Below are 55901 nucleotides of genomic sequence, written 5' to 3'. Positions count from 1 at the left end.
CTGGATCAATGGGGCCGGTGAACGCAACGGCACTCCTGCGAGTCCCGACTGACTAACACTTATCGAGCCTGTGACATGGAAAGCAAATGAACCGAAAGAGCCTGCAATACAAATCCCAGATGCTGCTGTTGATCCTGGTCAGCATCGCTTTCATCTGGATCTTGCTGCCGTTCTATGGCGCGGTGTTCTGGGCGATCATCCTCGGGATTGTCTTCGCGCCGATGCAACGTCGCCTGCAACTGAAATTCGGCTGGCCGCGCAATGTCACTGCGCTGTTCACCTTGGGTATCTGCGTGGTCATCGCGATCCTGCCAGTGATAGTCATCAGCACGTTGCTGGTCCAGGAAGGCACGGCGTTATACAAGAGCCTGGAAAGTGGGGAGTTGGACATTGCCGATTACCTGGCAAGGTTCAAGGATGCCTTGCCGCCGTACTTCCAGCATCTGCTTGACCGTTTCGGCCTGGGTAACCTGAGCGGGTTGCGGGACAAGATCGTCAAGAGCGCCATGCAGGGCAGCGAGTTCTTCGCCACCCAGGCCTTCAGCTTCGGCCAGGGTACGTTTCAGTTCCTGGTCAGCTTCTCCGTCATGCTGTACTTGCTGTTCTTCTTCCTGCGCGATGGCGCGGAACTGGTGCGCAAGGTACGCGCGGCCGTTCCCTTGGCGGAACACCAGAAGCGCCGCCTGCAATTGAAGTTCAATCGGGTCGTCCGGGCGACCGTCAAGGGCAACCTGTTGGTCGCGATCACCCAGGGCGCGCTGGGTGGACTGATCTTCTGGATCCTGGGGATTCCGACGGTGTTGCCCTGGGCCGTATTGATGACCCTCCTGTCGCTGTTGCCGGCGGTGGGGGCGGGTATCGTCTGGGCGCCGGTAGCGGTGTACTTCCTGCTCTCCGGGGCGATCTGGCAAGGCGTTGTGCTGACGCTGTTCGGCGTGTTCGTGATCGGCCTGGTGGATAACCTCCTGCGCCCGATCCTGGTGGGCAAGGACACCAAGATGCCCGACTACATGGTGCTGGTCTCGACGCTGGGCGGCCTGGCGGTGTTCGGGCTGAACGGGTTCGTGATCGGGCCGCTCATTGCCGCCTTGTTCATTTCCTGTTGGGCCTTGTTTGTCGAAAGCGCGCCCCGGGTGAAATTACCCTAGGCGCTCAGCATGTAAGTGCCAATGCGTTGCGACAAAGCCTGGGCGGCGGGCAGTGAAGTCAGCGGGCCGCTGATGGTCACGCCGTCCTGGACCAGGTACCAGCAGGCCAACAGGCCACGTTCACGGAGTGCGGCGGGGACGGCGCTGCCAATGACAGACATGATTTGAATGTTGAGCATGGGAACCTCCATCTATCGATGGGGTTACCTTACGACTCAGCCGGCAAAGGGAAAAATCAACCGCTTCAATAGTGGGAATCGATGCCGCTCAATCGACCACCAGATCGAGCATATGCACCACTTCCCGTTCATTGAGCACGCCCTTGCGCACCAGATTCTCCGTCAACAACGAAAGAAACTTGGCAGTGCGATGGCCTTCCAGGTGCTTGAGCTCGGTCAGCACGTTATACACCTTGCCGGAGGTGCACAGGCCGACGATGCGGTGGGGATTTTGCGTGGGCATACCTTCGTCCTTGTTGTTATGAAGCTGTTGTTGACGGACAGGGCCAGCTTGCGGCATGGCCATGACGCTCATGTGACAGCTTGGGTTGGAGAAAAAGAAAGCAGGATTCAGACCATAATGCCTTTTTGGCGCCGGAATATTGTTCCGGTAGCGACCCTGGTGGGCCTTATACGGCCTCCGACACGTTTTTCGCCCACAAAAAAGCCCCTGGATCTTTCGATTCAGGGGCTTTTGATCTTGCTGTCTGGCTCCACGACCTGGACTCGAACCAGGGACCCAGTGATTAACAGTCACTTGCTCTACCAACTGAGCTATCGCGGAATGACGCGTATGTTACTGATTGGAAAAGAGAAGTCAAGCTTTTGGATGGTGGGCGGTGCGTTTAAATGACCGTGGGGTCCCCTCAACCACTTGTTACCGCTTCACACAGATAGCGCGCAAGCCATAGAACCCTTGTGGGAGCGAGCCTGCTCGCGATGGCGGCGCATCATTCAACATTGATGTTGGATGACCCTCCACCATCGCGAGCAGGCTCGCTCCCACAGGTTTTATGCGGGTTTTCAGATCACCTGAACAATCGCCTTGGTCACCGCATCGATGTTGTTCTGGTTCAGCGCGGCCACGCAGATGCGACCGGTGTCCAGGGCATAGATGCCAAACTCGTTGCGCAGGCGCGTCACTTGTTCAACGGTCAGGCCGGAATAGGAGAACATCCCGCGCTGGCGTGCGACGAAGCTGAAATCGCGGTGCGGCGCGGCCTTGGCCAGCATGTCCACCATCTGGTTGCGCATGCCGCGGATCCGCAGGCGCATTTCCGCCAGTTCGGCTTCCCACTGGGCCCGCAGCTCGGGGCTGTTGAGCACGGCGGCAACGATGCTGGCGCCATGAGTCGGCGGGTTGGAGTAGTTGGTGCGGATCACGCGTTTGACCTGGGACAGCACGCGAGCACTTTCTTCCTTCGACTCGCTGACGATCGACAGGGCGCCGACGCGCTCGCCGTACAGGGAGAACGACTTGGAGAACGAGCTGGACGCAAAGAAGGTCAGGCCCGATTCGGCGAACAGGCGCACGGCCGCGGCGTCTTCATCAATGCCATCGCCGAAGCCCTGGTAGGCCATGTCCAGGAACGGCACATGGTTCTTGGCCTTGACCACGGCCAGGACGTTTTTCCAGTCCTCGGGGCTCAGGTCCACGCCGGTCGGGTTGTGGCAGCAGGCGTGCAGCACAATGATCGAGCGGTCGGGCAGGGCATTGAGGTCTTCCAGCAGGCCGGTACGGTTCACGTCGTGGGTGGCGGCGTCGTAGTAGCGGTAGTTCTGCACCGGGAAACCGGCGGTTTCGAACAGGGCGCGGTGGTTTTCCCAGCTCGGGTCGCTGATGGCCACGACGGCGTCAGGCAGCAGTTGCTTGAGGAAGTCGGCACCGATCTTCAGTGCGCCGGTGCCGCCCACGGCCTGGGTGGTGATCACGCGGCCGGAGGCGATCAGTGGCGAGTCCTTGCCGAACAGCAGGGTCTGGACCGCCTGGTCATAGGCCGCGATGCCGTCGATGGGCAGGTAGCCACGGGAAACGTGCTGAGCCACGCGAATCGTCTCGGCTTCGACAACGGCGCGCAGAAGCGGAATGCGCCCCTCTTCATTGCAGTAAACACCCACGCCCAGGTTGACCTTATCGGTACGGGTGTCGGCGTTGAATGCTTCGTTGAGGCCCAGGATTGGGTCGCGGGGTGCCAATTCGACAGCGGAAAACAGGCTCATTAGTGCGCGGCTCTGAATGGAGTGTGGAGGGACGTGTGGCGCTCCAGCCGGATGCACTAGAGCGGTGCACAAACGGGGAGCTAGTATAGAGGCCATCACCGGACACGGCGACAGGCGATTCGGTTTTTACGGTAAGTATTTTCGATTTTTTTCGACCGTTAGTCCCTTCGCCGCGTCAAAGACTCCAAGGCGCGTAGGACGTTCGTCTTGAAAGCGAAGGCATTCACCTCCACATTGTCTGCATTCCAGCTTTTTCCTCGGGCGACAACAGTCGTTTCGGTCTTCCTCATTCCCGTCGCCTGGCCGACAGGCGTGAACCCAGGGGTTATGTTATGTCTGAATTCCAGCTAGTCACCCGATTCAAGCCCGCTGGCGACCAGCCGGAAGCCATCCGCCTGATGGTCGAAGGCATCGAGGCGGGACTGGCCCACCAGACGTTGCTCGGTGTGACCGGTTCGGGCAAGACCTTCAGCATCGCCAATGTGATCGCCCAGGTGCAGCGCCCGACCCTGGTGCTGGCACCGAACAAGACCCTGGCGGCGCAGCTGTATGGCGAGTTCAAGGCGTTCTTCCCGAACAACGCGGTGGAATATTTCGTCTCGTACTACGACTACTACCAGCCGGAAGCCTACGTGCCATCGTCGGACACCTTCATCGAGAAGGACGCCTCGATCAACGACCACATTGAGCAGATGCGGCTGTCGGCGACCAAGGCGTTGCTGGAGCGCAAGGATGCGATCATCGTCACCACGGTGTCGTGCATCTACGGCCTGGGCAGTCCGGAAACGTACCTGAAGATGGTGCTGCACGTGGATCGCGGCGACAAACTCGACCAGCGTGCCTTGCTCCGTCGCCTCGCGGACCTGCAATACACCCGCAACGACATGGACTTCGCCCGGGCGACGTTCCGGGTGCGCGGCGATGTGATCGACATCTACCCGGCTGAATCCGACCTGGAGGCGATCCGCATCGAGCTGTTCGATGACGAAGTGGAGAGCATTTCGGCGTTCGACCCGCTGACCGGCGAGGTGATCCGCAAGCTGCCGCGCTTCACCTTCTACCCCAAGAGCCATTACGTCACGCCGCGAGAAACCCTGTTGGACGCCATTGACGGGATCAAGGCCGAACTCCAGGAGCGCCTGGAGTACCTGCGCTCGAACAACAAGCTGGTGGAAGCCCAGCGCCTGGAACAGCGGACCCGATTCGACCTGGAGATGATCCTCGAGCTGGGTTACTGCAACGGCATCGAAAACTACTCGCGCTACCTGTCGGGCCGTCCGGCGGGTGCGCCGCCACCGACCTTGTATGACTACCTGCCGGCCGATGCCTTGCTGGTGATCGACGAATCCCACGTCAGCGTGCCCCAGGTCGGCGCGATGTACAAAGGCGACCGGTCCCGCAAGGAAACCCTGGTGGAATACGGCTTCCGCCTCCCTTCGGCGCTGGACAACCGGCCGATGCGCTTCGATGAGTGGGAAAGCGTGAGCCCGCAGACCATCTTTGTCTCGGCCACCCCCGGCAACTACGAGGCTGAGCACGCCGGCCGGGTGGTCGAGCAGGTGGTGCGGCCGACCGGTTTGGTGGACCCGCAGGTCGAGGTGCGTCCGGCGCTGACCCAGGTCGACGACCTGCTCTCGGAAATCAACAAGCGCGTGGCCATCGACGAACGGGTCCTGGTGACCACCCTGACCAAACGCATGGCCGAGGACCTCACCGATTACTTGGCCGACCATGGCGTGCGGGTGCGGTACCTGCACTCGGACATCGACACGGTGGAGCGGGTCGAGATCATCCGCGACTTGCGCCTGGGCACCTTCGACGTGGTGGTGGGTATCAACCTGCTACGCGAAGGCCTGGACATGCCGGAAGTGTCGCTGGTGGCGATTCTCGACGCTGACAAGGAGGGATTCCTGCGTTCCGAGCGCTCGCTGATCCAGACCATCGGCCGGGCGGCGCGTAACCTCAACGGCCGGGCGATTCTGTACGCGGACCGCATCACCGGTTCCATGGAGCGGGCCATCGGCGAGACCGAGCGCCGTCGTGACAAGCAGATCGCCTTCAACCTGGCCAACGGCATCACGCCCAAAGGGGTGTTCAAGGACGTGGCCGACATCATGGAAGGTGCCACCGTGCCCGGTTCGCGCAGCAAGAAGCGCAAGGGCATGGCCAAGGCCGCCGAAGAAAGCGCCCGCTACGAAGCGGAGCTGCGTTCACCGAGCGAAATCACCAAGCGCATCCGTCAGTTGGAAGAGAAGATGTATCAACTGGCCCGGGACCTGGAGTTCGAGGCGGCGGCGCAGTTGCGGGACGAGATCGGCAAGTTGCGCGAGCGGCTGCTCACTGTCTGAGTTTTGCAGTGGCCTTAAGGGCCTCATCGCGAGCAGGCTCGCTCCCACAGGGATTTGTGAACGCCACCCAGTGCGGGAGCGAGCCTGCTCGCGATTGAGGACGACGCGGTCTGACAGATGCACAAATCCCTTTGACTGGAGCCCGCCTACCATCGCCTGCTACCATTCGCCCCTTGTTTGATCTTCGCTTTTACCTTCTTTCCGAGACATGCCATGACCACCGTCCGTACCCGCATCGCGCCTTCGCCCACTGGCGATCCCCATGTCGGCACCGCCTACATCGCTTTGTTCAACTATTGCTTTGCCAAGCAGCACGGCGGTGAGTTCATCCTGCGGATCGAGGACACCGACCAGCTGCGTTCGACGCGCGAGTCCGAACAGCAGATTTTCGACGCCCTGCGCTGGCTCGGCATCGACTGGAGCGAAGGTCCTGACGTTGGCGGGCCGCACGGCCCGTACCGGCAGAGCGAGCGTGGTGATATCTACAAGCAGTATTGCCAGCAACTGGTGGACATGGGGCATGCGTTCCCCTGCTTCTGCACCGCTGAAGAACTGGACCAGATGCGCGCCGAGCAGATGGCCCGTGGCGAAACCCCGCGCTACGACGGCCGCGCGCTGCTGCTGTCCAAGGAAGAAGTCGCCCGTCGCCTGGCCGCTGGCGAGCCCCACGTGATCCGCATGAAAGTGCCGAGCGAAGGCGTCTGCGTGGTGCCGGACATGCTGCGTGGCGATGTCGAGATCCCGTGGGATCGCATGGACATGCAAGTGCTGATGAAGACCGACGGCTTGCCGACGTACTTCCTGGCCAACGTGGTCGACGACCACCTGATGGGTATCACCCACGTACTGCGCGGTGAAGAATGGCTGCCATCGGCGCCAAAACTGATCCTGCTCTACGAGTATTTCGGCTGGGAGCAACCGCAACTGTGCTACATGCCGCTGCTGCGTAACCCGGACAAGAGCAAGCTGTCCAAGCGCAAGAACCCGACCTCGGTGACGTTCTACGAGCGCATGGGCTTCATGCCCGAGGCGATGCTCAACTACCTGGGTCGCATGGGCTGGTCGATGCCGGACGAGCGTGAGAAGTTCTCGCTGCAGGAAATGGTCGAGCATTTCGACCTGTCGCGGGTGTCCCTGGGCGGTCCGATCTTCGACATCGAGAAACTGTCCTGGCTCAACGGTCAGTGGCTGCGGGACCTGCCGGTGGAAGAGTTCGCCGCACGGGTGCAGAAGTGGGCATTGAACCCCGAGTACATGATGAAGATCGCTCCCCACGTGCAGGGCAGGGTGGAGACGTTCAGCCAGATCGCGCCGCTGGCCGGCTTCTTCTTTGCCGGTGGCGTGACGCCGGATGCGAAGCTGTTCGAGTCCAAGAAGCTCTCGGGCGATCAGGTGCGCCAGCTGATGCAATTGATCCTGTGGAAGCTCGAAAGCCTGCGCCAATGGGAAAAGGACAGCATCACCGCGACCATCCAGGCCGTGGTCGAATCCCTGGAGCTGAAATTGCGTGACGCCATGCCGCTGATGTTCGCCGCCATTACCGGCCAGGCCAGCTCGGTGTCGGTGCTCGATGCGATGGAAATCCTCGGGCCGGACCTGACCCGTTTCCGCCTGCGTCAGGCCATCGATCTGCTCGGTGGCGTGTCGAAGAAGGAAAACAAGGAGTGGGAAAAACTGCTGGGCGCGATTGCCTAAGCGGTCATCAGGGCAGGGCATGCCCCGGTTTTCCGGGGTTTGTCGGTAAGTGATTGTTATCCCGGCAAAAAATTTTCAAATTTGTTGAAAATAAATTTGACAGCCCTCCGATACGCCCTTAAGATTCGCCCCGTCCTCAGCGATGAGGGGCTATAGCTCAGCTGGGAGAGCGCTTGCATGGCATGCAAGAGGTCGACGGTTCGATCCCGTCTAGCTCCACCAATTTACACTTCAAGGTCTGGCCACACCGGCCTTGAAGCGATCAACACTCAGCGTTGATCAGCAGTTAGAAGGGTTTGCGTCCCCTTCGTCTAGTGGCCTAGGACACCGCCCTTTCACGGCGGTAACAGGGGTTCGAGTCCCCTAGGGGACGCCAGTTTTACAGAAGCGATGTTGCAAGATGTCGCTCCGCCGCGAGGCGAAAAATCCGGGGCTATAGCTCAGCTGGGAGAGCGCTTGCATGGCATGCAAGAGGTCGACGGTTCGATCCCGTCTAGCTCCACCAATCGTCAGGTTCAAGGTCTGGCCACACCGGCCTTGAATCGATCAGTTCTCAGCACTGATCAAGCAAGAAGGTTTGTGTCCCCTTCGTCTAGTGGCCTAGGACACCGCCCTTTCACGGCGGTAACAGGGGTTCGAGTCCCCTAGGGGACGCCACGATTACCCGCTCTGCGGGATTTTATAAGGGTCATTCAATTCTTGAATGGCCCTTTTGTTTGTCTGGCGTTCAGCCAATTCTCCTATCCTCGAAAAAATATACAGCCGACCAGCGGATCGAGATTCTGCTTGCGGAAAATTATTATGCGAATAATATTGTGATCGTAATATTCGGAGGCAAACGATGAGCGATAAAAAAGCACAGACCCGTGAACGCATTATCAAGGCCGCCAGCGACGCGCTGATTCAGCGTGGTCCGGCCGAGCCGAGCGTGGGCGAGGTCATGGGCGCGGCCGGGCTGACGGTGGGCGGGTTCTACGCCCATTTCGAAAGCAAGGATGCGTTGATGCTGGAGGCTTTCAAGCAGCTGCTCGCTCGACGTCGCGGCTTGATCGCCGACATGGATGCCGAACTGACCGGCGAAGAGCGGCGCGCCCTGGTGGCGGCGTTCTACCTGTCGCGCAAGCATCGGGACTCCACCGAAAACGCTTGCCCGATCCCGGCGTCGATCGGTGAGCTGGGACGGCTGCCGGATCCGTTTCGTGAAGTGCTCAACGAACACATCGAGTTAATGGCCGCGCAGTTGGCGGCCAGCCCGGAAGACGCCGACAAGGCTCTCGCCGACATTGCCTTGATGGTCGGCGGTCTGGCCCTGGCCCGGGCGTTGGGCCCGGGAGAGTTATCGGATCGTGTGCTGCGCGCCGCCAAATCCGCGGTGCGGTGAGCTAAGGCGCAAGCCGTGGGAGAAGAGCGATGGACAGATTGAGCTGGATTCGTGGTGTCAACGGCACGCTGGGGCGGGTAGCTCCGCATTTAGTGGCGAAGAAGATGCGCGCGCTGTTCATGCATCCCCGGAACCTGCCGCCACGGGACTGGGAGTTGCCGTTACTGGCGAGCTCCGAGCGCATCACCTTGCGCTTCGGTCTTTCGGCCCTGCGCTGGGGCAAAGGCCCGACCGTCTTGATGATGCATGGATGGGAAGGGCGGCCAACGCAGTTCGCTGCGCTGATCGCGGCGCTTGTGGGTGCCGGCTACACGGTGGTTGCATTGGACGGCCCTGCCCATGGTCGCTCGCCTGGCCGTGAGGCGAATGTCCTGTCGTTCGCCAGGGCGATGCTCGAAGCCGCGGCGGAACTGCCGCCGCTGCAAGCGGTGATCGGGCATTCCATGGGCGGGGCCAGTGCCATGCTTGCGGTCCAGTTGGGGTTGCGCACCGAGACGCTGGTCAGTATCGCCGCACCTGCGCGCATTCTTGGGGTGCTGCGCGGCTTCGCCCGCCTGATGGGCCTGCCGCCCCAGGCGCGTTCGGCGTTCATTCGTCAGGTGGAACGCGATGTGGGCATGCGCGCCTCGAAGTTGGACGTTGCGCATTATCAGCTGGATGTGCCGGGGTTGATCGTCCACGCCGAGGACGACACCTCCGTCTCGGTCAACGAGTCGCAGTTGATTCATGAGGCCTGGTTTGACAGCCGTCTGCTGCGCTTGCCCCAGGGCGGGCACCAGCGGGTGCTGGCTGATCCCCGCGTCATCGATGGCGTGTTATCGCTGCTGGCCGGGCGCAGTCTGCAGGCACGGCAATCGGCCTGAGCATCCGGTACACTGCCCCGATCCACATTCGACCAGGAGAGGGGCATGGGCTGGGATCGGGCAACACCGTTCATCATTGATCTTCAAGTAGCCGCCGAAGACATCGACGGACTGGGCCACGCCAACAACGCGGTCTACGTCACCTGGCTCGAACGCTGTGCCTGGCGCCATTCCCAGCGCCTGGGGCTGGACCTGGCGGAGTATCGCCGGCTGGACCGGGCGATGGCGGTGGTACGCCATGAAGTCGATTACCTGGCGGCTGCCTATGAAGGCGACGAATTGCAACTGGCCACCTGGATCGTCGACTGGGACCAGCGACTGAAGATGACCCGGCATTTCCAGCTGATCCGCCCCAGCGACAACACCACCGTGCTGCGGGCGCAGACCACATTTGTCTGCATCGAACTTTCCACCGGCAAGCCCAAGCGCATGCCGCCGGAGTTCATCGAAGGCTATGGTCCGGCGCTGGCGGCCCATGGTGCATCCGGCGTCCTGGTCAACTGATCCACCGAGATCGCGAGCAGGCTCGCTTCCACAGAATCCGGTAGACTGCCGCACGTTTTTTCGTTGAGTGCGTTTCCCATGCAAATTGCCCTGGCGCCCATGGAGGGGTTGGTCGACAACATCCTGCGGGACGTCCTGACGCGCGTCGGTGGTATCGACTGGTGCGTGACCGAGTTCATCCGCGTCAATGACCGCCTGCTCACACCGGCCTATTTCCACAAGCTCGCCCCAGAACTGCTGACCGGCGCCCGGACCGCTGCCGGCGTGCCGCTGCGGGTGCAGTTGCTGGGCTCCGACCCGGTGTGCCTGGCGGAAAACGCTGCGTTGGCGTGCGAATTGGGTTCGGAGGTCGTTGACCTGAATTTCGGCTGCCCGGCCAAGACGGTGAACAAGTCCCGGGGCGGTGCGGTGTTGCTCAAGGAACCGGAACTGCTCAACGAGATCGTCGAACATGTCCGTCGCGCGGTGCCTAGGCACATTCCGGTCACGGCCAAGATGCGCCTGGGCTTCGACAGTCCGGACGGTGCGCTGGTCTGCGCCACGGCGCTGGCCGAAGGCGGGGCGGCGCACATCGTGGTGCATGCGCGGACCAAGACTGACGGCTACAAGCCGCCGGCCCATTGGGAGTGGATTCCCCGGGTCCAGGAAGTGGTCAAGGTGCCGGTGTTCGCCAACGGGGATATCTGGAGCGTCGAAGATTGGCGTCGTTGCCGTGAAATCAGCGGCGTAGAGGACATCATGCTCGGTCGTGGTCTCGTTTCCCGTCCGGACCTGGCCCGGCAGATCGCCGCCGCCCGCGCCGGTGAAGAGGTGGTGGAAATGTCCTGGGCCGAGCTGCAACCGATGCTTCAGGATTTCTGGGGACAAGTGGTCGACCAACTGACCCCGCGTCAGGCACCTGGGCGGTTGAAGCAGTGGCTGGCGATGCTGACCCGCAATTATCCCGAAGCGGTCGAGCTGTTTACCGCGCTGCGTCGGGAAACCGAGCTCGACGCCGTGGGCCATTTGTTGGGTGTGCAGCGCACCGAAGCGGCCTGAAAAAAATTTCGAAAAAAGCTCTTGAAAAGTATTTGGCGGCCCCTAGATAAGGGGTACGCGATGCCGAATTCGGGTCGCGGAGACAAAAAACCTTGCTGAACTTTTCAGGAGATTTGAATCATGAGTACTGCATTTTCGCTGGCCCCTCTGTTCCGTTCCTCGGTAGGCTTCGACCGTTTCAACGACCTGTTCGAAACCGCCCTGCGCAACGAACCGGGCAGCAGCTATCCACCCTACAACGTGGAAAAATACGGTGATGATGAATACCGTATCGTAGTCGCCGCCGCTGGCTTCCGGGAAGAAGACCTGGACCTGCAGGTGGAAAAAGGTGTGCTGACCATCAGCGGCGGTAAGCGCGAGGCCAGCAACGACAGCGTGACCTATCTGCATCAGGGCATCGCCCAGCGTGCGTTCAAGCTGTCCTTCCGGTTGGCGGATCATATCGAGATCAAGTCCGCCGGCCTGAGCAACGGTCTGTTGAGCATCGACCTGTTGCGGGTGGTTCCGGAAGAGGCGAAAGCCAAGCGCATCCCGATCAACGGTGCGCAGCAACAACCCGCGCTGCAGAACTGATGCATCGCCACTGAAAAAGGGCGCCGAAAGGGCGCCCTTTTTCATGTCTGGCTGTATGCCCGAAGAGTAGTCAGGGCAGCAACCGCTCGAACGCATCCAGCGGCAACGGCCGGCTATGCAGATAACCCTGGTACAGATGGCAATCGAGCCCCTGCAGGAAGTGCAGCTGCTCCAGGGTTTCCACGCCTTCGGCAATCATTTCCAGGTTGAGGCTGCGGGCCATGGCGACGATGGCGCGGATGATTTCGGCGTCGTTGGGGTCGCTGGTGGCGTCGCGCACGAATGACTGATCGATTTTCAGTGTGTCCACCGGCAAGCGCTTGAGGTAGGTCAGCGACGAATAACCGGTGCCGAAGTCGTCCATGGCGAAGCTCACCCCCAGTTTCTTGAGGCGGCGCATCTTGCCGATGGTGTCGTCCAGGTTCTGGATCACAATGCCTTCGGTGATTTCCAGTTTCAGCATGGTGCAGGGCAGGCCGTGGATCGCGAGGCTGTTCTCGATGCGTTCGACGAAATCGCTCTGACGGAACTGCCGCGGGCTGATGTTCACGCACAGGCTGAACCGCTGCGGATCGATCTTGCCCTTGGCAATCAATTGCTTGAAGCCATCACAGGCTTCATCGAGGATCCAGGTGCCCACTTCAAGGATCAACCCGCTGTCTTCCAGGACCTTGATGAACTCGTTGGGCGACTGCGCGCCCAGTTCGGGATGATGCCAGCGCACCAGCGCTTCGGCACCGACGATACGGTTGTCCCGGGCGTCGACCTGAGGTTGGAAATGCAGGCTGAACTCGTCGCGGGCCAGGGCCTGGCGCAGATCGGTTTCCATGCGCAGCCGTTCACTGGCCGCCTTCTGCATCGTGGCATGGAACATCTGCGAGGTGTTGCGCCCTGAGTCCTTGGCGCGATAGAGCGCGATATCGGCGCGCTTGAGCAGATCGGTCGGGGTGGAGCCGTGGTCGGGAATCAGCGCCATGCCGATGCTGGGCGTGACCTGCAGTCGCTGGCCGTCGAGGAACATCGGCTCCGAAAGCAGTTCGCGCAGGGTGTCGGCCAGTTTCTGCACCTGCTCGCTGACTTCGTTGCGGGTGCCTTCCAGGCCGCTGAGCAGCACCACGAATTCGTCACCGCCCAAGCGCGCGACGGTGTCCTCCAGGCGAACGCTGGCTTCCAGGCGCGCGGTGATGATTTTCAGCACCGTGTCACCCACCGGGTGCCCCAGGGAGTCGTTGATGTGCTTGAAGTGGTCAAGATCGAGGAACAGCAGCGCACCGCGCAGATTATGGCGCTTGAGCAGGGCGATCTGTTGGCTGAGCCGGTCCATCAGCAAGGCTCGGTTGGGCAGATTGGTCAGCGGGTCGTGATAGGCCAGGTGACGGATCTGGGCCTCGGCGTTGCGCAGCAGGCTCACGTCCCGCGCGGTCAGCAGCAGGCAGTCCGTCTCGTTGAGCGTAATCGGCTCGACCGACACCTCAACGGTGAGCATTTCCCCGCGCTTGTTGCGCCCAAGCATTTCCTGGTGATGCACGCGACCCTTGAGTTGCAATTCGGCCAGCAGGGTTGCGCGCTGTTTTTCCTCGGCCCAGATGCCCACCTCATACACTGTGTTCCCGATCACTTCGTCGGCGCGGTAACCGGTCAGGCGGCAAAAGCCGTCGTTGACCTCAAGGTAGCGGCCGCTTTCGCGTTCGGTGATGGTGATGGCGTCAGGGCTGGAGTGGAACGCCTTGGCGAATTTTTCCTCGCTGGCCTTGAGGGCTGCTTCGGAGCGTTGTTGCTGGGTGATGTCCCGCAGGGTGGTGACGATGCAGGGCTGGTTGCTGACGTTGATCTGCCGGCTGGAGATCACGCAGGTCAGCGGCTGGCCGTTCTTGTGATGGACGACAATGGCAACGTTGTTCAGCGATTGCTCGCGAATCACCCGTTCGATGCGCTGCAGGCTGTTGCCCGAAGCGTCCCAGAGGCCGATTTCGTCGGCGCTGCGGCCGATCACGTCACTGGCGGACCAGCCGAAGGTCTGGGTGAAGCTGGAGTTGATCTCGAGGAAGCGGCTGCTTTCCTGATGGGTGACGCAGATCGGATCGGGGCTGACCTGGAACAGCGTGGCAAATTTTTCCTCCGACGCCGCCAGACTCTGCTCGCGTTCCACCTGGTCGGTGATGTCCAGCAAGGTGCCGGCCATGCGCTGGGGGCTGCCGTCTTCGTTGCGGTAGAGGCGGGCGCGGCTCTCCAGGTAACGGGAGCTGCCATCCGGCAGTTGCACGCGGTAGGTCAGTTGATAATTGCCCGCCGGGCCTTCGCGCAGACTGCGATACGCATTGCGCATGTTGTTGCGCTCTTCGTCGGGCACCCCTTCGAAAAAGGCGTCGAATGATTCGTGGAACGGCTTGGGCTCCAGGCCATGGAGCTGCGCGGCGCGGGCCGAGCCGTAGAGCATGCCGCTGGGGATGTGCCAGTCCCAGGTGCCCAGTTGCGCCGAGTCGAGGGCCAGGTCGAGACGTTCCTGGCTGTCCTTGAGGGCCAGCTCGGCCAATTTGCGTTCCGTGGTGTCGAGAAACGTGCTCAGCAGATAGGGCTGGCCTTCAAGTTCGACCTTCTGCGCGCTGAGGATGCCGTTGTGGATCTGACCGTTACTGGCGCGAAACTCCACCTCCATGCTTACCAGTTCGCCCTTGGCCTTGGTCGCCTCCACCAGCTTCGCCCGCTGGCTGGGATCGACCCACAAACCCAGTTCCAGGGTGGTACGGCCGATGACATCGTGCACCGGCCAGCCGAACAGGCTTTCGAAATACTGGTTGGCTTCGCTGATCAGCCCGTCTTCCTGGCGGGTCAGCAGCACCATGTTCGGGCAGAGGTGAAAGAGCGTGGCGAAGCGTTTCTCCGAGCTGCGCAAAGCCTGTTCGCGCTCGCGCTGGTGGGTGATCTCACGGATGACCCCGATCATGCGCGGTCGTCCGTGCTTGTCGGGCGATACGCTGCCGCTGATTTCCAGCCAGTGCAGGCTGCCGTCGGGCCAGACAATGCGATGGTGCATCGCCTGTTCCAGCGGCGCGCCGGCCACTGCCGCGTGAAAGGCGCGGATGGCCTTGGCCCGATCCTCGGGCAATAGCAGGTCCAGGTAATCCACGTCCGCCGGCAGCGGCTGGCGCGGGTCGAAGCCGAACAGCGCCTGGGTGCCTCTGGACCAACTGATCCGCCCGGTGTCGATGTCCCACGACCAGGCCCCCAGTCGCGCACCGTTCAGCGCGGCCAGTAACTGCGGCGCGCTGTCCCAGCTTTGCTCGGACCGTTTCGGGTCAAGCGCCTGGATACGCGGCAGGGGCGGGAGATGGTCAGCGGGCTTGGGCATTATCTAGCGAGCCTTGGCAATTGGGCGTTAAGCGCAGGCATTTCGGCTCTATAGGAGTAGCACAACCTATGCCCTTGTCCCTGGCAGATCGATTTGTGCGTCCAGTAAGGACATGAAAGCGCGCGCAGCATTCGACAGCGTCCGTTCAGTGTGCAAGATATAGCCTAGCTGCCGACTGAGCTGTATGCCCGGCAAAGGGATGCGCGCCACCTGATCGTCGAGCATGGTGCGCGGCAGGACGCTCCAGGCCAGGCCGATGGAGACCATCATCTTTATGGTTTCCAGATAATTCGTGCTCATGGCGATGTTCGGTGTCAGACCCTGGGCCTCGAACAGACGTCGGACGATGTGATGGGTAAAGGTGTTGCCCCCCGGGAAAACCGCGGGGTGCAGGGCGATGTCCGCCAGGCTGACCGCGCTGCTGTCCAGTAGCGCATGTTCCGGCGCCACCACGAAATCCAGGGGGTCGTCCCACACCGGCGTGGCGCGCATCAACGCATGCGGCTCGGGAGCGAGGGTGATGACCGCCAGTTCCGCCCGTCCGTGGAGAATTTCTTCGTAGGCCACTTCCGAATCCAGGAACTGAATGTCCAGCGCCACTTGTGGGTAACGTCGGGTGAACTCCCTCAATAAAGGCGGCAGGCGGTGCAGGCCGATGTGATGGCTGGTGGCGAGCGTCAGCCGTCCGGTGACTTCGCCGGTCAGGTTGGTCAGGGCGCGACGGGTGTCATCCAGCACATTAAGGATCTGATAGGCCCGCGGCAGCAGGGCCCGACCGGCCTCGGTCAGGCCGATTTCACGGCCCAACCGGTCGAACAGACGGACGTTGAGCTGTTGTTCCAGGCCGGCGATACGCTTGCTGATGGCCGGCTGGGTCAGGTGCAGGCGTTCACCGGCGCCGGAGAAACTGCCCGTCTCGGCAATGGCAATAAAGGCGTTGAGGTTGGCGAGGTCCATGGCGATCCCGGTCGAATTCCTGTTGGTTATGCAAAGTATAAAAATTATGAATTTGAGTTATTTAATGTAGCCCCATAACATCAGCCTCACAAGCCAAAGGGTTATTGAGTCATTCAAAATCCGGGGCATAGAAACAAGCTGATGAGGAACCGTCTGATGGCCGGCAAAACGCTCTACGACAAGCTCTGGGATTCGCATTTGGTCAAGCAGCGCGACGATGGCTCGGCGCTGATCTATATCGACCGTCACATCATCCACGAAGTGACTTCGCCGCAAGCCTTCGAAGGGCTGCGCCTGGCCGGGCGCAAGCCTTGGCGGATCGATGCGAACATCGCGACCCCGGACCACAACGTGCCGACCACCCCGGAGCGCAAGGGTGGTATCGAAGCCATTGTCGACCAGGTGTCGCGCTTGCAGGTCCAGACCCTTGATGACAACTGTGACGAATACGGCATCGTTGAATTCAAGATGAACGACGTGCGCCAGGGCATCGTCCACGTCATCGGCCCGGAGCAGGGCGCGACCTTGCCCGGCATGACCGTGGTCTGCGGCGACTCCCACACCTCCACCCACGGTGCGTTCGGCGCCCTGGCCCACGGCATCGGCACTTCCGAGGTCGAGCATGTGCTCGCCACCCAGTGCCTGGTGGCCAAGAAAATGAAGAACATGCTGGTGCGCGTCGAGGGCAAGCTGCCGTTCGGCGTGACGGCCAAGGACATCGTCCTGGCCGTGATCGGCAAGATCGGCACCGCCGGCGGTAACGGCCATGCCATCGAGTTCGCCGGCAGCGCGATCCGCGACCTCTCTGTCGAAGGCCGCATGACCATCTGCAACATGTCCATCGAGGCCGGTGCCCGCGTGGGCCTGGTGGCCGCCGATGAAAAGACCGTCGAGTACGTCAAGGGCCGTCCGTTCGCCCCGAAAGGCGCCGAATGGGACCTGGCGGTGGAGGCCTGGAAAGACCTGGTGTCCGACGCCGACGCGAAGTTCGACACGGTGGTCGAGCTCGATGCGACCCAGATCAAGCCGCAGGTCAGCTGGGGCACTTCGCCCGAGATGGTCCTGGCGGTGGATCAGAACGTACCGGACCCGGCCAAGGAGATGGACCTGGTCAAGCGTGACTCCATCGTCCGCGCCTTGAAGTACATGGGCTTGAGCGCGAACCAGGCGATCACCGACATTCAGCTCGACCGCGTGTTCATCGGTTCCTGCACCAACTCGCGGATCGAAGACCTGCGCGCCGCTGCGATAATTGCCAAGGGCCGCAAGGTCGCCTCGACCATCAAGCAGGCCATCGTGGTGCCGGGTTCGGGCCTGGTGAAGGCCCAGGCCGAAGCGGAAGGGCTGGACAAGGTGTTCATCGAGGCCGGTTTCGAGTGGCGTGAGCCAGGGTGCTCGATGTGTCTGGCGATGAACCCGGACCGCCTGGAGTCGGGCGAGCATTGCGCCTCCACCTCCAACCGTAACTTCGAAGGCCGTCAGGGCGCCGGTGGGCGTACCCACCTGGTCAGCCCGGCCATGGCCGCGGCGGCTGCCGTCAATGGCCGTTTCGTCGACGTCCGTGAATTGATCTGAAGGAGAGCGCAGCATGAAAGCTTTTACCCAGCACACTGGTCTTGTCGCGCCTCTGGATCGTGCCAACGTCGACACCGACCAGATCATTCCCAAGCAATTCCTGAAATCCATCAAGCGCACCGGCTTCGGTCCGAACCTGTTCGACGAGTGGCGTTACCTGGATGTGGGCCAGCCCTACCAGGACAACTCGAAGCGGCCGCTGAACAAGGACTTCGTGCTCAATGCCGAGCGTTACCAAGGCGCCAGCGTGCTGCTGGCCCGGGAGAACTTCGGTTGCGGTTCGAGCCGCGAACACGCGCCATGGGCCCTTGAAGAGTACGGCTTCCGCAGCATCATCGCGCCGAGCTACGCCGACATCTTCTTCAACAACAGTTTCAAGAACGGTTTGCTGCCGATCATCCTCAGCGACGCTGAAGTGGACGAGCTGTTCCAGCAGGTCGAGGCGAACCCGGGTTATCAGTTGCAGATCGACCTGGCAGCCCAGACCGTGACCCGTCCCGACGGCAAGGTACTGGGATTCGAGATCGATGCGTTCCGCAAGCATTGCCTGCTCAACGGGCTGGATGACATCGGTTTGACCCTGCAGGACGGCGAGGCGATTGCCGCGTTCGAAGCGAAGCATCGGGCGAGCCAGCCCTGGTTGTTTCGCGAGGTTTGATTCCGCGTAAGACATGACTGCGCCATCGCGAGCGTGCTCGCTCCCACATTGATCCAGGGTGTATCCAAAACCCTGTGGGAGCAAGCCTGCTCGCGAAGAGGCCAGCCCAGGCACTACAAAACCATAAGGACATCCCATGACCAGCACCGCCCACAGTCAGGTTGTACAAAAGCAATTCGGTGAACAGGCGTCGGCCTACCTGAGCAGTGCCGTGCACGCCCAGGGCGCCGAGTTCGCGCTGCTACAGGCTGCATTGGCGGGGCATGACCATGCCCGTGTGCTGGACCTGGGGTGCGGCGCCGGTCACGTGAGTTTTCACGTGGCGCCCCTGGCCGGTGAAGTGGTGGCCTACGACCTGTCCCAGCAGATGCTGGACGTGGTGGCCACGGCAGCAGCGGATCGTGGCTTGGGCAACATCGCCACGGTGCGCGGTGCTGCCGAGCGCTTGCCGTTCGCCGATGCCGAGTTCGACTTCGTGTTCAGCCGCTATTCGGCGCATCATTGGAGCGACCTGGGCCTGGCGTTGCGCGAAGTGCGCCGCGTGCTCAAACCGGGTGGGGTGATGGCGTTCATTGATATCCTGTCGCCTGGCACGCCGTTGCTGGATACCTATCTGCAAAGCATCGAAGTGCTGCGCGACACCAGCCATGTGCGTGACTATTCGGCCGCCGAGTGGCTGCGCCAGGTCAGCGAAGCGGGGTTGCAGGTGAGCAGCACCTCTCGCCAACGCTTGCGCCTGGAATACAGCTCCTGGGTCGAGCGCATGCGCACACCCGAGGTGATGCGTGGCGCAATTCTCGAGCTGCAACGCTCGATGGGCGACGAAGTGCGTGAATATTTCGAGATTGAGGCCGATGGTTCTTTCAGTACGGATGTACTGGTGCTGTGGGCCGAGCGATAGCATTTTTCCTGGCCTGCCCGGAAGTAGAAAGCCTGGCGCGCCGGTACAACAAACGAGGAAAGCATGAGCAAGCAGATTCTGATTCTCCCAGGCGACGGCATTGGTCCGGAAATCATGGCCGAAGCGGTCAAGGTCCTGGAGCTGGCGAACGACAAGTACGGTCTGGACTTCGAGCTCAGCCACGACGTGATCGGCGGCGCGGCCATCGACAAGCACGGCGTGCCCCTGGCCGATGAAACCCTGGACCGTGCCCGTGCAGCCGATGCCGTGCTGCTGGGTGCCGTGGGTGGCCCGAAATGGGACAAGATCGAGCGCGACATCCGTCCCGAGCGCGGCCTGCTGAAGATTCGTGCGCAACTGGGCCTGTTCGGCAACCTGCGTCCGGCGATCCTCTATCCGCAACTGGCCGACGCCTCGAGCCTGAAGCCGGAAATCGTGTCGGGCCTGGATATCCTTATCGTCCGTGAACTGACCGGCGGTATCTACTTCGGTGCTCCGCGTGGTACCCGCGAGCTGGATAATGGCGAGCGTCAGGCCTACGACACCCTGCCGTACAGCGAGAGCGAAATCCGCCGTATCGCCCGGGTCGGCTTCGACATGGCCCGGGTGCGTGGCAAGAAGCTGTGCTCGGTGGACAAGGCCAATGTGCTGGCGTCCAGCCAACTGTGGCGCGAAGTGGTCGAGCAGGTGTCCAAGGATTACCCGGACATCGAACTGAGCCATATGTACGTCGACAACGCCGCGATGCAACTGGTGCGCGCACCGAAGCAGTTCGACGTGATCGTCACCGACAACATGTTCGGCGACATCCTGTCCGACGAAGCGTCGATGCTCACCGGTTCCATCGGCATGCTGCCGTCGGCCTCCCTGGATGCCAACAACAAAGGCATGTACGAGCCGTGCCACGGTTCGGCGCCGGACATCGCCGGGCAGGGCATTGCCAACCCGTTGGCGACCATCCTGTCGGTGTCGATGATGCTGCGCTACAGCTTCAACCTCAATGACGCCGCCGATGCCATTGAAAAGGCCGTCAGTGTGGTGTTGGACCAGGGTTTGCGCACCGGCGACATCTGGTCGGCCGGTTGTACCAAAGTCGGTACGCAGCAAATGGGCGACGCGGTAGTCGCCGCGCTGCGGAATCTGTAATCTCTCCGGTCCACCGCTTCGACGGTGGCCCACTTTTGTATAGGTGCAGTTGCGATGAAACGTGTAGGTCTGATCGGTTGGCGGGGCATGGTCGGTTCCGTGCTCATGCAGCGAATGCTGGAAGAGCAGGATTTCGATCTCATCGAGCCGGTGTTCTTCACCACTTCCAATGTCGGTGGCCAGGGCCCGTCCGTGGGCAAGGACACCGGTGCGCTCAAGGATGCCTACAGCATTGAAGAGCTCAAGACCCTCGATGTGATCCTGACGTGCCAGGGTGGCGACTACACCAGCGAAGTCTTCCCGAAACTGCGCGAGGCCGGCTGGCAGGGCTACTGGATCGACGCCGCCTCCAGCCTGCGCATGCAGGACGACGCAGTGATCATCCTCGACCCGGTCAACCGCAAGGTCATCGACCAGCAACTGGACGCCGGCACCAAGAACTACATCGGCGGCAACTGCACCGTCAGCCTGATGCTGATGGGCCTGGGCGGCCTGTTCGAAGCCGGCCTGGTGGAGTGGATGAGCGCCATGACTTATCAGGCGGCATCCGGTGCCGGCGCGCAGAACATGCGTGAGCTGATCAAGCAGATGGGCGCGACACACGCCGCCGTCGCCGATGACCTGGCCAACCCGGCCAGCGCCATCCTGGACATCGACCGCAAGGTCGCCGAGGCGATGCGCAGCGATGCCTACCCGACCGAGAACTTCGGTGTGCCGCTGGCCGGCAGCCTGATCCCGTGGATCGACAAGGAACTGCCGAACGGCCAGAGCCGCGAAGAGTGGAAGGCCCAGGCCGAAACCAACAAGATCCTCGGTCGCTTCAAGAGCCCGATCCCGGTGGACGGCATCTGCGTGCGCATCGGCGCCATGCGCTGCCACAGCCAGGCGCTGACCATCAAGCTGAACAAGGACGTGCCGATCGCCGACATCGAAGGGTTGATCAGCCAGCACAACCCTTGGGTCAAGCTGGTGCCGAACAACCGCGAAACCAGCATGCAGGAGCTGAGCCCGACCAAGGTCACCGGCACCCTGAACGTGCCGGTGGGACGCCTGCGCAAGCTGAACATGGGCTCGCAGTTCGTCGGTGCCTTCACCGTCGGCGACCAACTGCTGTGGGGCGCGGCCGAACCGCTGCGTCGCATGCTGCGGATCTTGCTCGAGCGTTGATCGTCGCTGCTGTGAAAGAACCCGTGCCTTGCGAGAGGTGCGGGTTTTTTTATGGGTGTTGTATTGGCCGTGAGATCGCCATCGCGAGCAGGCTCGCTCCCACATTGGATCTTCAGTGGACACAAAACCTGTGGGAGCGAGCCTGCTCGCGATGGCGCCAGTCCATCCACCACAAATCCCCCGTCAATTGCCTGGCCGCCAACCACCCGGTAAAGTGCCGCTCCCCACGTTTTACCTGAGGTAGACCCATGAGCCAGTCCTTTGACATCGCCGTGATCGGCGCCACCGGTACTGTCGGCGAAACCCTCGTCCAGATTCTCGAAGAACGGGATTTTCCCGTCGGCAACCTGCACCTGCTGGCCAGCAGTGAATCGGCAGGCAGTTCGGTGATGTTCCGCAACAAAAACGTGCGGGTAAGGGAAGTCGACGAGTTCGATTTCAGCAAGGTGCAACTGGTGTTCTTCGCGGCCGGTCCGGCGGTGACCCTGAGTTTTGCGCCGCGTGCCACGGCCGCCGGTTGCGCGCTCATCGACCTGTCCGGTGCCCTGCCGCCGGAACAGGCACCGCAGATCGTGCCGGAAGCCAACGCCCAAGTGCTTGCGGGCCTCGGCAAGCCGTTCCAGGTCAGTAGCCCGAGTGCCTCGGCCACTGCACTGGCCGTGGCGCTGGCCCCGTTGCGCGAGTGCCTGGATATACAGCGCATCAGCCTGACCGCCAGTCTCGCCGTGTCCGCCCAGGGCCGTGTCGCCGTGAGCGAGTTGGCGCGCCAGACCGCCGAGCTGCTCAACGCCCGTCCACTGGAGCCGACCTTCTTCGACCGGCAGATGGCGTTCAACCTGTTGGCGCAGGTCGGTACCCCGGACGAGCAGGGCCATACGCCGCTGGAAAAACGCCTGGTGCGTGAGTTGCGTCAGGTGCTGGATCAACCTTTGTTAAAGATTTCCGTCACTTGCATTCAAGCCCCGGTGTTTTTCGGCGATAGCTTTAGCGTGACCGTGCAGTCCGCGAACGCCGTCGACCTGAAGAAAGTCAACGCAGCCCTGGAAGTGGCCCCCGGCATCGAGCTGGTGGAGGAGGGCGACTACCCGACGCCGGTCGGCGATGCGGTGGGGCAGGACGTGGTGTATGTGGGACGTGTGCGCGGTGGTATCGACGACCCGACGGAACTGAATATGTGGCTGACGACGGATAACGTGCGCAAGGGCGCGGCGCTCAACGCAGTGCAGGTGGCGGAGTTGTTGATAAAAGACCTGCTGTAAAAGATACTTGGCAACAATTTGTCGAATGATTCTAGCCGGGCGCTATGCTTGGCCTGGACGCTGAAGGCGAAAATCTCCCGCTAGGGACATTCCCGGGCATGAGTAGAAACGATCGTGCACCCCGTCCTGCGGGGCTGCGTGAAATGCCTAGCGGCAGCGACATCAATACCTTCTCGCTGGCCGAGGAATGTTCAAACAAAGGAAGAGGCTATGGTTCAAGTTCGCAAACTGGTGTTAGCAATAGCGGCCGCCTCGGCGCTGTCCTCCGGTATGGCGCAAGCGCTCGGGCTGGGGGAATTGACCCTGAAGTCGACGCCGAACCAGCCTCTGGTCGCGGAGATCGAGCTGCTCGATGTCCAGCAACTGACCGCTGCCGAAGTCGTGCCGAGCCTGGCCTCGCCCGAGGATTTCGCCAAAGCCGGCGTCGACCGCCAGGCGTTTCTCAATGACCTGAGCTTCACCCCGGTGATCAACGCCAATGGCAAGAGCGTCCTGCGGGTGACCTCCAGCCGGCCGCTGTCCGAGCCGCTGGTCAAGTTCCTCGTGCAGGTGATGTGGCCCAACGGCCGCCTGCTGCGTGACTACAGCGTGCTGCTCGACCCGTCCAAGTTCTCGCCCCAGGCTGCCGAGGCCGCCCGACCGAAACCGGCCCAGGTGGTGTCGACGCCGGTCACTGGCGCGACCAAGTCGTCCCAGTACACCACCACACCGCGGGATACCCTCTGGGAAATCGCCGCCAAGGCCCGCAACGGTGGGTCGGTCCAGCAAACCATGCTGGCGATCCAGGCACTGAACCCGCACGCTTTCATCAACGGCAATATCAACCTGCTCAAGACCGGCCAGGTCCTGCGCCTGCCGGACCCGGTGCAAAGCACCGCGTTGCCGCAACCCCAGGCCATCGCCGAAGTAGCCGCCCAGAACGCTGCCTGGCGTCAGGGACGCCAAGGCCGTGCGACTGCGGCACCCGGTGGCCGGCAGCAACTGGACGCGACCAAGCGTGGCCAGGGCGAGGTCGCACCGACGCCGACCGCCGGCCGCGATAACCTGAGCCTGGTGACGGCCGAGCCTGCGAAGGCGGGCAAGGGCAAAGGCAAGGGGGCTGCCGGCGATGCCCAGGCCCTGAGCAACAAGCTTGCGGTCACCCAGGAAAGCCTCGACTCGGCTCGTCGCGACAATGAAGAATTGAAAAGCCGCATGGCGGATCTGCAGAGCCAGTTGGACAAGCTGCAGCGCCTGATCGAGCTGAAGAATAATCAACTGGCGAAGATGCAGGCCGAAGGTGCCGCAGTTCCGCCAGCCAACGAAGCGCCGCCGGCGATGTCGGCGCAGTTGACGCCCGCGCCATCGGCACAGATCCCTGCACCCGCACCGCAAGCCGCTCCCGAAGCGACGCCCGAGGCGACGCCACCGGCTGCTCCGGCCGAGGCTCCGGCGGCATCCAGTGAACAGAAATACAACGACTTGCTGACCAACCCGATCCTGCTCGGTTTGATCGGTGGTGGTGCGTTGATCCTGCTGTTGCTGCTGCTGTTGCTCGCTCGCCGCCGCAAGGCCCAGCAGGAAGCCGAGAAGCATCTGCGCATGGCCCGAGCCCTCGAGGAGGAGGCCGACTTCTCCCCGGAGCTCGATCTGCCCCCGAGCAGCTTCGAGGGCATTGAAGTACCCGCGCCAAGCGTCAAGCTCGACCCTAAGCCGGTCCCAGCACCGGCCCCCAAGCCCGTTCCCCAGCCGGCCCCTGTGGTCGCGCCGGTGGTGGTCTCGCCACCTATCGCCGCGCCCTTGGTCGCCCCCGCTGCCGATCGTTTCGACGACGTGCTGGGCCAGGCCCAGGCGCACATTGATCGCGGTCGCTTGAACCAGGCTGCCGATCAGCTTGAGCAGGGCATCAAGGCCGAGCCACAGCGTAGCGACCTGCGCCTGAAGTTGATGGAGGTCTACGGCCTGCAAGGTGATCGCGACGCGTTTGTCGCCCAGGAACGCCAATTGGTGGCCAATGGTGAAAACTTCGCCCAGGTCGAGCAACTCAAGAGCCGTTTCCCGGCCATGGTGGTTGCCGCTGGCGCCGGTCTGGCCGCCGCGGCGGTGGCTGCCGAGCTGGACGCCCAGTACGTCAAGGAACTGCTGGAAGAAACGCCGGCCACCAATGAAGAGCTGGACAGTGCCTTCGACCTGAGTCTGGATGACTTGGAGAACGCACCGGTGGCGTCGGCACCTGAGCCAGTGCCGGAGCTGGATGCGTTCCCGCTGGACGACGATCTGAGCTTCGAATCGGTGCTCAAGCAGCAGACCGAAGCCAACGAAAGCCTGGACGATCTATCGGAGTTCGACCTCGACCTGGGCGCCGATGCGCCAGCGCCAGCCCTGGACGACGAAGACTTCCTGCTGGACCTGGGCGACGACCTCAAGGGGCTGGACGTGCCTGCGGCCGAGGCACCAGCCTTGCTCGACACCCCGGCCGACGATCTCGAGCTGCCGGCGGATTTCGATCTGTCCCTGGCCGACGAAATGGACGCGCCGAAGGATCCCTTCGAGTCCGAGCTGGACGATGTCAACGCCGAGCTGGATCGCTTGTCCGACAGCCTGGGTCAGCCATCCTTCACGGCGGAAGACGCCTTGGCCAGTGTCGAAGACGAGCCGGACTTCGACTTCCTCAGCGGCACCGATGAAGTCGCCACCAAGCTCGACCTGGCCCAGGCCTACATCGACATGGGCGACCACGACGGTGCCCGGGATATCCTCGGTGAAGTCCTCAGCGAAGGCGATGCCACCCAGAAGAGCGAAGCGCAGGAGATGCTCGCCCGCCTGGCGTGAGATGTTCGCAGTGACAGGAGCGGCAGCCATTGAGGCTGCCGTTTTTGTTTGGGGCGAGGGCCTCATCGCGAGCAGGCTCGCTCCCACAAGGGGGTTGTGAACGCTGCAGATCCCCCTGTGGGAGCGAGCCTGCTCGCGATGAGGTCGGCGCATCCAACACCGGATCGACGGTTGCACTGGCATCCCACCCCACCCGCCTTATAATGCCCGCCTTTGCGTACCTCAGCAGGCTGTAATTCCTTGGCAAACATAGACAACCCGGCTGCCGAAATGGCGGCTGACGGCTTTTTCCGGATCGCCTTGGGCGTGGAATACAAAGGTTCGCGTTATCGTGGCTGGCAGCGCCAGGCCTCCGGCGTCGCGACCGTGCAGGAAACCCTTGAAAACGCGCTGTCCAAAGTCGCCGATTCACCGGTGTCGCTGCACTGTGCCGGGCGTACCGATGCCGGCGTGCACGCCTGCGGCCAGGTGGTGCATTTCGACACCCAGGTCGAGCGTTCGATGAAGGCCTGGGTCATGGGGGCCAACATCAATCTGCCCCATGACGTCAGCGTCAGTTGGGCCAAGGTGATGCCGGCGCATTTCCACGCACGCTTCAAGGCCATCGCCCGGCGCTATCGCTATGTGATCTACAACGACCAGATCCGTCCGGCGCACCTGAACGAAGAAATCACCTGGAACCACCGTCCGCTGGATGTCGAGCGCATGGCCGAAGCCGCGCAGTACTTGGTCGGGGTTCACGATTTCAGCGCCTTTCGCGCCGGCCAGTGCCAGGCCAAGTCGCCGATCAAGGAGCTGCATCACCTGCGCGTGACCCGTCACGGCAAGATGATCGTGCTCGACATTCGTGCCAGTGCATTCCTGCACCACATGGTGCGCAACATCGCCGGCGTGCTGATGACCATCGGTGCCGGTGAGCGATCGGTGGAGTGGGTCAAGGAGGTGCTCGACAGCCGCATCCGTCGCTCCGGCGGCGTGACGGCTCATCCGTTTGGCTTGTACCTGGTACAGGTTGAGTACCGCGATGAGTTCGAACTGCCGGAGCGTTACATCGGGCCACATTTCCTCACCGGCTTCTCGGAACTCGACGGCTGACGCCCTCCGCTGCATTTGCTACCATCCGGGACTTTCTCGGATTTAGCTGGGGTTTTGACAACATGTCGGTCGTTCGCAGCAAGATTTGCGGGATCACCCGCGTCGAGGACGCGCTGGCGGCTGTCGAGGCTGGTGCCGATGCCATCGGGCTGGTGTTCTATGCCAAGAGCCCGCGGGCGGTGACCGTGCAGCAGGCGAGGGCGATCATCCAGGCCTTGCCGCCATTCGTGACCCCGGTCGGCCTGTTCGTCAATGCCAGCCGTTGCGAGCTGGGCGAGATACTCGATGCGGTGCCGCTGGGCCTGTTGCAATTCCATGGCGACGAGCTTCCTGCTGATTGCGAAGGCTGGCACCGTCCCTACATCAAGGCGCTGCGGGTCAAGGCGGGAGACGACATCGCGGCTGCTTGCGAGACGTTTGCCAGCGCCAGTGGCATTTTGCTGGACACGTACGTGGAGGGCGTTCCCGGCGGTACCGGTGAAGCATTCGACTGGTCGCTGGTGCCCCATGGCCTGAGCAAGCCGATCATCCTCGCCGGTGGCCTGACGGCTGACAACGTGGCCGAAGCGATTCGCCAGGTTCGTCCTTATGCGGTGGACGTGAGCGGCGGGGTGGAGCAGGGCAAGGGTATCAAGGATCCGGCGAAGATCCGGGCGTTCATGGCCGCTGTTCGCAGCCGCCAGTTGCCAATGTGACGGCTGGCAGACTGCCGCCGTCCATACCTGCACTGTACACAGCAGGCAGGCGCCGCCTCCGGGCGGGCCGATAGCGTAGCGGCAACCGCGGTGCAGCGGTTGCAGGAATGGTTGAGGAAGGTTGGGCTGCACGCAGGTCATGTTTCGCGCTGACCGTGGTGGCTTTTCGGCCCTCGCCGCACAATGAATTTAGCTCAAGGGCATACGCGGGGCCGCGAACCAGAGCGTTCGGGCCGCCGGTACTGGAGAAAGAAAGCATGAGCAACTGGTTGGTAGACAAACTGATCCCTTCGATCATGCGTTCCGAGGTGAAGAAAAGCTCGGTGCCTGAAGGTCTGTGGCACAAATGTCCATCCTGCGAAGCGGTGCTGTACCGCCCAGAGCTGGAAAAGACCCTGGACGTTTGCCCCAAGTGCAACCACCACATGCGCATTGGCGCGCGTGCCCGTATCGATATTTTCCTGGACGCCGAAGGCCGTGTTGAGCTGGGTGCCGACCTGGAGCCCGTGGATCGCCTGAAATTCCGCGATGGCAAGAAGTACAAGGATCGCCTGACCGCGGCCCAGAAGCAGACCGGCGAGAAAGACGCCCTGGTGTCCATGAGTGGCACCCTGCTGGGCATGCCGGTGGTGGTCTCGGCCTTCGAGTTCTCCTTCATGGGGGGGTCCATGGGCGCCATCGTCGGTGAGCGCTTCGTTCGCGCCGCCAACTATGCCCTGGAAAACCGTTGCCCAATGATCTGCTTCGCTGCTTCCGGCGGCGCGCGGATGCAGGAAGCGCTGATCTCGCTGATGCAGATGGCGAAGACCTCCGCCGTCCTGGCGCGTCTGCGCGAAGAAGGCCTTCCGTTCATCTCGGTGCTGACCGATCCGGTCTACGGCGGCGTTTCCGCCAGCCTGGCAATGCTGGGCGACGTGATCGTCGGCGAGCCGAAAGCCCTGATCGGCTTTGCCGGCCCGCGGGTCATCGAGCAAACCGTGCGCGAAAAACTGCCGGAAGGCTTCCAACGCAGTGAGTTCCTGCTGGAGCACGGTGCCATCGACATGATCATCCATCGTCAGGAGCTGCGTCCGCGCCTGGGTAACCTGTTGGCTCAGCTGATGGGCTTGCCGACGCCTCAGTACGTCGCCGCACCCATCGAACCGATGGTGGTTCCGCCGGTGCCTGCCGGGCTATGACCGAACGCACCCTGGACGACTGGCTGGCCTACCTCGAGCAATTGCATCCATCCGCCATCGACATGGGGCTGGAGCGCTCGCAAGCGGTCATGTCCCACATGGGGCTGGGCAAGCCGGCGCCCCGGGTCATCACCGTCACCGGCACCAACGGCAAAGGCTCGACCTGTGCCTTCGTAGCCTCGCTGCTGCGGGCCCAGGGATTGAGCGTCGGTGTCTACAGTTCGCCACACCTGCTGCGTTACAACGAGCGGGTGCAGGTCAACGGCGTCGAAGCCGCCGATGCCGAGCTGTGCGAGGCTTTCGCCGCGGTGGACGCCGGGCGGGGCGATATCTCTCTCACGTATTTCGAGATGGGCACCCTGGCGGCGTTCTGGCTGTTCGCCCGTGCCGGTCTCGACGCCGTTGTGCTGGAAGTCGGCCTGGGCGGGCGGCTGGACACAGTCAACCTGGTGGACGCGGACATCGCATTGGTCACCAGTATCGGCGTGGACCATGCCGATTACCTGGGCGATACCCGCGAATCCGTGGCCTTCGAGAAGGCCGGTATCTTTCGTCAGGGCGCGCCTGCGCTCTGCGGCGATCTCAATCCTCCGCAACCGCTGTTGGACAAGGCCCGGGAACTGGCCTGTCCGTTTTTCCTGCGGGGACGGGATTTCGATCTGGCCATGACCGAGCAGCACTGGCAATGGCGCGGCAGCGATCTGCAGGGTCATCCGGTGGAGTTGCGCGACCTGCCACAGCTGGATCTGCCGATGGAGAACGCCGCGCTGGCGCTCCAGGCCTACCTGCTGCTGGGTTTACCGTGGGATGCCGGGCAGATCGCCAAGGCGTTGTTGGCGACTCGCATCGTCGGTCGTCTTGATCGGCGCCAGTTCCAGTGGCAGGGCAAGCGTCTGAACCTGTTGCTGGATGTCGGGCACAACCCCCACGCGGCACAGTACCTGGCTGAGTGTCTGGCGCGGCGGCCGGTGGTGGGGCGGCGCCTGGCGGTGTTCGGACTGCTGTCCGACAAGGATCTGGATGGCGTGGTCGAGGCGTTGGATGCTAGTGTCCAGCACTGGGCGGTAACGCCCCTGGATTCGCCGCGCTCACGTCCCGCTTCTGAATTGCAAACGGTCTTGCAGCGCCGTGGCGCTTCGGTGGATGCTTACGACAGTGTCGCCGCCGCGTTGGAAGGGCAGTGCGCCGTGGCAACGGCCGATGATGAAATCCTGTTGTTCGGATCATTTTTTTGTGTCGCCGAGGCCCTGCAATGGCTGGCCCGGCGCTCCACGGAGGAAGCTGCAGATGGCATTGCTGGATAAGGCATACAAGCAGCGTATGGTGGGGGCCCTGGTATTGGTGGCCCTGGCGGTGATTTTCCTGCCGATGCTGTTTTCCCGTCAGGACGAGCAGCGCCAGGTCACGGTCGATGCACCCGCCGCACCCCAGGCGCCATCGGTTGCGCCTGTGCAGGTCGAGCCGGTGACGGTGCCCGAGCCGCAGGCGCTGCCCCAGGAGCCCGTCCCGAGCGACGAGGAACTGGCTGAGCACCCGACCGTGCCTTCGGCACCGATTCCTGCGGTACCGGCTGCATCGAGCAAGCCCGCTGTCGCTCCGGCTCCAGCGCCCGTTCCGGCCACCCCGGCGGTCAAGCCTGCACCGACGCAGCCGATCACCGCGGCGCCGACCAAGCCGGACACCAGCCAAAGTCGTGTGGACGCCAATGGGCTGTCGGTCAGTTGGTCCGTGCAACTGGCCAGCCTGACCAGTCGCGAAAGCGCGGAAAACCTGCAGAAATCCCTGCGCAGCCAGGGCTACAATGCCTACATCCGTTCCGCCGATGGCAAGAATCGGGTGTTTGTCGGTCCGCTGATCGAGCGTGCCGAAGCCGACCGCCTGCGCGATCTGCTCGGACGGCAGCAAAATCTCAAGGGTTTTGTGGTGCGTTTCCAGCCGGAACGCGGCTAAGCACCTGATTTCACTCACACTGACAATCGCAGCTTACCGACAGCCCTGGGCTCTGCTAAAATGCGCCGCCTTATCCGTCTGTAGGCTGCACCGTGCCATTTACCTGGGTTGACTGGGCGATCGTTGCGATCATCGCCATCTCCGCATTGATCAGTCTGAGCCGAGGCTTCGTCAAGGAAGCCCTCTCGCTGCTGACCTGGATCATCGCGGGAATCGTCGCCTGGATGTTTGGTGGCTCGCTGTCCCAGTACCTCGCCGGATACATCGAAACGCCATCGGCTCGCGTGATCGCGGGCTGTGCCATCTTGTTTATCGCCACCTTGCTGGTCGGCGCAATGATCAACTATCTGATCGGCGAACTGATTCGCGTCACCGGGCTTTCCGGGACGGACCGGTTCCTGGGCATGGCCTTTGGCGCCGCGCGTGGCGCGTTGCTGGTGGTCGTGGCCGTCGGGCTGCTGAGCCTGGGGCCGGTACAACAGGATTCATGGTGGCAGGAGTCCCGGCTCGTGCCACAATTTCTATTGGTCGCAGACTGGTCCAAGAACCTGATCCTGGGTTGGAGCAGTCAGTGGCTTGCCAGCGGTATCAGCGTACCCGCTGAAATACCGTTCAAGGAACACCTCTTGCCGACGGCCAAAACGCCGCAGTGAGTGTTGTTCAGTTCAGATCCATTAAGTAGGGGTTGCGTCGCATGTGTGGCATCGTCGGTATCGTCGGTAAGTCGAACGTCAATCAGGCGCTGTATGACGCGCTAACCGTGCTCCAGCACCGCGGCCAGGACGCTGCCGGTATCGTGACCAGCCATGACGGCCGGTTATTCCTGCGCAAGGACAACGGTCTGGTGCGTGACGTGTTCCACCAGCGTCACATGCAGCGCCTGGTTGGCCACATGGGTATCGGCCATGTGCGCTACCCGACGGCGGGCAGTTCGACCTCCGCCGAAGCCCAGCCGTTCTACGTCAACTCGCCGTACGGCATCACCCTGGCGCACAACGGCAACCTGACCAACGTCGAGCAGTTGGCCAAGGAGATCTACGAATCGGACCTGCGCCACGTCAACACCAGCTCCGACTCGGAAGTGATGCTCAACGTGTTCGCCCACGAGCTGGCCCAGCGGGGCAAGCTGCAGCCGACCGAAGAAGACGTGTTCGCCGCCGTGACCGACGTGCATAACCGTTGCGTCGGTGGTTACTCGGTGGTGGCGATGGTCACCGGTTACGGTATCGTCGGCTTCCGCGACCCCCACGGCATTCGTCCTATCGTCTTCGGCCAGCGTCACACCGACGAAGGCGTCGAGTACATGATCGCCTCCGAGAGCGTGTCCCTGGACGTGCTGGGTTTCACCCTGATTCGCGATCTTGCCCCGGGCGAAGCGGTCTACATCACTGAAGACGGCCAGTTGTTCACCCGCCAGTGCGCGACCAACCCAAGCCTTACACCGTGCATTTTCGAACACGTCTACCTGGCGCGTCCGGACTCGATCATCGACGGCATCTCGGTCTACAAGGCCCGTCTGCGCATGGGCGAGAAGCTGGCCGACAAGATCCTGCGCGAGCGTCCGGACCATGACATCGACGTGGTCATCCCGATCCCGGACACCAGCCGCACCGCGGCCCTGGAGCTGGCGAACCACCTGGGCGTCAAGTTCCGCGAAGGCTTCGTGAAGAACCGCTACATCGGCCGGACCTTCATCATGCCGGGCCAGGCTGCACGAAAAAAGTCCGTGCGCCAGAAACTCAACGCCATCGAGCTGGAATTCCGCGGCAAGAACGTGATGCTGGTGGACGACTCCATCGTGCGTGGCACCACCTGCAAGCAGATCATCCAGATGGCCCGCGAAGCTGGCGCCAAGAACGTGTACTTCTGCTCGGCAGCTCCTGCCGTGCGCTACCCGAACGTCTACGGCATCGACATGCCGAGTGCCCATGAGCTGATCGCTCATAACCGCACGACCCAGGAGGTCGCCGACCTGATCGGTGCCGACTGGCTGATCTACCAGGACCTGCCGGACTTGATCGAAGCCGTGGGTGGCGGAAAGATCAAGATCGAGCAGTTCGACTGCGCGGTGTTCGACGGCAAGTACGTCACCGGCGACATCGATGAGGCCTACCTGAACAAGATCGAAAGCGCCCGCAACGATGCGTCCAAGGCCAAGACCCAGGCGGTCAGCGCGATCATCGATCTGTACAACAACTAAAGTTACAAACCGGCCCTGAGGGGCCGGTTTGCGTTTGACCGATTGCAGGAGTGACAGCATGAGTCAGGATTGGGATGCCGGTCGGCTGGACAGCGACCTTGAAGGTGTAGCGTTCGACACCCTGGCGGTTCGCGCTGGCCAGCACCGCACGCCGGAAGCCGAACACGGCGATCCGATGTTCTTCACCTCCAGCTATGTGTTTCGTACCGCGGCCGACGCGGCGGCGCGGTTCGCTGGCGAAGTCCCGGGTAACGTCTACTCGCGCTACACCAACCCCACCGTGCGTGCTTTCGAAGAACGTATTGCCGCGCTGGAAGGTGCCGAGCAGGCGGTGGCCACTGCCACCGGCATGGCGGCGATCATGGCAGTGGTAATGAGCCTGTGCAGCGCTGGTGACCATGTGCTGGTATCGCGCAGCGTCTTCGGCTCGACCATCAGTCTGTTCGAAAAGTACTTCAAGCGCTTCGGCGTGGAAGTCGATTACGTGCCCCTGGCGGATTTGTCCGGTTGGGATGCGGCGATCAAGGCCAATACCAAATTGCTGTTTGTCGAATCACCGTCCAACCCCTTGGCCGAACTGGTGGACATTGCCGCGTTGGCGGAAATCGCCCACGCCAAAGGCGCCATGCTGGTGGTCGACAACTGTTTCTGCACCCCGGCCCTGCAACAGCCGCTGAAGCTGGGTGCGGACGTGGTGGTGCATTCGGCCACCAAGTTCATCGACGGCCAGGGTCGTTGCATGGGCGGCGTGGTGGCTGGTCGCAGTGAGCAGATGAAAGAAGTGGTGGGCTTTTTGCGCACCGCCGGGCCGACCCTCAGCCCGTTCAACGCCTGGGTGTTCCTCAAGGGCCTGGAAACCCTTGGCCTGCGCATGAAAGCCCATTGCGCCAATGCCCAGGCACTGGCCGAGTGGCTGGAACAGCAGGACGGCATCGAGAAAGTCCATTACGCCGGCCTCAAGAGTCACCCGCAACATGACCTGGCCCTGCGTCAGCAGCGCGGTTTCGGTGCCGTGGTGAGCTTCGAGGTCAAAGGGGGCAAGGAGGGCGCCTGGCGCTTCATCGATGCCACCCGTCTGGTGTCCATTACCGCCAACCTGGGCGACAGCAAGACCACCATCACCCACCCGAGCACCACCTCCCACGGCCGTCTGTCGCCCCAGGAGCGTGAAGCAGCCGGGATCCGCGACAGCCTGATCCGCGTCGCGGTCGGCCTGGAAGACGTGGCCGACCTGCAAGCCGACCTGGCGCGTGGGTTGGCGGCCTTGTGATCGAGCTGGCGACGCCGCCGAGCGGCACCCATGGCCGGGTTGCACTGGTGACGGGTGCCGCCAGGGGCATTGGCCTCGGTATCGCCGCCTGGCTGATCTGTGAAGGCTGGCAAGTGGTGCTGACCGACCTGGATCGTGAGCGCGGCTCCAAGGTTGCCAAGACGTTGGGCGACAACGCCTGGTTCATCGCCATGGACGTGGCGGACGAAGCTCAGGTCGCCACGGGGATCGCCGAGGTGCTGGGCCAGTTCGGCCGGCTCGATGCGCTGGTGTGCAACGCGGCCATTGCCGACCCGCACAACATCACCCTGGAAAGCCTGGACCTGGCGTATTGGAATCGGGTCCTGGCGGTGAACCTCGGCGGGCCGATGCTGCTGGCCAAGCACTGTGCGCCTTATCTGCGTGCCCATAACGGCGCCATCGTCAACCTGGCCTCGACCCGTGCCGCGCAGTCGGAACCCGACACCGAAGCTTATGCCGCAAGCAAGGGTGGCCTGCTGGCCCTGACCCATGCCTTGGCGATCAGCCTCGGGCCGGAGATCCGGGTCAATGCCGTCAGCCCTGGCTGGATCGACGCACGGGACCCGTCCCTGCGCCGTTCAGAGCCACTGACCGACGCCGATCACGCCCAGCATCCGGCGGGTAGGGTAGGCACGGTAGAGGATGTGGCGGCGATGGTGGCGTGGTTGTTGTCGCGCAATGCCGGTTTCGTCACGGGCCAGGAGTTCGTGGTGGACGGCGGCATGACCAAGAAAATGATTTACGAGTGAGAAGCGGCGAAGCTCTCCATTCGAAACTGTTTTGAAAAAACTTCAACCCTGCTATTGACTTAGCTTCGGTACCTGCGTAAATTTCGCGGCCTCAGCGAAGCAAAGGGTGATTAGCTCAGCCGGGAGAGCGTCTGCCTTACAAGCAGAATGTCGGCGGTTCGATCCCGTCATCACCCACCATGTTCCATGAGAGTCTTGCGAAAGCAAGACGGAAGCTGTCAAAAGCCTCCACCGACGCGCAGCGGTAGTTCAGTCGGTTAGAATACCGGCCTGTCACGCCGGGGGTCGCGGGTTCGAGTCCCGTCCGCTGCGCCATATTTTCCGAGTCAGGTTCGCCTGGTTCGAGATCAAGCCCAAGGGGTTGATCAGACGAGTCAAATGGACGCAAGTCCACAGCGATACGCAGCGGTAGTTCAGTCGGTTAGAATACCGGCCTGTCACGCCGGGGGTCGCGGGTTCGAGTCCCGTCCGCTGCGCCATATCTGCTTCGAGGCCCACTGGACGCCTTGGAGCCAGGAAGAAAGCCGAAACGCCTCTTCTGATCGATAGCAAAGACCCTGGTCGAAAGACCGGGGTTTTTTGTTTCTGTAATTCAGGTCAAGCCTGCAACCATTTCAGTTTCTGAAAGAGTGGATTGTAGTTTGTGCGGATTCCGTCGCAGGTGCATCAGGGGGAATATGAGCGCTCACGCTCACCTCCGCAGGGGGGTGAAAGAACCCTGACCGTAGCCGCTGGCGCGCAATTGCGCCGCGTGCGCGAGGTGACCTCGAATGGACAAGATCTCAACGCCACAACGTTCACCCTGGCATGAAGGCGAGTTGACCTTGCAGCGTGCAGTCGGTGCGGTCGACATGATGGTGGGTGTCGGCCAGCGGCAGTTGGCCCGGTCGTGGATGCCGGACCAGCATCGCGAGTTCTATGCCCAGCTTCCTTTCGTGGTGTTGGGAACTGTGGATCGGCAAGGCGATGTATGGGCCACGATTCGCACGGGACAACCTGGCTTCATGCATTCTCCCACGCCGGAACGCCTGCACATCAGCCTCCCGCCGCAGCCTGACGACCCTGCCCAGGACGGCATGAAGCCGGGCGATGCCATTGGCATGCTTGGGATCGAGTTGCATACCCGTCGACGCAACCGTATGAATGGCAACGTACTGCGTCAGTCGGATGAGGGTATTGAAATCGCCGTGACCCAGGCCTACGGCAATTGCCCGCGCTACATCAATCTGCGCCAGTACGCTTTCGTCGACGAGACAGCGGGCGCCGTGCTCGAGTTGACCAGCGCGGACCCACAGGTACGTCGCATGGTCACTGCCGCCGACTCGTTCTATGTCGCGACCTACGTCGTGCGCGACGGCCAGAACCAGGTCGATGCCTCGCATCGCGGCGGCAAACCCGGTTTTGTGCGAATGGAAGAAGACGGGACGCTGACCATTCCGGATTTCTCCGGGAATCTGTTTTTCAACACCCTGGGCAACATCCTGCTGAACCCCCGGGCCGGGCTGGTGTTCATCGACTTCCAGAGCGGCGACCTGCTGCAAATGAGCGGTTCAGCCGAGGTGCTGCTGGACAGCCCCGAAATTGCCGCGTTCCAGGGCGCCGAGCGGCTGTGGCGCTTCAAGCCACAGCGTATTGTTTCCCGTCAGGCCGCGATCCCGTTGCGTTGGACGGACACGGCCGAGGGCACCTCACCCAACTCGATGATGACGGGCAGTTGGGAGCAGGCGACCGAGCGCTTGCAGGCCGAGGCCCTGCGCAGTCACTGGCGTTCGATGCAGGTTGTTCGCATCGTGGATGAGAGTCGCAGCATCCGCTCGTTCTATCTACAGGCCAGTGATGGCGCTGGCTTGCCCGGCTTTGAACCGGGGCAGCACCTGCCCGTGCGGGTTCGCTTGGAAGGGCAGCAGGCGCCCGTCATTCGCACCTACAGCGTCTCCAGTTCACCGTCGGATGAATTCTTGCGCATCAGCGTCAAGCGCGACGGCTCGGTGTCTTCGCATCTGCATGAGCGGGTTCAAGTCGGGGACTTGATCGAAGCCCGGGCGCCCCAAGGGGATTTCACGGTCCAGGCCTCCGAGCGGCGTCCATTGGTACTGCTGGCCGCGGGCGTTGGCATTACGCCGCTGCTGTCGATGTTGCGCGAAGTGGTTTATCAAGGGAAGCGCATCAATCGCATGCGGCCGACGTGGCTGATACAAAGCAGCCGTTCAGTGGCCGACCTGGCCTTTCGTGATGAGGTCGACGAGTTGGTGGCCCGGGCCGGGGACAAGATCAAGGTCCTGCGTGTGGTCAGCCAGCCGCCCACCGACGGGTCAGTCGACAGCTACGACATGGCCGGCCGCATCGATGTCGAACTGCTCAAGACCCTTCTCCCGCTGAACGACTACGACTACTACCTCTGCGGGCCGGGGAGTTTTACCCAGGCGCTGTACGATGGCCTGCGCACATTACGCATTCCGGATGATCGCATTCACGCTGAAACCTTCGGCCCGTCAACGCTGGTCCGTGACATTGAAGTCAGCGTGCCTGCGGCGGAACAAGTGCCCATGGCCGATGAAGCGGTGAAAGTCCTGTTCGCCACCTCGGGCAAGGAAGCGCGCTGGGAGCCCGGCACCGGGACGTTGCTCGAATTGGCGGAAGCGCGGGGCCTGAATCCCGAGTTCAGTTGTCGTGGTGGCTCCTGCGGTACCTGCAAGACCCGGCTGAGCAGTGGCCAGGTGCACTACCTGAACAAGCCGGCGCAACGATTGGAGGCGGATGAGGTGTTGATCTGTTGCGCCGTGCCGGCGCAGGGGAGTGAGACGTTGGTGCTGGACGTCTGAAGGCGTTTGGAGGCAGTCCCTGGTTCAAGCGGCCGCGTGCGGCTCGTGTTTCAGCAGGTTCGACAGGCGGGTCAGCCCCTGGGTCAATTCCTCGAAGGACGGGCCCCCAAGACACAGGCGAATGCCGGTCACCGGTTCATCGCGATCCACCATCAGCGATTCTGGCGCAGTTACCCTGATGCCTACGTGGACAGCCGCCTTCGTGAAGCGCTCAGCGGCGTCGTGAGGCATCGGGAGCCAGATGTGATAGGCGTCCGGGTGCGAGACGCATTCGACCCCGCCAAGCAATTCGGCGGCGAGGCGGGTTCTGCGCCGCGCTTCATGCCGCAAGTCCTGCTGGATGGAGGCGACCACGCCGTTGGACAACCAATCTTCCACCACGGCGCAGGACAACGGCGACGGGCCCAGGGGAATATCCTGCAGGTGTTCCTGCGCCGCGCCATGCAATTCAGCGGGTAGCGTGAGCATGCCGATCCTCAATCCGGGGCCGAGGGATTTGGACAGACCGTTGACGTGCAACACTCTCTCGGGCGCCAGCGTTGCAAGGGCAGGCACTGGCGCAGATCCCAGCGCATAGACACCATCCTCGATGATCCAGGCACCCGCTTGTCGACAGACCTCGACGATAGCTTGCCGTCGCGCCGCACCCATGGTCGCCGTGGTGGGGTTGTGAAGCGTGGGGGTGAGATAAACCACCTTGCTGCTGGCTGCTGCGAAATGACCGAGGGCCCGCGCAAGCGCCTCCGGCAGCATGCCTTGCGCGTCGATCTTGACCCCCTGCATCCGATAGCCTTTGCGCCGGGCCAGGGCAATCGCGCCGGGGTACGTGAGGCGTTCCGTCAGGATCATCCCGTGGGGGCCGCAGGCGAGGTCGAAAGCCAGGGAAATGGCCTGGCGGGCATTGCCCGTCAGCACCAGGTGGGACGGTTCGACCACAATGCCGAGGGTTTCAAGCCAACGGGCCAACAGGCGACGATGTTCCAGGTGTCCGGCGGGTGGCGAGTAGAGGTTGATATGGTCGGCGTCGATCTTGCGAGCGATGCCGGTCAAGGTCCGCGCCAGGAGACGGCTCGTCAACATGGCGGGCGGCACATTGGATGAAAGATCGATCAGCCGCTGCTCGTGTGCCTGCAGGATGGCCACGAAGGTTGCCCGACCCTTGACGCTGCGCACCAGACCGCGTCGCTCCAGGGCGGCATAGGCTTTCGTCACCGTCCCCAGCCCGATTCCCAGTTGCCACGCGAGCTGCCGATGGGCGGGGAGGCGGTCGCCACTTTTCAATCGGCCTTCAACGATGTCGTCGGCCAGGGCGCACACCAGCCGTTCTGAAGCGCTCGCTTCGATGTCCGCGAGGCGGGGTGTCCAGGGCGATTGAAGGCGCATCGGGGGTACCAGTGAATGAATAGTGTCGCGTGACACTATTTCAATAGTCATGAAGTGTCACGCGCATTATGGTGCTTGCGGAGCAACTGTTCACCTGTTCGCAAGCGCTACGCATCTCGGACGCCTTTTGAGGACATCCCAATGATCGACCATCCGATCATGCTCGCCTTTGGCAGCTACATCCTTGCCGCCGCCAGCCCTGGCCCCAGCAATATGGCGATCATGGGCGTGGCGATGCGTGACGGGCGCTCCCACGCCTTGGTCCTGGCGTCCGGTGTCATGACAGGGTCGCTCTTCTGGGCGTTCCTGGCGGCGACGAGCATCTCCGCCTTGTTGGCGGCTTATGCTCAGGCGCTCTTTGTCATCAAGGTGGCGGGCGGGATCTATCTGCTTTACCTGGCGATGCGCGCAGGCAAGGCTGCCATGGCCTCGACACAGGAGAGCGCCGGTGCGATTGCCGGACGGCAGGCTCGGCGTTATCTGCCTCTGTACCGCCAGGGACTGCTCATGCACATCGGCAACCCCAAGGCCATCATGTCCTGGATGGCGATCATGTCGCTCGGGCTCCATGAAGACGCACCAGCCGGTACCTTGCCAGCGATCATCGGCGGTTGCGCCTTGCTCGGCGTCATCATCTTCGGCGGCTACGCCATCGTGTTTTCGACGGCCAGGATGATTGCCGGCTACACCCGACTGCGGCGCTGGATTCAAGGGCTGTTCGCTACGCTGTTTGCAGTCGCGGGGTTGAAGCTTCTCGTGTCGTCCCACTGAGGTTCCGGTGTTTTGAAGTCGCCAGGAAAAACGAAGGAGAATCCCTTGGACCCTGTGATTCAGGTCGTTGACGTGTTTGGCGCCGAGCCGTTTTTCGGCAACCCGCTGGCCGTGGTCATGGGCGCTGACAGGCTGGAAACTGATGAGATGCAACGTCTGGCCCGCTGGTTCAACCTGTCGGAAACGGCCTTTGTGCTATCGCCGACGCACCCGGACGCGGACTACCGGGTCAGGATTTTTTCGCTGGACCGGGAGTTGCCATTCGCCGGGCACCCGACATTAGGGAGTTGCCATGCCTGGCTTGCGACCGGTCGCAAACCCACGAGTGAGGCGCACATAGTCCAAGAGTGTGGCGCGGGTCTCGTGACCATTCGTCGTGATCGAGACCGGCTTTGCTTTGCCGCTCCGGCGTTGATTCGCTCCGGACCTCCATCCAGGGAGGAGTTGAACGAGGCGGTGCAATTTCTGCGGATAGATCCGTGCGACGTCGTCGATGCGGCCTGGGTCGACAATGGCCCTGGATGGCTGGGCATCCGATTGGCCTCAGCCGAGCGAGTCCTGGCCCTGCAACCGGCACCCAACTGGCCACGCAGAATCGACGTCGGCGTGATCGGCCCGCATTCCAGTGGTGATACGGCTTTCGAAGTGCGCACCTTCTTCAACAATCACCTGGGCGCCATCGTTGAAGACCCGGTCACGGGCAGCCTGAATGTCTCGCTGGCGCAGTGGTTGTTCGAGGCTGGCCTGGCTGAGCAAGCCTATGTTGCAGCCCAAGGTACCCGTCTCGGTCGCAAAGGGCGCATCCATGTGAGTCGAGATGAGGCCGGCCAGGTCTGGATTGGCGGTGAAACGCGCACTCAGGTGGAGGGGAGGCTACAGGGGCTTTTTGAACATCAGCCCCTTGATTGAGCGGCCCCGTCCATCACGTAGGGCCGCCGAATGCGGGGTTCACACCCCCAGCTTGTCCCGCAACCCGTAATACCACGCACCCAACGCCGCGAAAGGCGTGCGCAGTAGCTGGCCGCCGGGGAACGGGTAGTGGGGCAGGTCGGCAAACGCATCGAAACGCTCGGCCTGGCCACGCAGAGCTTCGGCCAGTACCTTGCCCGCCAGATGCGTATAGGTCACGCCATGGCCGCTGCAGCCCTGGGAATAGTAGATGTTATCCCCCAGCCGTCCGACCTGCGGAAGACGCGACAATGTCAGCAGGAAGTTTCCGGTCCAGGCGTAATCGATCTTCACATTCTTGAGCTGCGGGAACGCCTTGAGCATCTTCGGCCGGATGATCGCTTCGATGTTCGCCGGATCCCTCGCGCCATACACCACGCCACCGCCGAAGATCAGGCGCTTGTCGCCCGTCAGCCGGTAGTAATCGAGCAGGTAATTGCAGTCTTCGACGCAATAATCCTGGGGCAAGAGACTGTGAGCCAGCTCGTCACCCAGCGGCTCGGTCGTGATCACCTGCGTACCGCAAGGCATGGACTTGGCTGCCAGCTCCGGCACCAGATTGCCCAGGTAGGCATTGCCGGCCACGATAATGAACTTGGCCCTGACCTTGCCCTGTGGCGTATGCACCACTGGGCTGGCACCGCGCTCGATGCGCACCGCCGGCGACTGCTCATAAATCACCCCACCCAGGGATTCCACGGCCGCCGCCTCACCCAAGGCCAGATTGAGCGGATGGATATGTCCGCCGCTCATGTCCAGCATACCGCCGACATAGTGATCGCACGCCACCACCTCGCGGATACGACGCTGATCCAACAGTTCCAACTGGGTATGGCCGAAGCGCTCCCATAAACGCTTCTGCGACTCCAGATGGCCCATCTGTTTAGCCGTAAGGGCCGCGAATACACCGCCGTCCTTCAGGTCGCACTGAATCTGATACTTCGCCACCCGCTCCCGAATGATCCGCCCACCCTCGAACGCCATCTTTCCCAGCAACTGCGCCTGCTGCGGGCCGACGCTGCGCTCGATCACATCGATGTCGCGGCTATAGCTGTTGACGATCTGCCCGCCATTGCGACCCGAAGCGCCAAACCCCACCTTGGCGGCCTCGAGAATCGTGACCTTGAAGCCGTTCTCCAGCAAAAACAGGGCAGAGGACAGGCCGGTATAGCCTGCACCGATCACGCACACATCAGTCTCGATGTCATCCTGCAGAGCCGGGCGGGGCGGTACCGGATTGGCCGACGCGGCGTAATAGGACGCTGGATAAGGAGTGTTCGCCATTCTGCAACCTCTGTTTTATATTTTTTACGAGTGCGCAGATCCTACCCGAGATAAAAATCGGCCGCCAGCCACCCCCAAAATCTCCATCCCGTGGGGGAAATTAAATATTTTGCATATTCATAGGGTTAGGTGAAAAAAAGGTGTTGACACCCCTTCGGAATTCCGTAGAATGCCGCCTCACAGCAGGCACGTAGCTCAGTTGGTTAGAGCACCACCTTGACATGGTGGGGGTCGTTGGTTCGAGTCCAATCGCGCCTACCAAACAAAATCCGCTCTGCTGGGCGGTCTAGAAGGGCTCACCGAAAGGTGGGCCTTTTTTTGTTGGCTGCGATTTGCAAAACGATCCCATCCGATGGCTCCATCGACGCGACAATCTCAAAAACTCTCCCCTTCTTCCTGATGCATAGACAAAATGGTCGGGCCGTAATAGCGTTATGCCTTATTTCTTCAGGTGTGAGTGAGTATAGGGATATGCGCGGGATCATTATGTTGGTTGGTATGGCGGCTTCATTTTCGGCAGTGGCATACGCAGATACCGATGTAAAAAAGGAGATCATCGATCGATGCAAGTCACAGATGGGGACGTATGGGGCTGCAATGGTGAAGGCTTGCGTTGACCAGGATCTGGATGCTTTAGCTGCCGTCAATAAAATTCCTGAAAAGTACAAGCCGACGGTAGCGCGCTGCATGAAGCAAATGCGCACATACGGATTCGCGATGGTTAAAGCCTGTGCTGATCAGGATATTGAGGCGGAAAAAGCCCTTAGTGAATATTGAGCAATGATTCCCGGGTAAACCCGCTTCAGGAGCACAGTATCGTCAGCCTCATAGACAGAGGGTTTTCATTAAGATGCTGTCTGCATTCAGACTTTTGGTGGGTATTGGGAAGCATACCCTCGTTTGCAGATGCGCTTGATGGGTATGGATGCAGTGATGGCTGCCCAGAGCATCGGGTGGCGTATGATTGGAAAAAATGGAATTGACGATGAGGACTCCTGTGACAGGGTATTCTCATTATTCAACGAGGTTGCCAGTTATTCGTTGAATTTGGCATTGGGATTATTTGGCGAGAGGCAGGTATGCGGGCAATGGGTGTTCTACGAGTTGTCGGGATGGGGATGTTGTTTGCTATCGCTGCTGGTTGCAAGTCTTACACAGAGCAGGCGGCTGAAGGGCTCCCGAACGCTAAGACCGCTGGAATCCGCGCTATTGAAAAAACGCTCACAATTGCCACTGTGGACGGGAAAGATACTTTGTACGCGCTTTACACGCAGAGGACGGCGTATCGGTTGACTGCTGGAGCCCATCGCCTGGAAGTTAAGAAGTGGACCGGCACACGGGCGACTCGATCTATATCTAGGGACGTCGTATTGGTCGCAGGGCATGAGTACGGTATGAAGCAGATTCCGAGTGATGACTGGTGGGATTTCCAAATTGAAGATATGGCAACTGGTGAGCGCGTTGACACCCCGATGAACTCCAAGTAGACAATATGCGTAGGGGATCCTGCTCATTGATGCAGTAAAAAAGAAAAATTTTTACTGCATTGGATTTTTCTATAAGAGGCGGCGCCAAGTAAACAGAGTGCGATCAAGAGTTGCTAACTAATTACGGGAAATAAATCTGTCCCCTTTTTGGTCGAATCAACCTATCATCGTGCGATGGGGCGGGTAGGGAGGCTACTTGCGTGCGGTCATCCAGACGGTGCGATGTTAAAGGAGCGCCTCAATTTGGTTATGCGGTCCTACCAAGCGCCACTTTTGGAACGATACCAGCAGGCAATAGTAGCAAACTCGAACACAGAGACGCGTTCGCTAGCTGCCCCCCCCCATTCTTGAGTACTCATCGGAGCAAGACGGTCCTTTACCTTGGCAGTAAAGAGGCCGGTACTGCAACTCGTTAACTTATGGATCGGTACTTCACACCATTCCCGAAAATGGGGGACAGACCACAATTAATTCGAACCGATTTCAGGTGTATCTAGAATCGTGGTCTGTCCCGGTATTCCCTTGTCCCCGATATTCCTATAGCGGCGACCTAGAGGGATGTAAGTGGTGGCGTAGACTGGCTCAACGAAACTGGTCAAACTTCTTTTTTTTTGCATGGAAAAATCTCTTTGAAAAAAAATCAAATTCTTGGAGGAGTGAAGCTTGCGAGTGTGTGGGCCATTTGGGCCTTTCTCGCTGTAGGTGCCGTAGGCTGGGCCCTGTTTACTCTTCTGGAGGCCTTTGGTGTATTGAAAGACGGGGCGGCTTGGGTTCAGGCTATCGGCTCAATAATGGCCATACTTATTGCTATTTGGGTGCCAGCATATCAACACGATAAGCAGCAAAAGGCTGAAGAGGATAAGCGTCGAGCTTATATTCGAGTCTTCATCAAGCGAGTGGACTTTGATTTTGGGATGCTTAGAGACAACAAGGATAAGCATGAGCTTTGCAAACAGCTCGCAGTCTCGTTGGCTGCAGATATTCAAGAGTTTTTGAAAACTGATATCGATCTTCTTCGAGCTGAAGCGTGCTTGGAATTGTTATGGGCTTTTCAGGCAATGGCTTGGGAAGCCAATTTCAATACTCCAGAGATGGAAAACTTCCCTGCAGTCATTCAGTTGATTGAGAATAGTTTCGATAGACTGAAGCGCATAGCCCAATCATATCCCATCGTCACGACATCGATACCGGGTGCAACCTGACGGCACGCTTGCTTGACCCTATACCGGATGACTGCGATGGAAGCGGCTATGGGTAGTTCTTGCTGAGGCGCAGGGCAATGGCTTCGAGCTTTCGGCCATGGCCCACATTTCGTTGTTGTCGCGGCGGAAGACCACTGGCGCGCGGTGCACATTGGGAAAATGGGAGGGAAATGGGGGAAAGACCACAATTAATCCGAGCTGATTTCAGGTGTATCTAGAATGGTGGTCTGTCCCGGTGTTCCAAGTCGGTAGCCAGCGCTGCGCGATTTGGTCTTGTAGCAATCCTTCATGCCGTAAAGTACATCACCTGACACTCGCGGCCCGGCCTGCCGTTCCTAGAGCTTTCGCAAGAACTGGAGGCGGAGGGTGTCGTCGAGTTTTCGCAGTTCTTTCAGAGCTTTCGGACCCCACTCGACTCCGTATTCAACGGCCATGGGCGATATCTGCCTCGGCCTCGCCAATAAGATCGTCGAGAGATATGCGAACAGGTGCTTCATTGGCATCGATCCGTGCCTTGACCAAGTGTACGAATTCCAATTCGTCTAGGCGCTCGACCATCGCCTCGTAGACATCGGCCGGGACTATGTAACCCACAACTCGGTTGTGGTTCAGTGCGGCCACGGGCAAGCCGTTGGCACCGTTTAAGACGGAGGAGGGATTTTTCTTGAGCTCGGATACGCTGACGGCCACATCGGCCAGTATGTTCTGCATAGATCAGACTCCTATATAGGTCTTTATTCTGGTCATTTTGTGGTGGGTGACAAGTGCTCTGGCTCGCGATTCCCAGCTCCTCTTCGAAACCGCCGATTACCGCATTCGCACCGTTACCCAGGTTCTGGAAAATATTGCGTTTCGCTCGGATATCAGTTCGGACACTGTGGTACTGGCCGACTTTTGCAAACTCCTGACGACGTCGCTACGCGATGGGTGTGACGTGATGGATGTGATTGGTAGGCGGTTGCGGGCGCAGGCGGCTGGTTAGAAGAATGGGCGACTTGTGAGTCGCCCATTTCATGAGGCTTGGGTCGGTTGAATAACGGTCCTGTCTGATAGTCGTAGCCCGCCGGCCTTTGCAGTAGAGCTTTTTAGCCGCCAGCCAAAGGCCAACCAACCCGCGCCGCACGCAGAAGACTGGCCTTAACAACCAATCGGTGAAACGGAGCAATCACCAAGATGTACGCCCGGCCCAGACGATTGTGACACTGCACCACGGTCGAAAAAACCAGCTGGCGACTGCCTTCCGGTTCTGCCTCTTCAGCACATAGGATCGATATCCGGAAGTCGAGGTGCTTGTCGTCCTCTCCCAGTACGATTTCAGTCTGGTTCGTGCTGTAGACCTTGAAGATTCCAACCCGATTGGCAAGGGTTGCCAACTGTTTGGCTGTCTTGAGACCAAAACAGGCAACGATAGTGTCTCGGACTTTCATGAGCCCGCCGATCCAGGAGGGCTGGTGGGAAAGGATGAATCGAGCCAGTAAATCCGGATTGCTGGATGTGCCCGCAGGAAGCCGAATCGCAAAAGCGTCCGCCAGGTTCATCGTCTTGTAAAGGTGGGTGATGCCGGACCTGACGGGGACTGGCACGGACGTAATGAGCTCAAATTCTCGGCGCATCGGGGGATCTTCCTGAGTGCTGACACGAATTAATTGGATGTTGTTGAGGCGCCCATTTTTCCCTGACAAATGCTGAGCCCAATCAAGGCATCATAGAGCGCTTGCTGCCCGGTTGGCAGAACAGGAAGCAACGTCGCACGGCGTTTGTCGACATCGAACCAGGATTCCACCAACCATCCCACCAGATAGAGTGCAGACAGGCATCCGCCAGCGGTGGCAACGTTCCCCTGGCATACAAGAGGCTGGTCCATGGACTCAAGTCCCAGGGCTTGCAGTTCCGATCGTGCATCCGGGTGTGTAGTCGCTTGGCCGTTAAGCAACCCAAGTCGTTCGAGAATGAAAGCGCCGGCGCATATGGAGCCGATTCGCTGGCGTCTGGCGTCAAGTTCAAATGACGGTAGGAAGTCTGGGGCGGCAAGTGCGGCGGGAATACCTTCCTTGCCGCTGACGAACAATACCGCGTCGGCACTGTTGGCTTCGGAAAGCGGACCGTGTACCGAAACAGGCAGGCCATGTGCCGATCGCACAACAGGGCTGGAGCCCACTATTCGGACGTGCCAGTCCTCAGTGTTACGGCCTAGAATGTCCCACATCAGGAACAGATCGATATCAGTGAATTGGTCGAAAGCAACCAGAACGATTTTCTTCAAGGCGAGCTCCATGACAAGTGCTGGTGTTCGCAACGTATCAATCGGTTGCCCACCCTACACAGTCTGTATGGTGCCAAACAGGGAGCGAAATAACGGGTGAAAAAACTAACGCGTAACCATTGGATCGCCGCTGGTTTTGAGGCCCTCGACCAGATAGGGCACCTGGGCGTTTCGGCCGAGAGTCTATCGCGCCGATTGAATGTGACCCGTGGATCGTTCTATCACCATTTCCGCAATCGCGAAGACTTTGTCCGCACTTTGCTGGCCGCTTGGGAAGAAGATTACACGGAGCGCATGCTCGCTTATGCGGCGCAGGGGCGTAGCGCGGGCGAGACCTTGAAACGCTACTTGAGTATTGCCGCTGAGAAACAACCTGGACGGGAAGTTTCCATCCGAGCCTGGTCGCTGCACGATCCGTTGGTAGGCGAGTTTCAGCAGCGTGTCGACACAAGACGACTGGACTTCGCGATACGGACCTGCCGCCGCTTGGTCCAGAGGCCAGGCGAAGCAGAAGTGATGGGGCAGATGGCCCATTTATGCCTGATTGGCGGTCAGCAGGCAGGGCTGCGGCGTGATGCCGCTCGCTTCAATCGTTTCATGCATCGTGCCTTTTCACTTTTCGAAGGGGCTCTTGCACCGTGGCGGGCTAAGTTGTGACCTGACACCTCCCGGCATAGACGCTATGGGCAGGCAACAGACTGTCGAGACTGGTGCTTGGTCCATAGGAGACGACCATTGATTCTTCCTTCAGACCATGACTCGGTCACCAGAGAGCAATGGCCGCTCAGGTTCTCGACAAATGTCCTTGGATAGCCTTCAGGCTCATCTCCACCAAGACGCATCCAGTTTGGATCTGTCGAGGCCAGGGATCTGTAAGGGGTGCAGGCGGCCAATGTAACCAGAGAGAGTGCCAAAACCAGCTTTTTCATAAAGTCCTGATCAATCTGCAACATGGCTGATCACCGTCTATTTCCTCGTCCGTGAAGGCGGTCGATAAGGGTGCGGGCAGAAACTGGGCGTGTAGATAGACAGGGCCCTTTTCCAATGCGAGCTACGGCGAGGCGTTGCTGCAAATGACGCTATACGACCCACCGCAATCGGCGGAAACCAGACCGCTGGGGGCAGGGCACCGCTTGAATTCACATGTAATCGGACCGTCTCATACTTGTGATCTGTCTGCTTGTTCCTGGATTTCGCAGCCCACAAGACCAGTGTCGCGACTGACAAAGGGGCAGCGCTCGATCTGAGTTCATGATCTCTTTCTGCTCCATTGCACTGCCACCCAGGTGATGCTCGCTTCCTGCGGGCCCGACCTTCGAAGAAGGCACGGAAGCGGCGAAAAGGGTTCAAATCGGACCAGGCCATATCCAAGCGTGCCTGCACCATCTCATTTTTGGCCTCGACGATCTGCCCTGCCAAACTGAGCGCCCTTCTTTTGAACTCCCTGTGGAGCGCCTGCTCCTCGGTCTCGTTTCCCAGTGGCGCAACTTTCATCTCGGCGAATGTGAAAAGCGTTTTGTCGCTGAGCACATAAAACGTGCCGCGACATTTTTGTATATCCCCTTGAAAGATAAAATCGACCGAAATGAACGCACGTTCGTCAATGTCGACGTAGTACAGCGGCTCACCCAAGTAGTTTCGAACTTTTCCGTCCTGGTGAATCCGACCCAAGGGTGCCCCATCGCTGCCATGGCCTTTGAAGACCAGATAGCGGCCGTTCGTGTAGTTGTACGGCATTAACGTTCCTTATTCCGGCCTGACATTGGAACCCCTGGTTTTGCCCATTCGCTGCACCCATCCATGACCCTTGCCCGCAACGCTATCAGGTCAGGACTGACCATGCTCGGTTTCTTCTGGCGGCTGCTGGCACGCTCGAGATAAAGGCTTTGAAGATGATGGGGCTAAATCCTGTAAGACTCCCGAGGATCAGTCGTGTTGACGCGAGTGGCTAGCCAATAACCTGTACATGATTTATATTTTTGTACAGGTTTTGTAATAGGATGTAGGAAAGTGACCCCCCTCGAAAAGCTGATTTCATGGCATGAAAGTTGGGCGCTGCGCAATCAGATCGTGAAATGCAAAAGCTGTGGCGCCGAGCAGTCCGAGAACGATAAGGAGCTGGCGTTCATTCATGAGCCGAGCTGTCTGAATGCGAGATTCGCCACCCAACCCTGGCAGGCGTTGGACGAGGTGAGAGAGGCTTATTGGGTTCCGCCGGAAACCTCGTCAGTGGATTAGAGCGGGGAGTACAGCGGTGAATCAGGGGGGGAGATGAGCGTCGTGGTTCTGTCCCTGCTTCATAATGCCCCCGGCTCGTAGTGGCAAAGTAATGATGCTAAATTCTGCGCGTTCAACGTGTGCGCTCATCTGGCCCCGCGGGAATACCTGACCTCTCTCAACCATTCTGTGGATATGGACATCAATGAACAAAACCAAACTCTCGGTTGCGCTGTCCTGCGCTGTTGCCGTCTTGATGTTGAGCGGATGCGCTGCTTCTGTGAAAAGCGGCGGAACTGAAGCATTGGTTATCCAGGAGACAGCCAAGCAGAACCTGGTCGTCAACTTCCAGGGAAACAGCAAGGTTGAACAAAACGAGGACTGGTCTCGCTTGAAGCAAGAGTGGAATGACGCTCTGCAAGTGGAGGCGACTCGCGCGGGCTACCGCCTTTCTGAAGCCCAGCCAACAAGCCTCGACGGCAAAGACGGTGTCGGCATCAAGATCAACGTGACCAACTTCCGTTACCTGACCCCAGGCGCACGCTACGGAGCCGGCGTCATGGTAGGCAATGCGTGGGTCAACTCCCGCGCAGATTACTCGGACTTGAAATCAGGTCGCCTGATCGGCACCCGGACCTATGACACGTCGTCATCTGCTTGGGAAGGTGTCATGTCGGCCATGACCCAAAAGCAGGTTCAGGCTATTTCTCAGCAAATCATCAGTGACATCAAGAGCGCGAAAGCCAAGTAAGACGATCATGGCTTACCGTGTCGACAGCTGGACCGGGCGTCGATCTCATGCCTTTTGCTGAAGCTTTTGGAAAATGGATAGAAAACATGCCCTGAGGAAGGGTTGATCAATGTCAAAGAAACATCAGGAAAGCAAAGCAGTGACCGCTGCTGACATTGAGCGCTCTATCCAGGCCCTGAACAAAATGGCCGAGCGCCTCTGGGGCGATGGTCGGGAAGCTGAGGCGAAAGCGCTGCTCGACGCCTTGGATGCGTTAAATAGAGCACTCGACCGGATCAGGATTGGTGAAAGCCGCAGGGTTCTTCATTGACGAGAAGAGCAGGCCGTAACGCTTGATGCCAGTCAATTAAGCCACAAACCTGTGGGAGCAAAGCTTGCTCCGGGCGGCGATCCGACGATTGCGCTAAGTCAGTCAGCAGCAATGTTGACTGGTCTGTCGTTATCGCGAGCAAGCTTTGCTCCCACAGGTTTTGCGCCGTTTGATCCTTAACTCTCATTTCTGAATTTCTGATAGAGGCGAAACCCGCTCGATAGCGGACTGTGCTTGTCAGTTCTTGCAGGCCACCTGCGGAGGCGCAGCAGGCGTCAGCTTTTTGGGAATGACAATTGAAGTGCCAGGGAAAGAGGCGAGTTCGAAAACCCCGAGGATGCACATAAGCGTTTGCCCGCCATCTTTGTTGGGGCTGTTAGCCACGCCTGCCAAAGCTTCATAGTCTTTCCCTGGTTCCAGCTTGTAAACCAGTGCCTGGCCACCGCAGGACGAGTAAGTGCTGCCATAGCCGCCAATGGTCGCGCCGAGGGTTGCAATCTGGAAGGGCAGATCAGCCCTGACGCGATACTCGGTCACGACTTCTTTGTACGCCCCTTCGGCCATCCGAATGGCAGGGATGTACTCGATAAGAGTGGGCATAACCCGTTGCGGCATGCCAATGTTCGCGGTCTTCAGAGGGTACTGCGGATAGTTGATGCTCGCCGTCCCGTCCTGCCCGAAACGTCCGGCTTCAGCCATCTTGTGACGGGTAGCAGGAGCACAACTGCCAATGATGCTGTCTCCATAAACGCTGGAGTTCGTGATAACTCGAACACGGGCCAAGCTTTCTGATGGAGCAGGTTCTTCGTAGGGAACTGAAGGTATTCCAGAGCAACCGGCAAGTGCTCCAGCAAAAAAAATGACGAAAGTAACAACCCGCATGACCATGTCCTTATGTGCTCGATAACTCAAAAAAAAACCGACACGATGGCCGGGATTTTCGTGCACTCCTATACGCGCAGGAGTGGCGGGATGGATGGTGGCTCATTGGCTCGCTGGGGACAAGCAGCTTTTGTCTCAACCAATCCCTTCGCGTCCAACAATGCACAGGTCGTGATCAGGTGGGGCTCGTTCGCTGTAGCACGTCCCCGTCGTAGCTCACCTTGGGAATACTTCATATCTATCTATACTCAGCGTTTCTGCCCGGATATTCATCGGGCGCCTTACGGACGAGGAGAATAGACATGGCTTCCAGCAGCACACTCGCTCCAAATGATGAAAGCGGAATTGTCAGCGCTCTCAACGGCGTCGTCACGAAGACCGATGTGATTGCGACTGCGATAAGGACTGGCAAACACATCAATGTGAAGCTGGTCCGAGGGGGGAGTGCCGCAGGTTGCGAGGCTGCGGTCACTACCAAGAGCGCGGGAGGGGAACCGGCCAATGCGGCGTGTGGGGCACCGACCGTGCAACAAATGATCAGTCAGGTGGGTGGCTCTCAGCCAGGGATACCCCAGGTGAAATTGCCGGAGTTCACTTCTGTTGCGGCTAACTCCGCAAAATGGGCGCGGCGCGGTGGGTGGCTCTTGGTGGAAATCAATACGAGTTATCTCATCGCTGGAGATGCTGGAGAAAGCGGTTGGGTATGCCTGAAGAATGCACCTCTGGTTTCTGCGATTTATATTCCCCATCCTACAGCTGTGTCTGCGCCTGGAGGAAAAGCACTCCCTAATGCTGACTGATGCTCCTTCAATAGAAAACGCTGTCGTTTTAGATGAACAAGCATGAGCGCCCAATGTTCAGCCCCTGGTCTGCTCCACCAACCACCCACTGAAAACCCGCACCGCCGCTTGCCGCTCCCGCCCCGGCACGCACACCACGCTATACCGTGCCCCCGGCAGACGCACCTCAGGGCGATAGCCGACCAATTGCCCCCGTGCAACCGCTTCGGCAACCAGCACATTACTGGCCAGCACCAAGCCATGGCCGGCGATGGCGGCCTGCAGCGCATGTTGTTCCTCGTCATAACGCCGGAAGCGCGCCTGATCCAGCCAGTTCAGGGTACCTGCCGCGGTGCACCAGGCAGGCCAGTCGACCGCGACGCTTGAGTGGCTCAACCATGGTACGTCGATCAGCTCGACAGGTGAGTTCTCTACGGGCGGTTGCCAGTCGGGGCGGCAATAGACGCCGAAGTACTCATCCAATAAAGGCTGTTCGAGCAGTTGTGGGTCGGAGGTGAACAAGGCGCGGATCGCCAGGTCGATGCTTGCGTCACGCTGGAGGTCCACTACGTCGTTGCAGCTGTGCAGGCTGACGTCGATATCCGGGTACAACCGATGAAAATCCCCGAGCCGGGGTATCAGCCAAAGGCTTGCGAACGCCGGCGTGGTGCTCACCACCAGGGACTGCGCGGCGCAAGGTGGCGACAGCATCTGCAGGCCGTGTTGGATATCCAGCAGGGCCCGGTGGATGTGCGGCTGAAGGCGCTCGCCGTCGGCGCTCAGGCGTACGTTCTGGCTGGAGCGTTCGAACAGTTGCACGCCAAGAAAGGCTTCAAGGCTTTTGACCTGATGGGAGATCGCCGCCGGGCTGATGTTCAGTTCCTGGGCCGCTGCCTTGAAGCTGCCTAGCCTTGCGGCAGACTCGAAGCCGCGCAGGGCGGTGAGGGGCAGTTTGGCGAACATGGGAGAGTGGGTTACTCAGGTTGAGCGTGGCTCAATTTAGCTCAATTGTGCGTGGGCGCTCAACTCGCCAGGCTGTGGTCTCCTCATCCCCATCCGAGAGAGCAACGATGCAAGGCACCCCCCGCAAGATTCTCCAGGCGATCCTCTACGAGGCTGGCGGCGTGCTGTTCGTGGCACCGGCCCTGGCGCTCACCTACGATCAAGGTCTGGTCTATTCGACCCAGCTGTCACTGGTGATTTCTGCCGTGGCGCTGGCCTGGAACATGCTGTTCAACGGCCTGTTCGAATGGTGGGAGCGCCGCCAGTACCATCGCCATCGCAGTTGGCGACGACGCTTGCTTCACTCCCTGGGATTCGAGGGGGGATTGACGCTGATTCTGACTCCCGTGATTGGCGCGTGGCTGAGTATCAGCCTTTGGCTGGCATTGATCACCAACCTGGGGCTGTTTGTGTTTTTCTTTTTCTATTCACTGGTTTTTCAATGGGTGTTTGATCGCGTGTTCGATGTACCGCTTTCGGCCCAGCCCGATCAGGATACGGCGTCCAGTGCCAATGCTCCCTGAGCCTGAATGGACCCCTGGCCGACGGTCATACCACCTCGGACTCACCTGTCATGAGCGCTGAAGACATCGTGGCTCATCACAATGCGACGCTGGATGGGCCGTTCTGCCAACTGGTTCCGGCAGAGGCGTGGGACTTCCAGTAGCGTGGCGGGCATTACCGGAGAGGTGGACGGACCGCATTCAATCCGTACCTCTTCCGTTCCTCCGGTAACTTGGGCTTGTTGCCCGACACCCGTCGTAATTTTGGAGTGTTCCATATGAAGTTTTTTCTGGGCGCGATCACCGTCATGCTCCTGGCCGGATGTTCGACGCTTGCCGAAACCTTTGATGATCACCCGCGTTGTGGTGCTCATCCCTATTGCGGATCTTCCACGGATATCGAGGTGATCAAGGGGGCCACTGAGGAAAATGCTGGCGTGCTCCGTGTGTTGTTGCCGGTGGCGCTCACTGACCTGCCGTTCAGCCTGGTTGCCGATACATTGTTCCTACCGTATACCGCGTTCAATACCGAACCTGCCCATAAGTAGCCGGATTGCCCTGGGGTTGCTGTGCGGCCCAGCGGGAGCGAGTTCTCTCGCATAAATGAGTCCGGTGTCTTGATCCTTTGCAATTTATCGATGTTCTGTTCGTGCATTAGCATTCCCTCACCAAAATCCAGGAAGCATGGCTGTGAGAAACAGGTTTATAGCGGGTGCGTTTTTTCTGCTGATGGCCATGACTGTTCAATCTGCCTACAGCAGTGGGGGAGACGAGTCCGAAGAAAACGCGTCGTTGCTCTGCAAGATGCTGGATGGCATGGATGCCTTGACCCAGGCTTCCGAGTTCTCGGCCGAGCATCGTACGGTCAATATCGTCATAGACGGGTCGTCAGAAGACGCCAACAAACTCTGCCCGGAGATCCTCGCCCTCGTCGAGCAGAACGAGTTGGTCTTTGCCCAAGGCTGGGCTGTGGAAATCATCTCTTCCAGCCCGGACGATGGCGTCATTGGTACTTGTCCGTTGTTGTGAGGGGCGTCGCGTAAAAGTTGTATGCGCTTCCTGTTTATGATTTAAAGGAGCGGCTCAAGTCGAGCATTGCGTAGCATCATAGAAACCGCGCCTGGAAGGCGCCGACCGAGAGAGGCGGATTGTCTCCAGGTATCTCAAAAGGGATTTTAGCTATGAATCTGTCTCTTCAGGACATCGCACCTGGCCAAGTCGACGCGCTTAAAAAACAGTCTCAAGCGGCTTATGACGTAGAAGTCAAACGGCTGCAAGATCAGAACGAACATCCTCACTCCCTGGCTGGGGTCGGATCTCAACAGGGCATTTGTGGTTACTTCCGCTTCGAAAGTGGCGACAGCGTTGACGGGTCCCACACCGAAACGATTCAGATCACGGCTTTGTCCGCCATGATTGGCCCAGATGCGCCTCAACAGGGCATCCGGGTGCGATTTTCAGGCCAGGCGACCGGCACGGGCACCCATTTGAATACCTCCAATCTGTACCTGTTGGGTACGGCGCCTGATGCCGTGAGTCTCATCGGGGTCCAGTTGAAACTACAGCTGTCGATGAGCGCTGGCTCAATCAAGGTGTACATCTCCGATGGGACCCGCTTGCAGGCCGTGCTGGTCAATCCCCAGCAGTCTCCACCTGATTTTGACGGAGAGTTCTCCGGTAGCGGCGTCGGTACGTTCACGCAGGCGTGATGTAGTTCGGGCACAAGGCCCTGGCGCATAAACCAGGGCTTTCTTGGCAGCTGTTCCTCGCTATCCCTTCGCATCTCCGGCAAAAGCGGTCAGGTACTCAGCGGCCTTCCGATATTTTTCAACCCGCTCCAGATCGTTCTGGCTCGGGCTGTCTAGCCGTGACAAATCACTGTTTTCCGCAAGGTCCGCCAGCTTCACCCGACGCGCCAGTGGATCCCGGGCAGCCCGTTCGATGAAGGCCTGATAGGTCTCGCCTTCGCGCTTGGTAAGGGAATCGATGGCGGCCAGAATCGCCTCGCTGAAACCCTCATTGCGCAGGTCTGCGAGCGTCACGTGGGTGTCTTCGACCACGTCATGCAGCACCGCCACAATACGTTCGTCGTGATGCGACAGGCGCAACATGACTTTCAGCGGGTGCAGGATGTAAGGCGAGCCACCCTTATCGGTTTGCCCTTCATGGGCCCGCGCGGAAATCACTATGGCTTTCTCAAGCGTACTCATGCCACCTCACTCGTTCTCCAGGGATGCTCGACGCGGGGACTGATCGACCGCGCGGCAATCTTAGCGTCAGATAAGCGTCTTCGATATGAACGCGTTCACTGAGGTATGAGGCTATCGAATAGGGCCTCTTCGAATTATGTGCTTTTCGGAAGTTGTCTTCGGCTCGCATACTGGTTTCTTTTAAGCCCACCCTTGAACGAGGCGCTGTCTTGTCAAACGTTGAACCCCCTCTGCATGAGTTGAAGCGCGAGTACATCTACGACGGCTTCAGGCGGTTGATGCCGATCTCTCTGTTCGTCGTCGTATTCGGGGTCGCTTTCGGCCTGGCGGCTGCGCA

The 55901-nt window shown here is 60.4% G+C and carries 54 protein-coding genes, 9 tRNA genes and 2 pseudogenes (1 of these 65 cut by a window edge); 49 read left to right on the top strand and 16 right to left on the bottom strand.

Translation table 11 applies throughout. From position 1 onward, the window contains the following. Nucleotides 1–86: 86 nt before the first annotated feature. A complete protein-coding gene (locus CGA22_RS17090) occupies nucleotides 87–1148 on the top strand; it encodes an AI-2E family transporter (RefSeq protein ID WP_041023765.1) in 1062 nt (353 codons plus the stop codon). Here CGA22_RS17090 and CGA22_RS17085 read toward each other — a convergent pair. The 4 genes from CGA22_RS17085 to CGA22_RS17070 all read right to left on the bottom strand — a co-directional run bounded on the left by CGA22_RS17085 (nucleotide 1145) and on the right by CGA22_RS17070 (nucleotide 3367). Beyond that, nucleotides 1145–1327 carry a hypothetical protein gene (locus tag CGA22_RS17085; RefSeq protein WP_024776482.1) on the bottom strand — a complete coding sequence of 61 codons (183 nt, stop codon included), beginning with the start codon at nucleotides 1325–1327 and terminating at the stop codon, nucleotides 1145–1147. The genes CGA22_RS17090 and CGA22_RS17085 overlap by 4 nt on opposite strands. Before the next feature lie 88 nt (nucleotides 1328–1415). Next, the gene (locus CGA22_RS17080) at nucleotides 1416–1610 is read right to left on the bottom strand and encodes a hypothetical protein (RefSeq protein ID WP_024776483.1); all 195 of its coding nucleotides are present in this window, start codon (nucleotides 1608–1610) and stop codon (nucleotides 1416–1418) included. 245 nt (nucleotides 1611–1855) lie between these two features. After that, nucleotides 1856–1931 (bottom strand) — tRNA-Asn (locus CGA22_RS17075). A 239-nt stretch (nucleotides 1932–2170) separates the two neighbouring features. Next, nucleotides 2171–3367: an amino acid aminotransferase gene (locus tag CGA22_RS17070; protein WP_024776484.1), complete on the bottom strand. Its 1197-nt coding sequence runs from the start codon at nucleotides 3365–3367 to the stop codon at nucleotides 2171–2173. 332 nt (nucleotides 3368–3699) lie between these two features. Here CGA22_RS17070 and uvrB point away from each other — a divergent pair, with 332 nt between their 5' ends. The 11 genes from uvrB to CGA22_RS17015 all read left to right on the top strand — a co-directional run bounded on the left by uvrB (nucleotide 3700) and on the right by CGA22_RS17015 (nucleotide 11769). Further along, nucleotides 3700–5715: an excinuclease ABC subunit UvrB gene (gene uvrB / locus CGA22_RS17065; protein ID WP_041023764.1), complete on the top strand. Its 2016-nt coding sequence runs from the start codon at nucleotides 3700–3702 to the stop codon at nucleotides 5713–5715. Between the two features lie 213 nt (nucleotides 5716–5928). Continuing rightward, nucleotides 5929–7410, top strand: coding sequence for a glutamate--tRNA ligase (gene gltX / locus CGA22_RS17060; protein ID WP_041023763.1), 1482 nt, complete (start codon nucleotides 5929–5931; stop codon nucleotides 7408–7410). Between the two features lie 146 nt (nucleotides 7411–7556). Beyond that, nucleotides 7557–7632, top strand: a tRNA-Ala gene (locus CGA22_RS17055). Nucleotides 7633–7710: 78 nt separating this feature from the next. Next, a tRNA-Glu gene (locus CGA22_RS17050) sits at nucleotides 7711–7786 on the top strand. A 53-nt stretch (nucleotides 7787–7839) separates the two neighbouring features. Continuing rightward, nucleotides 7840–7915 (top strand) — tRNA-Ala (locus CGA22_RS17045). A gap of 76 nt (nucleotides 7916–7991) precedes the next feature. Further along, nucleotides 7992–8067, top strand: a tRNA-Glu gene (locus CGA22_RS17040). 184 nt (nucleotides 8068–8251) lie between these two features. Next, on the top strand, nucleotides 8252–8791 hold the full coding sequence (locus CGA22_RS17035) for a TetR/AcrR family transcriptional regulator (protein WP_041023762.1): 540 nt from the start codon (nucleotides 8252–8254) through the stop codon (nucleotides 8789–8791). A gap of 29 nt (nucleotides 8792–8820) precedes the next feature. Next, complete coding sequence (locus tag CGA22_RS17030) at nucleotides 8821–9654, top strand: alpha/beta fold hydrolase (RefSeq protein WP_041023761.1); 834 nt, start codon at nucleotides 8821–8823, stop codon at nucleotides 9652–9654. A gap of 45 nt (nucleotides 9655–9699) precedes the next feature. After that, complete coding sequence (locus CGA22_RS17025; RefSeq protein WP_041023760.1) at nucleotides 9700–10158, top strand: acyl-CoA thioesterase; 459 nt, start codon at nucleotides 9700–9702, stop codon at nucleotides 10156–10158. A 78-nt stretch (nucleotides 10159–10236) separates the two neighbouring features. Then, nucleotides 10237–11196, top strand: coding sequence for a tRNA dihydrouridine synthase (locus CGA22_RS17020; protein WP_041023759.1), 960 nt, complete (start codon nucleotides 10237–10239; stop codon nucleotides 11194–11196). Nucleotides 11197–11316: 120 nt separating this feature from the next. Further along, complete coding sequence (locus CGA22_RS17015; protein ID WP_041023758.1) at nucleotides 11317–11769, top strand: Hsp20 family protein; 453 nt, start codon at nucleotides 11317–11319, stop codon at nucleotides 11767–11769. Between the two features lie 70 nt (nucleotides 11770–11839). On the opposite strand, the gene CGA22_RS17010 is transcribed toward CGA22_RS17015, so the two are convergent. Both CGA22_RS17010 and CGA22_RS17005 read right to left on the bottom strand, forming a co-directional pair. Further along, on the bottom strand, nucleotides 11840–15118 hold the full coding sequence (locus tag CGA22_RS17010) for an EAL domain-containing protein (RefSeq protein WP_188258652.1): 3279 nt from the start codon (nucleotides 15116–15118) through the stop codon (nucleotides 11840–11842). Nucleotides 15119–15184: 66 nt separating this feature from the next. Next, a complete protein-coding gene (locus tag CGA22_RS17005; RefSeq protein ID WP_041023756.1) occupies nucleotides 15185–16075 on the bottom strand; it encodes a LysR family transcriptional regulator in 891 nt (296 codons plus the stop codon). A 156-nt stretch (nucleotides 16076–16231) separates the two neighbouring features. On the opposite strand from CGA22_RS17005, the gene leuC reads away from it, so the two are divergent. The 20 genes from leuC (at nucleotide 16232) to CGA22_RS16905 (ending at nucleotide 37572) form a co-directional block, all read left to right on the top strand. Continuing rightward, on the top strand, nucleotides 16232–17650 hold the full coding sequence (gene leuC, locus CGA22_RS17000) for a 3-isopropylmalate dehydratase large subunit (protein ID WP_041023755.1): 1419 nt from the start codon (nucleotides 16232–16234) through the stop codon (nucleotides 17648–17650). A gap of 13 nt (nucleotides 17651–17663) precedes the next feature. Further along, nucleotides 17664–18308 (top strand): 3-isopropylmalate dehydratase small subunit, encoded by a 645-nt coding sequence (gene leuD, locus CGA22_RS16995; RefSeq protein WP_041023754.1) that lies wholly within the window; start codon nucleotides 17664–17666, stop codon nucleotides 18306–18308. A 136-nt stretch (nucleotides 18309–18444) separates the two neighbouring features. After that, nucleotides 18445–19209 (top strand): class I SAM-dependent methyltransferase, encoded by a 765-nt coding sequence (locus CGA22_RS16990; protein WP_041023753.1) that lies wholly within the window; start codon nucleotides 18445–18447, stop codon nucleotides 19207–19209. Between the two features lie 63 nt (nucleotides 19210–19272). Continuing rightward, nucleotides 19273–20355 (top strand): 3-isopropylmalate dehydrogenase, encoded by a 1083-nt coding sequence (gene leuB, locus CGA22_RS16985; protein ID WP_041023752.1) that lies wholly within the window; start codon nucleotides 19273–19275, stop codon nucleotides 20353–20355. A 54-nt stretch (nucleotides 20356–20409) separates the two neighbouring features. Next, nucleotides 20410–21522 (top strand): aspartate-semialdehyde dehydrogenase, encoded by a 1113-nt coding sequence (gene asd / locus CGA22_RS16980; RefSeq protein ID WP_024779161.1) that lies wholly within the window; start codon nucleotides 20410–20412, stop codon nucleotides 21520–21522. 248 nt (nucleotides 21523–21770) lie between these two features. Next, nucleotides 21771–22781, top strand: a complete 1011-nt coding sequence (locus CGA22_RS16975; RefSeq protein WP_041023751.1) for an aspartate-semialdehyde dehydrogenase — start codon at nucleotides 21771–21773, stop codon at nucleotides 22779–22781. Between the two features lie 210 nt (nucleotides 22782–22991). Beyond that, the gene (locus CGA22_RS16970) at nucleotides 22992–25592 is read left to right on the top strand and encodes a FimV/HubP family polar landmark protein (protein ID WP_041023750.1); all 2601 of its coding nucleotides are present in this window, start codon (nucleotides 22992–22994) and stop codon (nucleotides 25590–25592) included. A 270-nt stretch (nucleotides 25593–25862) separates the two neighbouring features. Then, nucleotides 25863–26687 (top strand): tRNA pseudouridine(38-40) synthase TruA, encoded by an 825-nt coding sequence (gene truA / locus CGA22_RS16965; RefSeq protein WP_041023749.1) that lies wholly within the window; start codon nucleotides 25863–25865, stop codon nucleotides 26685–26687. A 62-nt stretch (nucleotides 26688–26749) separates the two neighbouring features. Next, nucleotides 26750–27382 carry a phosphoribosylanthranilate isomerase gene (locus CGA22_RS16960; RefSeq protein WP_041023748.1) on the top strand — a complete coding sequence of 211 codons (633 nt, stop codon included), beginning with the start codon at nucleotides 26750–26752 and terminating at the stop codon, nucleotides 27380–27382. 257 nt (nucleotides 27383–27639) lie between these two features. Next, on the top strand, nucleotides 27640–28560 hold the full coding sequence (gene accD, locus CGA22_RS16955; RefSeq protein WP_024779156.1) for an acetyl-CoA carboxylase, carboxyltransferase subunit beta: 921 nt from the start codon (nucleotides 27640–27642) through the stop codon (nucleotides 28558–28560). Then, on the top strand, nucleotides 28557–29864 hold the full coding sequence (gene folC, locus CGA22_RS16950; RefSeq protein ID WP_041023747.1) for a bifunctional tetrahydrofolate synthase/dihydrofolate synthase: 1308 nt from the start codon (nucleotides 28557–28559) through the stop codon (nucleotides 29862–29864). The genes accD and folC overlap by 4 nt, the downstream gene beginning before the upstream one ends. After that, on the top strand, nucleotides 29848–30510 hold the full coding sequence (locus tag CGA22_RS16945) for an SPOR domain-containing protein (RefSeq protein WP_041023746.1): 663 nt from the start codon (nucleotides 29848–29850) through the stop codon (nucleotides 30508–30510). Before folC ends, CGA22_RS16945 begins: the two co-directional genes overlap by 17 nt. A 92-nt stretch (nucleotides 30511–30602) precedes the next feature. Next, nucleotides 30603–31163: a CvpA family protein gene (locus CGA22_RS16940; RefSeq protein ID WP_041023745.1), complete on the top strand. Its 561-nt coding sequence runs from the start codon at nucleotides 30603–30605 to the stop codon at nucleotides 31161–31163. 41 nt (nucleotides 31164–31204) lie between these two features. Continuing rightward, nucleotides 31205–32710, top strand: a complete 1506-nt coding sequence (gene purF, locus CGA22_RS16935; protein WP_041023744.1) for an amidophosphoribosyltransferase — start codon at nucleotides 31205–31207, stop codon at nucleotides 32708–32710. Nucleotides 32711–32768: 58 nt separating this feature from the next. Beyond that, nucleotides 32769–33980: an O-succinylhomoserine sulfhydrylase gene (locus CGA22_RS16930; protein ID WP_041023743.1), complete on the top strand. Its 1212-nt coding sequence runs from the start codon at nucleotides 32769–32771 to the stop codon at nucleotides 33978–33980. Continuing rightward, nucleotides 33977–34750, top strand: a complete 774-nt coding sequence (locus CGA22_RS16925) for an SDR family oxidoreductase (RefSeq protein WP_041023742.1) — start codon at nucleotides 33977–33979, stop codon at nucleotides 34748–34750. The genes CGA22_RS16930 and CGA22_RS16925 overlap by 4 nt, the downstream gene beginning before the upstream one ends. Before the next feature lie 104 nt (nucleotides 34751–34854). Continuing rightward, nucleotides 34855–34930, top strand: a tRNA-Val gene (locus tag CGA22_RS16920). A gap of 58 nt (nucleotides 34931–34988) precedes the next feature. Next, nucleotides 34989–35065: transfer RNA gene (locus CGA22_RS16915), tRNA-Asp, on the top strand. Nucleotides 35066–35152: 87 nt separating this feature from the next. Continuing rightward, nucleotides 35153–35229, top strand: a tRNA-Asp gene (locus CGA22_RS16910). A gap of 291 nt (nucleotides 35230–35520) precedes the next feature. Next, complete coding sequence (locus CGA22_RS16905) at nucleotides 35521–37572, top strand: pyridoxamine 5'-phosphate oxidase family protein (RefSeq protein ID WP_041023741.1); 2052 nt, start codon at nucleotides 35521–35523, stop codon at nucleotides 37570–37572. Nucleotides 37573–37596: 24 nt separating this feature from the next. Here the strand turns inward: CGA22_RS16905 and CGA22_RS16900 are convergent, their stop codons facing one another. Further along, entirely contained in the window at nucleotides 37597–38955 is a 1359-nt protein-coding gene (locus CGA22_RS16900; protein WP_041023740.1) for a PLP-dependent aminotransferase family protein, read from the bottom strand. A gap of 141 nt (nucleotides 38956–39096) precedes the next feature. Between CGA22_RS16900 and CGA22_RS16895 the strand changes: the two genes are divergently transcribed. Together CGA22_RS16895 and CGA22_RS16890 are read left to right on the top strand one after the other, a co-directional pair. Beyond that, complete coding sequence (locus CGA22_RS16895) at nucleotides 39097–39726, top strand: LysE family translocator (protein ID WP_188258651.1); 630 nt, start codon at nucleotides 39097–39099, stop codon at nucleotides 39724–39726. A gap of 45 nt (nucleotides 39727–39771) precedes the next feature. Continuing rightward, on the top strand, nucleotides 39772–40635 hold the full coding sequence (locus tag CGA22_RS16890; protein ID WP_041023738.1) for a PhzF family phenazine biosynthesis protein: 864 nt from the start codon (nucleotides 39772–39774) through the stop codon (nucleotides 40633–40635). 39 nt (nucleotides 40636–40674) lie between these two features. Here CGA22_RS16890 and CGA22_RS16885 read toward each other — a convergent pair whose 3' ends face one another. Beyond that, a complete protein-coding gene (locus CGA22_RS16885) occupies nucleotides 40675–41958 on the bottom strand; it encodes an NAD(P)/FAD-dependent oxidoreductase (RefSeq protein ID WP_041023737.1) in 1284 nt (427 codons plus the stop codon). Nucleotides 41959–42142: 184 nt separating this feature from the next. On the opposite strand from CGA22_RS16885, the gene CGA22_RS16880 reads away from it, so the two are divergent. The 3 genes from CGA22_RS16880 to CGA22_RS16870 all read left to right on the top strand — a co-directional run bounded on the left by CGA22_RS16880 (nucleotide 42143) and on the right by CGA22_RS16870 (nucleotide 44647). Next, a tRNA-Val gene (locus CGA22_RS16880) sits at nucleotides 42143–42219 on the top strand. 57 nt (nucleotides 42220–42276) lie between these two features. Next, nucleotides 42277–42735 carry a hypothetical protein gene (locus tag CGA22_RS16875; protein ID WP_156996955.1) on the top strand — a complete coding sequence of 153 codons (459 nt, stop codon included), beginning with the start codon at nucleotides 42277–42279 and terminating at the stop codon, nucleotides 42733–42735. Nucleotides 42736–44074: 1339 nt separating this feature from the next. After that, entirely contained in the window at nucleotides 44075–44647 is a 573-nt protein-coding gene (locus CGA22_RS16870; protein WP_041023734.1) for a hypothetical protein, read from the top strand. A 423-nt stretch (nucleotides 44648–45070) separates the two neighbouring features. Here CGA22_RS16870 and CGA22_RS16865 read toward each other — a convergent pair whose 3' ends face one another. After that, entirely contained in the window at nucleotides 45071–45358 is a 288-nt protein-coding gene (locus CGA22_RS16865; RefSeq protein WP_041023733.1) for a type II toxin-antitoxin system Phd/YefM family antitoxin, read from the bottom strand. A 76-nt stretch (nucleotides 45359–45434) separates the two neighbouring features. On the opposite strand from CGA22_RS16865, the pseudogene CGA22_RS27155 reads away from it, so the two are divergent. After that, nucleotides 45435–45629: pseudogene (locus tag CGA22_RS27155) on the top strand (hypothetical protein); the annotation flags it as partial. Nucleotides 45630–45732: 103 nt separating this feature from the next. Here CGA22_RS27155 and CGA22_RS16860 read toward each other — a convergent pair. Both CGA22_RS16860 and CGA22_RS16855 read right to left on the bottom strand, forming a co-directional pair. Beyond that, the gene (locus tag CGA22_RS16860; protein WP_041023731.1) at nucleotides 45733–46260 is read right to left on the bottom strand and encodes a DUF2867 domain-containing protein; all 528 of its coding nucleotides are present in this window, start codon (nucleotides 46258–46260) and stop codon (nucleotides 45733–45735) included. A gap of 29 nt (nucleotides 46261–46289) precedes the next feature. Next, complete coding sequence (locus CGA22_RS16855) at nucleotides 46290–46910, bottom strand: DJ-1/PfpI family protein (protein ID WP_041023767.1); 621 nt, start codon at nucleotides 46908–46910, stop codon at nucleotides 46290–46292. A 96-nt stretch (nucleotides 46911–47006) separates the two neighbouring features. Here CGA22_RS16855 and CGA22_RS16850 point away from each other — a divergent pair, with 96 nt between their 5' ends. Further along, on the top strand, nucleotides 47007–47567 hold the full coding sequence (locus CGA22_RS16850; RefSeq protein ID WP_041023730.1) for a TetR/AcrR family transcriptional regulator: 561 nt from the start codon (nucleotides 47007–47009) through the stop codon (nucleotides 47565–47567). Between the two features lie 23 nt (nucleotides 47568–47590). Here CGA22_RS16850 and CGA22_RS16845 read toward each other — a convergent pair whose 3' ends face one another. Then, complete coding sequence (locus CGA22_RS16845) at nucleotides 47591–47863, bottom strand: hypothetical protein (protein ID WP_223194799.1); 273 nt, start codon at nucleotides 47861–47863, stop codon at nucleotides 47591–47593. Nucleotides 47864–47876: 13 nt separating this feature from the next. Continuing rightward, on the bottom strand, nucleotides 47877–48647 hold the full coding sequence (locus tag CGA22_RS16840) for a hypothetical protein (protein WP_052435166.1): 771 nt from the start codon (nucleotides 48645–48647) through the stop codon (nucleotides 47877–47879). Between the two features lie 273 nt (nucleotides 48648–48920). Here CGA22_RS16840 and CGA22_RS16835 point away from each other — a divergent pair, with 273 nt between their 5' ends. The 3 genes from CGA22_RS16835 (at nucleotide 48921) to CGA22_RS16825 (ending at nucleotide 50188) form a co-directional block, all read left to right on the top strand. Next, nucleotides 48921–49148 (top strand): hypothetical protein, encoded by a 228-nt coding sequence (locus CGA22_RS16835; protein ID WP_041023729.1) that lies wholly within the window; start codon nucleotides 48921–48923, stop codon nucleotides 49146–49148. A gap of 184 nt (nucleotides 49149–49332) precedes the next feature. After that, on the top strand, nucleotides 49333–49878 hold the full coding sequence (locus CGA22_RS16830; RefSeq protein ID WP_041023728.1) for a DUF4410 domain-containing protein: 546 nt from the start codon (nucleotides 49333–49335) through the stop codon (nucleotides 49876–49878). A 109-nt stretch (nucleotides 49879–49987) separates the two neighbouring features. Then, entirely contained in the window at nucleotides 49988–50188 is a 201-nt protein-coding gene (locus CGA22_RS16825) for a hypothetical protein (RefSeq protein ID WP_041023727.1), read from the top strand. A gap of 237 nt (nucleotides 50189–50425) precedes the next feature. On the opposite strand, the gene CGA22_RS16820 is transcribed toward CGA22_RS16825, so the two are convergent. After that, nucleotides 50426–51070 (bottom strand): hypothetical protein, encoded by a 645-nt coding sequence (locus tag CGA22_RS16820; RefSeq protein ID WP_041023726.1) that lies wholly within the window; start codon nucleotides 51068–51070, stop codon nucleotides 50426–50428. Between the two features lie 302 nt (nucleotides 51071–51372). Between CGA22_RS16820 and CGA22_RS16815 the strand changes: the two genes are divergently transcribed. Next, nucleotides 51373–51870, top strand: coding sequence for a DUF4765 family protein (locus CGA22_RS16815; protein ID WP_041023725.1), 498 nt, complete (start codon nucleotides 51373–51375; stop codon nucleotides 51868–51870). 57 nt (nucleotides 51871–51927) lie between these two features. Here the strand turns inward: CGA22_RS16815 and CGA22_RS16810 are convergent, their stop codons facing one another. Next, nucleotides 51928–52812: a LysR substrate-binding domain-containing protein gene (locus tag CGA22_RS16810; RefSeq protein WP_041023724.1), complete on the bottom strand. Its 885-nt coding sequence runs from the start codon at nucleotides 52810–52812 to the stop codon at nucleotides 51928–51930. 107 nt (nucleotides 52813–52919) lie between these two features. Here CGA22_RS16810 and CGA22_RS16805 point away from each other — a divergent pair, with 107 nt between their 5' ends. The 5 genes and pseudogenes from CGA22_RS16805 to CGA22_RS16785 all read left to right on the top strand — a co-directional run bounded on the left by CGA22_RS16805 (nucleotide 52920) and on the right by CGA22_RS16785 (nucleotide 55063). Continuing rightward, nucleotides 52920–53375, top strand: a complete 456-nt coding sequence (locus tag CGA22_RS16805) for a PACE efflux transporter (protein WP_041023723.1) — start codon at nucleotides 52920–52922, stop codon at nucleotides 53373–53375. A 14-nt stretch (nucleotides 53376–53389) separates the two neighbouring features. Then, nucleotides 53390–53518: pseudogene (locus CGA22_RS16800) on the top strand (cysteine hydrolase); the annotation flags it as partial. A gap of 114 nt (nucleotides 53519–53632) precedes the next feature. After that, entirely contained in the window at nucleotides 53633–53902 is a 270-nt protein-coding gene (locus tag CGA22_RS16795; protein WP_041023721.1) for a YceK/YidQ family lipoprotein, read from the top strand. 187 nt (nucleotides 53903–54089) lie between these two features. Further along, nucleotides 54090–54383, top strand: coding sequence for a hypothetical protein (locus CGA22_RS16790; RefSeq protein ID WP_223194798.1), 294 nt, complete (start codon nucleotides 54090–54092; stop codon nucleotides 54381–54383). Between the two features lie 152 nt (nucleotides 54384–54535). Further along, nucleotides 54536–55063, top strand: coding sequence for a hypothetical protein (locus CGA22_RS16785; protein ID WP_041023719.1), 528 nt, complete (start codon nucleotides 54536–54538; stop codon nucleotides 55061–55063). Between the two features lie 60 nt (nucleotides 55064–55123). Here CGA22_RS16785 and CGA22_RS16780 read toward each other — a convergent pair whose 3' ends face one another. Further along, entirely contained in the window at nucleotides 55124–55564 is a 441-nt protein-coding gene (locus CGA22_RS16780; RefSeq protein WP_041023718.1) for an HD domain-containing protein, read from the bottom strand. Between the two features lie 209 nt (nucleotides 55565–55773). On the opposite strand from CGA22_RS16780, the gene CGA22_RS16775 reads away from it, so the two are divergent. Then, a protein-coding gene (locus tag CGA22_RS16775) for an AzlC family ABC transporter permease (RefSeq protein WP_041023717.1) crosses the window boundary here: on the top strand, nucleotides 55774–55901 show its beginning. 583 nt of this gene lie beyond the right edge of the window; the window shows 128 of its 711 coding nt (coding positions 1–128); it begins with the start codon at nucleotides 55774–55776; the stop codon falls past the right edge of the window.

It is taken from the genome of Pseudomonas sp. PSB18 (assembly GCF_014596565.1).
Lineage (GTDB): Bacteria > Pseudomonadota > Gammaproteobacteria > Pseudomonadales > Pseudomonadaceae > Aquipseudomonas.
The sequence above is the reverse complement of the archived record's forward strand: the minus strand, read 5'-3'. Positions and strand labels throughout refer to the sequence as shown.

Coding starts and splice junctions, on each gene's coding strand:
- CGA22_RS16865 (WP_041023733.1), bottom strand. CDS start 45,358: ATGCAGAACATACTGGCCGATGTGGCCGTCAGCGTATCCGAGCTCAAG.
- CGA22_RS17015 (WP_041023758.1), top strand. CDS start 11,317: ATGAGTACTGCATTTTCGCTGGCCCCTCTGTTCCGTTCCTCGGTAGGC.
- folC (WP_041023747.1), top strand. CDS start 28,557: ATGACCGAACGCACCCTGGACGACTGGCTGGCCTACCTCGAGCAATTG.
- CGA22_RS17020 (WP_041023759.1), top strand. CDS start 10,237: ATGCAAATTGCCCTGGCGCCCATGGAGGGGTTGGTCGACAACATCCTG.
- CGA22_RS17005 (WP_041023756.1), bottom strand. CDS start 16,075: ATGGACCTCGCCAACCTCAACGCCTTTATTGCCATTGCCGAGACGGGC.
- CGA22_RS16905 (WP_041023741.1), top strand. CDS start 35,521: ATGGACAAGATCTCAACGCCACAACGTTCACCCTGGCATGAAGGCGAG.
- CGA22_RS16840 (WP_052435166.1), bottom strand. CDS start 48,647: ATGCCGTACAACTACACGAACGGCCGCTATCTGGTCTTCAAAGGCCAT.
- CGA22_RS17025 (WP_041023760.1), top strand. CDS start 9,700: ATGGGCTGGGATCGGGCAACACCGTTCATCATTGATCTTCAAGTAGCC.
- leuD (WP_041023754.1), top strand. CDS start 17,664: ATGAAAGCTTTTACCCAGCACACTGGTCTTGTCGCGCCTCTGGATCGT.
- CGA22_RS16945 (WP_041023746.1), top strand. CDS start 29,848: ATGGCATTGCTGGATAAGGCATACAAGCAGCGTATGGTGGGGGCCCTG.
- CGA22_RS17035 (WP_041023762.1), top strand. CDS start 8,252: ATGAGCGATAAAAAAGCACAGACCCGTGAACGCATTATCAAGGCCGCC.
- CGA22_RS16970 (WP_041023750.1), top strand. CDS start 22,992: ATGGTTCAAGTTCGCAAACTGGTGTTAGCAATAGCGGCCGCCTCGGCG.
- truA (WP_041023749.1), top strand. CDS start 25,863: ATGGCGGCTGACGGCTTTTTCCGGATCGCCTTGGGCGTGGAATACAAA.
- asd (WP_024779161.1), top strand. CDS start 20,410: ATGAAACGTGTAGGTCTGATCGGTTGGCGGGGCATGGTCGGTTCCGTG.
- CGA22_RS16810 (WP_041023724.1), bottom strand. CDS start 52,812: ATGTTCGCCAAACTGCCCCTCACCGCCCTGCGCGGCTTCGAGTCTGCC.
- leuC (WP_041023755.1), top strand. CDS start 16,232: ATGGCCGGCAAAACGCTCTACGACAAGCTCTGGGATTCGCATTTGGTC.
- CGA22_RS16785 (WP_041023719.1), top strand. CDS start 54,536: ATGAATCTGTCTCTTCAGGACATCGCACCTGGCCAAGTCGACGCGCTT.
- CGA22_RS16820 (WP_041023726.1), bottom strand. CDS start 51,070: ATGCGGGTTGTTACTTTCGTCATTTTTTTTGCTGGAGCACTTGCCGGT.
- gltX (WP_041023763.1), top strand. CDS start 5,929: ATGACCACCGTCCGTACCCGCATCGCGCCTTCGCCCACTGGCGATCCC.
- CGA22_RS16990 (WP_041023753.1), top strand. CDS start 18,445: ATGACCAGCACCGCCCACAGTCAGGTTGTACAAAAGCAATTCGGTGAA.
- CGA22_RS17010 (WP_188258652.1), bottom strand. CDS start 15,118: ATGCCCAAGCCCGCTGACCATCTCCCGCCCCTGCCGCGTATCCAGGCG.
- CGA22_RS16900 (WP_041023740.1), bottom strand. CDS start 38,955: ATGCGCCTTCAATCGCCCTGGACACCCCGCCTCGCGGACATCGAAGCG.
- leuB (WP_041023752.1), top strand. CDS start 19,273: ATGAGCAAGCAGATTCTGATTCTCCCAGGCGACGGCATTGGTCCGGAA.
- CGA22_RS16860 (WP_041023731.1), bottom strand. CDS start 46,260: ATGCGCCGAGAATTTGAGCTCATTACGTCCGTGCCAGTCCCCGTCAGG.
- CGA22_RS16895 (WP_188258651.1), top strand. CDS start 39,097: ATGATCGACCATCCGATCATGCTCGCCTTTGGCAGCTACATCCTTGCC.
- CGA22_RS17080 (WP_024776483.1), bottom strand. CDS start 1,610: ATGCCCACGCAAAATCCCCACCGCATCGTCGGCCTGTGCACCTCCGGC.
- purF (WP_041023744.1), top strand. CDS start 31,205: ATGTGTGGCATCGTCGGTATCGTCGGTAAGTCGAACGTCAATCAGGCG.
- CGA22_RS16845 (WP_223194799.1), bottom strand. CDS start 47,863: ATGTTGCAGATTGATCAGGACTTTATGAAAAAGCTGGTTTTGGCACTC.
- CGA22_RS17090 (WP_041023765.1), top strand. CDS start 87: ATGAACCGAAAGAGCCTGCAATACAAATCCCAGATGCTGCTGTTGATC.
- CGA22_RS17030 (WP_041023761.1), top strand. CDS start 8,821: ATGGACAGATTGAGCTGGATTCGTGGTGTCAACGGCACGCTGGGGCGG.
- CGA22_RS16960 (WP_041023748.1), top strand. CDS start 26,750: ATGTCGGTCGTTCGCAGCAAGATTTGCGGGATCACCCGCGTCGAGGAC.
- CGA22_RS16790 (WP_223194798.1), top strand. CDS start 54,090: ATGACTGTTCAATCTGCCTACAGCAGTGGGGGAGACGAGTCCGAAGAA.
- CGA22_RS16825 (WP_041023727.1), top strand. CDS start 49,988: ATGTCAAAGAAACATCAGGAAAGCAAAGCAGTGACCGCTGCTGACATT.
- CGA22_RS17070 (WP_024776484.1), bottom strand. CDS start 3,367: ATGAGCCTGTTTTCCGCTGTCGAATTGGCACCCCGCGACCCAATCCTG.
- CGA22_RS16830 (WP_041023728.1), top strand. CDS start 49,333: ATGAACAAAACCAAACTCTCGGTTGCGCTGTCCTGCGCTGTTGCCGTC.
- CGA22_RS16795 (WP_041023721.1), top strand. CDS start 53,633: ATGAAGTTTTTTCTGGGCGCGATCACCGTCATGCTCCTGGCCGGATGT.
- uvrB (WP_041023764.1), top strand. CDS start 3,700: ATGTCTGAATTCCAGCTAGTCACCCGATTCAAGCCCGCTGGCGACCAG.
- accD (WP_024779156.1), top strand. CDS start 27,640: ATGAGCAACTGGTTGGTAGACAAACTGATCCCTTCGATCATGCGTTCC.
- CGA22_RS16780 (WP_041023718.1), bottom strand. CDS start 55,564: ATGAGTACGCTTGAGAAAGCCATAGTGATTTCCGCGCGGGCCCATGAA.
- CGA22_RS16975 (WP_041023751.1), top strand. CDS start 21,771: ATGAGCCAGTCCTTTGACATCGCCGTGATCGGCGCCACCGGTACTGTC.
- CGA22_RS16930 (WP_041023743.1), top strand. CDS start 32,769: ATGAGTCAGGATTGGGATGCCGGTCGGCTGGACAGCGACCTTGAAGGT.
- CGA22_RS16885 (WP_041023737.1), bottom strand. CDS start 41,958: ATGGCGAACACTCCTTATCCAGCGTCCTATTACGCCGCGTCGGCCAAT.
- CGA22_RS17085 (WP_024776482.1), bottom strand. CDS start 1,327: ATGCTCAACATTCAAATCATGTCTGTCATTGGCAGCGCCGTCCCCGCC.
- CGA22_RS16815 (WP_041023725.1), top strand. CDS start 51,373: ATGGCTTCCAGCAGCACACTCGCTCCAAATGATGAAAGCGGAATTGTC.
- CGA22_RS16805 (WP_041023723.1), top strand. CDS start 52,920: ATGCAAGGCACCCCCCGCAAGATTCTCCAGGCGATCCTCTACGAGGCT.